We start from the raw sequence: 43504 nt of genomic DNA on the forward strand, positions 1-43504 counted from the left end.
AAACTTTGAGATAACTTCTACATAAACCCTTTTTAATTATCTTGAAATGTATTTCATATGGCTTGAATATCCCTTATTCTTAACAAGAGTAACCTCTGCCATTATAGCTAGTGCTACTTCACTAACCTCACGTCCACCAAGTGCAAGACCTATTGGAGCGTATACTCTATTTAAAACATCTTCAGTAACTCCCTCTTCTCTTAGATTATCGAATATCTTCTCAACCTTAGGCTTGTTACCTATCATTCCTATATACTTAGCATTACTTGTTATAACTTCCTTAAGTGCTAACTCGTCACTATCATGTCCCCTTGAAACTATGATAATAAACGTATTGTTATCAATATGGTAGTTTCTAAGTGTTTCATCCATATCTCCAAGAAGTAATTCGTCTGCTTCTGGGAATCTTTCTGGGCTACAGAATGCTGGTCTATCCTCTACTATTGAAACTGAAAAATCTAAGAATCTTCCAAGCTTGTAAAGTTCAAGTGCAACATGTCCTCCTCCTACAATTAGTAGTTTTGGCTTTTGGTTGTACACTCTAATGAATACCTCAGCGCTTCCTCCACATGCATCTCCACTTTCTCCCTGTGTCTTAGGTGAGAATTCAAAAGTCTTACTCTCCCCTGTAGCTAAGCATTGTTGAGCCTTCTTAATAACAGTAGCCTCAAGTACGCCTCCACCTATAGTTCCTATTATAGTTCCATCTTCATATACACCCATTGTAGCCCCTAAAGCTCTTGGTGATGGCCCTGAAACCTTAGTTACCATAGCCATAGCTATCTTCTTGTTACGTTTAATCTCTTCTGAAATTCTTGTTAAAACACTTTGCATAAACTTACCTCCTAAAACTTAAGCACATAATCGCCTCAAGGACGCCTCCCCCTATTGCTCTAGCCTTCTCTGAAATCTCAAAGCAGTAATTAACCACCGCTCTAGGGTCTGTATCGGCTATCTTAAGACCTTTCTGTACATAAGTACCTTCTCTTATTAAACCTCTAAGTACTCCATCTATATTGCTTATTACATTCATATCATCAATTGTAGCAATAACCTCACCAGCTCTAACCACATCACCTATAGATCTAACATGGTTTATTATTCCCTCAGCAGGTGATTTTATTACCCTGTCATATGTATATCCACCTATATTACCAGGCTCTCCTGTATTAGGAGAAGCAGCTCCCTCGTAAATAACCTTACCAAGGTAGTGTCCCCTATTAGTTTCAACAACAGCATTAACATCTACTCCTGCTGTAAACCCAGGTCCAACTCCAATAACAATCGGTGCCATATCTATATATGTTCCTATATTTTTCTTAGCTAGTATTGCATCTATTACTACGTCTACTTTAAGTTTGTTTAATATTTCACATTCTTCGTCTATTATAACAGAAATTTGGTTATTATTAAAGGCTTTCTGAACATCTTCTAAGGTTTCACAAAAGACAGCTTCTATTCCTTCAACAACTGCACTCCTGTTATAAATAGCATCTGCAAATGCTACTGTTCTTCTAATTACAAGGGGCTGTACTATTTCTGTCATAATAACATTAAAGCCAGAATTATGTAGTCTATGACCTATTCCACTAGCTAGGTCCCCTCCCCCTCTTATAAGAACTGTTCTATTCATCTACCTTACCTCCTAGTAACTTAAATTCCTCAATCGTATCTACGTCAATCCCCTTAACTTCATCCTTAATAAGCACTTTGTTAATTTTTTCACATTTCTCTATAACTATCTTTCCACCATTATCTCCACTAAGAGAAACCAACTCCTCCCTTAGGTATGATGGAAATATTACAGGGTTACCCTTTTTATCACCATAATAGGGTAGAGCTATATAATCATCTTTTGTATTAAAATTATTAATCACAGAGTTAATAATTTTAGAATCTAAAAATGGTTGATCTGAAACCATAAACATATATCCCTTGTAATTATTATTAAGACTATTAATACCGAGCTTAATAGACATACTTTGTCCACTTTCTGCTTCAGTGTTTTTACAAAGGACAATAGGTAAATCATCTATTTCGTCTAGCACATAATCGTCTCTATATACTAAGACTATTTTATTAAGATTAGACCTAGTAGCTGCAAGTGCTACCCTTCTTATCATGCTAATTCCATTTATTTTCATAGTTAATTTATTTCGACCCATTCGTCTTGAGAATCCTGAAGCCATAATTACAGCTGCAATATTTTCCCCATCATGGATAAATTCCTTATTATGAATTGATGATATAAATGTTTTATTAACACCTGATTCACATCTAATCTTCTTTAGAATATCCTTGGCCTTATTCTTCGCCTCCTTAGAATCACACTTACTTAAAACAAAATATTTTAAGCATCCCTTAGGAGTTCCCTTAAATATTCCCTTATTACTGTTAACTAAAGCTGCTATAGCCTTCGAATCAACTATAGTACAGTCTAAAATATTACTACAAAACAGCTCATGTCTAAAGCAGACCTTACTCAACTCCTTCCCAACTACTTCTATACCAACCAGTCCTATATTAATATCTGTTAAGGATGGAACTATAGGTTCTGACTCACCTGGTGCCTTTATAGCCATATTCTTAGCACCATCACCCTCTATTAATATAAACTTAAAGACTTTATCTATGTAGAGTTTATCTAGAAGACCCGGGTCTACTCCTATAACTTTATTATCTTGATTAATCCCTCCTGAAAGTAGGGTTATTCCTGAAAAGGGGATAATACTATCCCCTTTTTCTAAATTAATTATATTATTAACCTCACCATCACTTGGCATAAATATTTTAGTTGTAGTTGTTATAAGTACACTACCATACTCTACAAGATAATTTGCTAGTGCCATCATTGTTGAGGTTTTACCTCCTCCACCAACAAAACATATCATTGCACCATTTTTCTTATCTATTGCCAAATCTCTAAACATATTTCACCTATAGTTAATTACCAAAAGTACAAACTGGGTAATGACATACCGTGCAGTTTTGGCATATGCCTCCATGTGCAAGCTCTGCCATATCTCTTTTAGTAATTCTATCTCCCGCAATTAATCTTTTAAATACTAAGTCAAACACTGTTATTTTAAAGAACATCCCACATGCAGGAATACCTACTATTGGAATATCACCCTTATATGCGATCATAAACATAGCACCAGGAATAACCGGCGAACCATAAGTTACAACCTCATCTGCAACCTCTCTTATAACGCTTGGTGTTAAATCATCTGGGTCAACACTCATTCCACCTGATGTTATTATTATTTCACATCCCCTAGATAATAAATCATCTATACATCCCTTAATCATAGATTCATCATCCCTTGAATATAAAACATCAACAATTGTACATCCATAATCATCTGCCTTAGCTTTTAGAAGTGGCCCGAATTTATCTGTTATAATTCCCTCATAAACCTCAGTTCCTGTAACAACTACTCCAACCTTATAATTATGAACAGGTTTAATAGATACAACATGTCCATATTTCTCGCAGATTTTTTCTACTTGTTCTATTTTATCCTTCTCACAAATTAAAGGAATAAGTTTAGCCCCTGCAACAAGCTTTCCCTCATCTACTAATGTATTAGTATGTAATGTTGCAAGCACTACCCCCTCAATTTGGTTAATTTCCATTAATGCTTCTAAGTTTATTTTAAGTAATCCTCTAGACTTTGATAAAAAATTAACCTTCCCTTCACTAGGCTCTGTTAATTTAATTCCCACTCCATATGCAGCTTTAGCAATTCTATCAGCAGCTTCTTCCTCATGTATCATATTCTCATCAAGCTCTAATATAAATATATGATTCTTTCCCATGCTCTTAAGTTCATCTATTTCATTAGCCTTAACTATATGGCCCTTCTTGAATCTAGCTCCTTTAAACTCCCCTGGAACTATTTTAGTCATATCATGTGCTAATACCATCCCTACTGCTTCTTCAACTTTAACCTTCTTAATCATAATAACCTCCATATAGATAAGTATATTAGAATATTTAAACTATTCACTTATAATTATATCAAAATTTTACTCGTTATACCAAGCAAAGTATTACCTTATTATAAATTCTTTGATAATTTTTAAACAATCATTTATATTTATACTTATTTTGGTATACTTGTATTTGATTATATAATCAATTTAATATTTGGAGGAAATCATGAAAACTAAAAATTTAGTAATTACGGCCCTACTTATGGCCTTTGCAATAATTATACCAGTAGCGTTTGGAGGATTCTTAAGAATTATTATACCTCCTTTCTCAGCGACCCTTGCTTCACATGTACCTATATTTTTATCAATGTTCCTAGGACCTATTCCGGCAGTTATAGTTGCTATAGGTAGTTCTATAGGATTTCTAATAAGCTTCCCAGACCCTGTTATAGCAGCAAGGGCTCTAATGCATGTAGGTGTTGTACTTGTCGGCGCAACACTACTTAAAAGAGGAGTTGGTTACTGGAAGGTAATGATTATAACTGCTCCTATACACGGAATACTTGAATCACTTATAGTTATTCCATTTGTAGGATTTGATTTATACCAAGCATTTATAGTTGTTGGAATCGGAGCTATGATTCACCACATGGTAGATGCAGGTATTACAAGAGCAATACTTCCAGCACTTAAGCTAGCCTCACCATCATTTAGTGAGAACTTACATAATAAATCAGCATAGATAGAAAGCACCAATAATTTTATTGGTGCTTTTTTAGTGCGTACTTTTCCATATTAACTTTACCGTCTATTACTTGTACCCCTTCAGCCTCTAGTAAAGCTGCATGGGCATCTATGCCCCCAAAGGCAAATGCCTTAGCTAGGCTTCCTTCCCTATTAACCACTCTATGGCAGGGTATAACCCCTGGAGAGGGATTTTTATGTAGAGCATACCCTACAGCCCTAGATGCATTTTTATTGCCTACCATAAGGGCTATATAGCCATAACTCGCTACCTTTCCCTTAGGTATCTTACTAACTTCTTCATAAACCCTATTATAAAAATTCATATTTCCTCCTAAATAAAAAAGCCTCAGATTTCTCTGAGGCTTAAATATACTAGTTGAACTTAGGCTCGTCTACCTTGTTACCAGCTACGTATCTGTCAACGATTTGTCTGTCGTCTCCAACGTAGATGTATCTTTGAACTCTCTCTTCAACTGATCTGTCATTTACGTCTGATAGTTCAGCATCGTCAACGATAAGTGCGTCGAATTCATATCCTTCTTCGAAGCTTCCAACCTTACCGAAGAACTTACCGCCACCCTTAGTAGCTAGGTATAGTACTTCTGGAGTTGATAGGAACTCACCGAATGCACTGTACTCTGGGTTTTCTACCCACTTAACCTTTGAAACTTGAACTGCATTAACCATAACGCTAGCCATTGATACATCATGTCCACCTGAGATGTCTGATGCAAGACCAACTGGAACTCCTGCCTTAAGAAGCTTTCTTATAGGTGAAACTCCACTGATTAGGTTACAGTTTGAGTGTGGTGAGTGAGCAACGAATACGTTGTTCTTAGCCATAAGAGCTATTTCCTCATCAGTTAGGTGGATACAGTGAGCCATAACTGTTGGCTGTTGACCAAACATTTCGAATTGGTCATATACTCCACCGTAGTTTGGAGCTTCTGGGTGAAGTTCCTTAACCCAAGCAACCTCTCCTCTGTTTTCTGAAAGGTGAGATTGAACTGGAGTGTTATATTCCTTAGCAAGCTTTGAAAGTCCTTGCATTAATTCTCCTGTACAAGTAGGAACGAATCTTGGAGTAATTATTGGCTTAACGATATCGTACTTACCGCTTGTAGCCTTTAAGAACTCTTCAGTGTCCTTAAGTGATTGAGCTGTTTCTTCTATGTAGAAATCTGGTGAATTTCTATCCATGTTTACCTTACCAACGTAAGCTCCTAGTCCTGCCTGAGCTAGAAGATCCATAAGAAGTGCTGATGCATCCTTATCAATTGTTGCGAATAGTACTGATCTAGTAGTACCCTTCTTCCATAGCTCGTAAACAACCTTCTCATAAGCTTTCTTAGCATATTCAAGATTTGTGTACTTAGCTTCTTCTGGGAATGTGTAAGTCTCTAACCATGGAAGTAGTTCCATATCTATACCAAGACCTCTGTTAGCAAATTGTGGTGCGTGGAAGTGTAGGTCAACAAATCCTGGTAGGATTAGCTTGTCCCCATAGTCAACAACGCATACGTCTTTGTACTCTTCAGGTAGAGTTTCGTATACACCCTTAACTAGTTTTCCTTCTACTACTATGTAGCCCCCCTCAAGGATTTTGTATTCTCCAAATGCTGGAGTAAATACTACAGTTCCTTTAACTGCTTTTAGATTTGATGTGCAAGCCATTAAAAATCATCTCCTCAAATTTTATATTCTTTAACATTATTATAACTTTACTTCACATTTTATTCAAGGTTTATTGTTTTAAATTTACCAATAATTCTAACTATTTTTCTGAAATTCACGTATATTTTATGTTTAATTTTGTATAATCCTGTAGATAATCATAGTTTTTCCTTACATTTCTTATAAATCACTATATAAAGTATCTAGTTTAACCTAATATTAAATAGAATTTTTCAAATATTCTAATTTGTTTTATGTTAAAAATACACAAATATATTGTTAATTTATCTCCCATAGTAACTTGACAAATTAGTAGTATCCTAACAATACATTTGTGTATTTTTACTATATATATTTATATTATGTTTATCGACAGTTTATAAGCTAAATTCTAATATGTAGACTATGTTAAGACAAAATAAAAAGGAACTTCTATTGAAGTTCCTTTTATTGCAATTATTATAGGTTAACCTTTGAAAGGATTGAAGCTTCTACTTCGTTAACCTTAGCTTCGATTTCTTTAACCTTAGCTGAAAGTTCTGCTACCTTAGCTTCATCCTTGATTGATCCAAGGTTGATCTTTACATTGTAAAGAGCTGAGATAACTGCAGTTCTAGCCATCATAGCAGCTACTGCTCCGTCAGTTACAGCGTTTTGGTTACCCTTAACTACCATAACTTCAGTGTACTTCATGAAGTTAAATGCTGCTTCTGCAACTGAAAGTGGTACTTCTGCTGCTTCAACGATAGCTGATTGCATTGCTGCACTTCTAGCTGCCTTCTCTTCGTCAGTTGCCTTTGGCATCTTCATAGCTGACATGAACTTGTCAAATGAATCTGCATCCTTATCGATTGCTTCAACGAAATCAGTAGTAGCCTTAGCAGCTATTTCCTTAACTTCCTTCATTTCTGCTTCTGCTTCTTCGTAACCCTTCTTACCAATAGTAAGTCCTGCTACCATCTCTACTAGAGATGCTGAAATACTTGCGCTTAGTGCAGCTATACTTCCGCCACCTGGTACTGGTGCATCTGATGCTGTTGCTGCTAAGAATTCTTTAATAGTTTTGTTTGCTAACATTATAAAATCCCCCTTGTGAATCTATGTATTTTTTTAACAGTGTTTAAACTGTGATTAAACCTGTACTTCCATTATCATTATATTACTCAATACCTCTTCTTTCAAGATATTATTTCATTATTAGGTGGAAATCCTTGCAATTTGTATAGATTTGCCATACTCCAATAAGCATCCTCTATTAAATTAGTATTTTCTATACCAAATATAAGAAAAAGAGGGCTTAAAAACCCCCTCATATTGTTAGTATTTTATTAATGATTCAATTGACATTGCAACCTGGTATATAACACCTCTATCTCCAATAGCAAGGAATTTAAATAGTCTTCCATCTTCAATTCTCGCCTTAATAGGAGTTGCTGTAAATACCTTAGTACCCTTTTTAAGTTCTAGGAATGTTGGGTCGCACTCATATAGGTTAAGATTTCCTACCTCCTCATTACACATTGTAACAAGTCCTGTAGAATCTGTTATGTATATAGAGTCCATATTTATCTCCTTACACATATCAGCTATTTCTGACCTACTTAAATGTCTTGAACCTACCTTTTCCTTAACTAAACGGGCTGCTTCAAGCATTTTTTGCTCCATAACCTCACCTATAACAGCCTGCTGCATATCTATTGCACTAGTATAAAGCTTATCTGCAATCTGCTTAAGATCTGAAAGCCTCTTATTTTGAAGCGAAACCTCACTACAGCTTTCCTGCATCTGTGAGAACAGTTCATTGGTAAACTCTGCTATTTCCTCTATGCCAACAGCAACAGAACCACCATTCTCCCCAATTCCAGTTATCTTTTGATGAATTCCTTCTACCTTCTTAGCACTAATATTAAGTGACTTATCTATATCAGTAAGTTCCTTAATAGTTCCTGCAACCTCATCATACCCTTCTTCAAGAGTCGAAACCTTAACCTTAACAATTTCTTCGATTTCTACAAGGTCTTCATTTAGCTTTAGAACAATTCCTTCAATTTGCTTTGAGGCATCTGAAGTTTGCATTGATAGTTTTCCAACCTCATCTGCAACAACAGTAAACCCACGACCAGCTTCCCCTGCTCTTGCAGCTTCTATTGAAGCATTAAGTGCAAGCATATTAGTTTGGCGTGCAATTGATGATATAAGATTAGTCATATCAACAACCTTTTCAGATGAGCGGTTTACACGCTCTATTTGAACTGATATGTCGTTTATAATCTCCTTCATATCATCCATTCTTTCCTGGATTTTATATGTAGCGCCTATTCCCTTGTTAGCAGCTGAAATTGACTCACGGGTAAACCTTGCTGTTTCCTCCATATCATCAGATGCTTCCTTAATACTTTGGATAATTTCATGTGTTCTATCCTTAATATCCTCAAGCATTCCTGTTTGTTTTTCGCTACATCCACAAGTTGTTTCTGCATATGAGTTAATCGTGTCCATAGTTGAAGCTGATTCCTCTGCAATAACGCTAAGCTTCATACTAACACCTGATACATCAGTTGACATTAGAATTTGATTTTTAAATGTTTTCTTAAGGTCTAGGAATTTATCATTAAATACCTCACCTATTTCTCCAAGCTTCTCCTTATCAAGTTCCTTATCAAAGTGCTCTGGAGAAAACATTTCTATTGCCTCTTTAACTGAATCTTCTTTACTACCCTTAGATATAAATCCTACTATAGCAAATATAACAATAATAGCTAGGTTAAGAGAAATTGCAATTCCCTTACTAGATACTAAAAATGCAATTACCTGGGTAATACACATTGCTAGTATAAACATAATAGTTAGTAGTTTTTGTGATCTGATCATACTAATCCCCCCTTAATACAAAAAAGCCAATAGAATGAAAAACTCATATAATTTTATTATATTTATATTTTTTACCAATAACAATGGTAAGTTACATAAAAATTCAAAATTTTAATACGAAAAAGAAGACACCAATCCCCTTGATATCTTCTTTACACTTAAATATTATGGATTAATATCTATAAATTTAAAGTTAACTACGTCAAATAATCCCTTATCTGTTATCTTTACTTCTGGTATTACTGGAAGTGCTAAAAACGCTAGGGTCATAAACGGGTCTACCTTACTACTTACAGATAGACTTCTTGTTATCTCCATCATTCTTTGAAGATCCAAGTCAACTTCTTCAAGTGTTTTTTCAGACATAAGGCCTGCAATTTTTAGTGGAAGTGATGAAATAACTTCACCCCTGCTACTTATAACAATTCCTCCACCTATGTGTTTTATTTCATTTATACACTTAACTATATTATCGTCACTATCTCCAATAACAATAATATTATGACTATCATGTGCAACAGTAACTCCTATTGCTCCGTTTTTAATTCCAAACCCCTTAACTAATGCTACTGCTGTTTTTGAACTTCCTGTATGCCTTTCAACTAAAACAATTTTTACTATATCCTCTTCAGGATTAACATTAAACTCACCGTTTTCAGTTAATACATCCTTTTCGACTAGTTTTGTTACAAGGCTATGGTCTATAAGTTCTATAACTCTAGCTCTACTGGCATTAAGTTTAAGTGCAACATCTTCCTTTGTAAATTCCTTAATATTAACCTTTGATAGTACCCTTTCATCTACATGGTCTTCAACCTCAATAAGCATTTTCTTATTTTCAGCTATTAGGGCTCCGTCCTTAAATACCATTTCAATATCTATATCTTTAAGATCTTCAAAAACAACCATATCAGCAATATATCCTGGTGCTATTGCTCCCTTGTTTTTTAAACCATAACATTCAGCACTATTTAAACTTGCCATTTTAATAGCATCAACCGGATCAAGCCCAAGCTTTACTGCCATTCTAATATTGTTATCTATATGTCCTCTTTTTAATATATCCTCAGGATGCTTGTCATCTGTACAGAATATACATCTTCTCATATTATCCTTATTAACATATGGAATTAAATCCTCAAGGTTTCTAGCTGCTGTACCCTCTCTAATTTGTACATACATACCTCTTTGAAGTCTATCTTCCATTTCTTTTTTAGTTGAACACTCATGTTCTGTTTTAACACCTGCTATAACGTAGGCGTTAAGCTCTTCATTTTCAATTAATGGACCATGTCCGTCTATTATCTTACCATCTGCTACATGTAGTTTATCTATTATCTTAGAATTCCCTGCAACTACCCCTGGAAAATCCATAAGTTCTCCAAGTCCTAGAACTCTTTCATGATTAATTATTTTCTCAAGTGAGTCTGCGTTAAGTACTGCTCCTGATGTTTCAAAATCTGTTGCTGGTACACATGAAGGTAACATTACATAAACGTCTAGTGGTAGTTTCTCAGTTGCATCTAATATGTATTCTATTCCAGAAAGTCCACAAACATTTGCAATTTCATGTGGGTCAGCTATTATTGTTGTTGTTCCTCTACTTAGTATGTGTTTTGAAAATTGAGCAGGTGTGCTCATTGATGATTCGATATGTACATGTGAATCTATAAATGATGGTGCGATGTATTTTCCTTTAATGTCGATTTCCTTTTCACCAATATAGTTTCCTATACCAATTATGTATCCATTGTCTATTGCAAGGTTTCCTTCTACTATTTCATTTGTAAATACGTTTATTACCTTTGCATTTTTAATAACTAAATCTGCCTTTTCTCTTTTTGCTGCTACGTCGATTTTTCTTTTAATACTATTCAATTTTATCATCTCCTAAAATAATAAAAGGTTATAAAAAGAGGCTGCACAAAATTATACAGCCTCGATTTTTACTTTCTAATAACTACTTAATTCCGTTTGCTCTAAGAGCCTTTAACATTCTCTCAGGAGTAACAGGAAGGTCAGTCATTCTAACACCTGTTGCATCATATATAGCGTTAAGCACTGCTGGTGCTACTGCAACCATTACAGGCTCTCCTATACCCTTAGCTCCGTATGGTGCTGTTGTTTCAGGATCTTCAATGATTATATTTCTAACTCTTGGAAGGTCCATTGCAGTTGGGATAATGTAGTTAGTGAACTTGTTGTTCTTAATTACACCATTTTTAACTCCAAGGTCTTCGTATATAGCATAACCAACACCCATTGCAAAGCCTCCATCCATTTGGCCCTCAATGATTAGTGGGTTAACTGCACGTCCAACATCTTGAGCGTGTGATGCTTCAGTAACTTCAATTCTACCAGTTGCAGTATCAACTTCAACCTCAACTGCACAAGCATTGAATGTATATGGCCAGTATGGTACACCTTGTCCATCATCATCCATTTGAACTGTTTGTGCTGTAAAGTTACCCTTGCATCTAACAGCTCCACGTCTCTTATAAAGCTCTTCAAATGTTATACACTTAGCTTCGAATGTTTCAAGATAGATTTTTCCATCTTCAAATACAAATCCAACATCACTGTTAAGTTCAAGTTCTTGTCTTGCAATTTCAGTAAGTTCTGCTCTTAGCTTATCAGCAGCTCTCTTAATTGCATTACCTGTATTGTAAGTTTGTCTACTAGCCGCAGCTGTTCCTGAGTCAGTTGTTAGTGAAGTATCATCACTTACAAATATAATGTCTTCAAACTTAAGTCCTAATGACTCAGCTGGAATTTGAGCAAGTGCTGTTTTACATCCTTGTCCAACTTCAGCAGCTCCAACAAATACAGTAACCTTTCCACCTTCTGAAAGTTCTACATGTGCCTCTGACTCGTCTGGGAATCCGTTTCCGTATCCAGTTCCGTAGAATGCACTTGCAACTCCTCTTCCTCTTAGCTTACCAGGTTTACTTTCTGATGGCTTACTAAGGTCAGCTTCTACTGCTTCTATACATCTATCTAGTGGTACACTTTCAACAAGTTTTTGTCCAGTTCCTGTAATAGAACCATTCTTGAAAATGTTTGCTTTTCTTATTTCTAGTGGAGTAATACCAAGCTTTTCAGCTAGCATATCCATTTGTTGCTCGTATGCTACTGGTACCTGAGTTGCCCCAAATCCTCTCATAGCTCCTGCAAATGGATTGTTAGTGTAAACTGCCATACTGTCTACCTTAATATGAGGTATTTCGTAAGGACCAGTCATGTGAACTCCTGACTTTCTAAGAACACTAAATGCCCATGAAGCGTAAGCTCCACTATCACCCATTACAGTAGCTTCAATTGCATGAAGTTTACCACTTTTAAGAGCTCCAGTTCTAACAGTTATCTTCTCACCGTGTCTCTTTGAGTGTGCCATAAATGACTCCTCTCTTGAGTAAACAGTTTTAACTGGTACCTTAAGAACCATTGCTGCTAGTGATAGGTGAATTTGTCCCATAGCGTCTTCACGTCCACCGAAAGCTCCTCCAACAGCTGGGTTAATTAGCTTAACCTTTTCGTTAGGTACTCCTAGTGCCTCTGCAACTTCTATTCTATCAAAGTGTTGGTACTGAGTAGCATAGCAAAGTACTACTGTTCCATCTTCCTCAAGGTATGCAACCCCTGCTTCTGGTTGAAGGAATGCATGGTCTACTTGAGGTACGTTGTAAGTATTTTCAACTACAACATCACACTCATCAAATGCTTTTTGAATGTCATCTTTTCCATGACCTTTTCTCATTTTGAAGTGGTAAAGTAGGTTGTCTTGTCCTTCGTGGATTTGAACAGCCCCCTCCTTCATAGCTTCTTCTGGGTCGAAGTAAGCTGGTAGGTCTTCATACTCAACTTCAATTAGATCTAGTGCCTCAATAGCAATCTTTTCAGTCTTAGCAACTGCAAATGCTATAGGGTCCCCTACTCTTCTAACCTTCTTACTAGCAAATACCTCATGGTCCTTAAACATAACTCCATGAGCATTTTCACCAGTAACATCAGCAGCTGTAAATACCTTAACAACTCCCTCTAGTGCCTCAGCCTTTGAAACATCAACCTTAATGTTAGCATGAGGTCTTGTTGAACGGAAAGTCTTACCGAATAGCATTCCATCCATGTATATATCTTGTGGGTAAATAGCCTTACCAGTTACCTTAGCTTCAGCATCTACTCTTAATATGCTTTGTCCAACTACTTTTAAACTCATATTATTTGTCCTCCTTCATATATTCAGAGGCTTTATGTACAGCGTCTACTATCTTAGTGTATCCTGTACAGCGGCATAGATTACCTGAGATGCCTTCCTTAATTTCAGCCTCAGTTGGCTTGCTATTTCTTGCTAGTATTGACTTAGTAGCTAGAACCATTCCTGGTATACAGAATCCACATTGTACTGAACCTGCATCAACAAATGCCTTTTGGATTGGGTGAAGTTCTTCACCGTTTTGAAGTCCTTCGATTGTAGTTACTTCCTTACCTTCTACTTGGAACGCCATTACTAGACATGAGTCTATTAGAATACCATCCATAAGTACTGTACAAGCACCACACTCTCCTTCTCCACAACCTTCCTTAGTTCCAGTTAGGTGTAATTTATCACGAAGTAGGTCAAGAAGTCTCATATCTTCTTCTACTTCTACTGAATGGCTAACGCCGTTTACTTTTAAGTTAACTGTTTTCATATATATTCTCCTCCTTGTTTAAGCTTTGCTAGTTAATAGCTGCTACTGCCTTAGTAAGTGCATCCTTAAATGCTCCCTTAACAGCTTCACTCTTGAATTCCATAGTGCTTCTGCCAGCAAGTCTTTCCTTAATGTGATCTTCAAATGCACATGCTACTTCTTCTAAAGTAGCTTCATCTAGCTTCTTTCCAACAAGAAGTTCTTCTATCTTACTTTCTCTTTCTGGGCATCTTGATAACGAACCTGAACCAATCATGCTTTCAGTGCATATTCCACTTTCATCAACCTTAACACTTACAGCAACTGAAAGTCTTGAGATTGCTAGAGCGTTTCTAAGACCAAGCTTTGAGAACCCTAATGCTCCCTTGCTTCCTAGCTTATTAACCTTAATTGAGTAAAGTAGTTCGTCTCCCTTAATGTCAACTGAACCCTTTCCTGTATGTAGGTTCTTAAGTGCTACTTCCCTTTCTCCATTTAGTGACTTAATAACGCAAGTAGCGTCAAGTGCCATTAGTGGTGGAACAGTATCTGCAGCTGGTGAACCATTAGCTATGTTTCCTCCAACAGTACCTCTGTTTCTAATTTGAGGTGAACCTACTGAACGAGCAGCCTCTGCAAGTCCCTTGAATTCACTATCAAGTAACTCGTTTGTCCACATATCCGTAAATGTAGTTGCAGCTCCTATTTCTACATAGTCTCCTGCATCCTTAATGAATCTAAGCTCAGCAATATCTGCTATGTCTATCATAACTTCTGCCTTAAGCTTTCTTTCCTTAAGCTCAATAACTATGTCAGTTCCCCCTGCTATAACTTTGGCTTTGTCTGAGTATTCGTTTAGAAGTTTTAATGCTTCATCCATTGATGATGCTTTAAATACACTTTTAAGATCCAATATTTATACCCCCTCTTACATTTTCGCAATTATTATTGCAAACAAAATTATTAAAATATTAAACAAAATCATAATTTAACTACTTACTATAATACTACTGGGTTAATCGATTAACAAATACCAATTAATCAAATAATCCTTATTTTTTGACAATTTAAAAAGGTTTTCTTCAATTTTTGTGCCTATCCCTTAGGTTTAAAAGCGAAATATCCCTATATAACTTCATGTCATTCATTCGTTATAGTTTAAACCTTTTATAACGTAAATTAAATTTTTGATGATATTTATTAAACCTACTATATTAATTATGTATATTATATTAATCAAATAAATAATCCTTTTATGGTTATATTTTCGATTGAATAACCATATTTCGGATTATAGAATGAATATTAATTAAATGTATAGATACTATGTTAATTTCCCTGTATACTTTAATAAATTTACCATAAATATATTTTCTTACTTTCAAAAAAATAAAGTTTTCGAAAAACTATTTAGATTTTTCATCTTTGTGTTATTAGTAAAATTTTATATTATATACCTAGTACTTTAGTGACTTAAACGTTTTTTCTCCGTAATTTACAATGCTATAAACTTCAAATAGTTCGTATATAGTTATTTCCGATACCTATTATTATATTAACTTTTATTAATTTTAGTTTTTTTTACCTTTAATTCAAATTTATATATTGTTATTTTTCTATTTAATTATGTATACTATAAAATAACTTATGATTTAGGGGGATTTTTTATGTTTAAACATATATATAATAACCTTCAAGAGACTATTAATAGTGGAATTGAATGCGTTTTAGTTACATATCTTAATAAAGCCACAGAATCTAGTGGCAAAATACTTAATAAAATTCTTATTAACTCCTGTGATATAGATTCTAATGATAATAACCTTGAGGATGAAACTCTTTTAGCATGTCATAATGCTATATTAACAGGTAAGATACAAACACTTGAAGTACTAGATAAGCTAGTTATTATAGAGCCTTTTGCTCCAAACCCTAGACTTATTGTTTTTGGTGGAGGTCATATTGCTAAGCCTCTTTGTGAATTTGCTTCAAGGGTAGGTTTTTCTATTACTCTAATTGATGATAGACCATTCTTTGCAAACTCTACACGCTTCCCTGAAGCTGAAACTATAATATGTGATGACTTTGAGAATTCTTTTAATAAGATAGAATTTAGAAAATCTGACTTTGTTGTTATTATTACAAGGGGACATAGACATGATGGTATTGTTTTAAGACATGTTATTGAACATGAATTATCATATATAGGCATGATAGGTTCTAAACGTCGTGTTCGTGGTATGATGGAGGAACTTAAATCAGAAGGATATAATAATGATGTTTTATCAAGTATTAATTCACCAATAGGACTTGATATAGCGGCTATAACACCGGATGAAATTGCTATTTCAATAGTAGGAGAGCTTATAAGCTTTAAAAATAAGGGGATAATAAGTCGTTCATCTAAAAAATACAGCTTCCCTGAATTCGACAGGGATGTTATAGAATCCGTATCTAAGGATGACTTATTTGAAAGTGCTTTAATTACTATACTATCTTCTAAGGGTTCTGTTCCTCGTAAGTCTGGTGCTAAAATGATAGCATATTTTGATGGAAGAACAATAGGAAGTATAGGCGGTGGGTGTAGTGAAGCTGCTGTAATTACAAGTTCCCGTGAAATAATGGGCTCTAAGGGTTACCTACTTCAGCACGTTGATATGACAGGTGATGTTGCAGAGTCTGAGGGAATGGTATGTGGTGGAACTATGGAAGTTTTAGTTGAAAGCTTCTAAATTATACTTAACTACAATTTAAAATAAAAAGCATGTTGATTAATATAACCAACATGCTTTTTATTTTAGTTAACAAATCACCTACTATTTAGTATCAATTTCCACTTATCTTACATATAGTTTACTAACAAAGCACCCAATCAGATAATAACATTAATATATTTGCGATAAATTAACCTGATAGGTAAAGGAGGTATTTGTATGAAGCATAGAAGTAACCTCTTTACTAAACAATTTGAAAATAGTATAGAGAATATAGTTTCCCCATCCACATCAACTATATTATTTGCTTCATTATTATCCTTACTTGGAGTTACTTTTATAACATTTATAATAACATCATCAAATTTTATAAGTAGCATTTCTCTTGGAATTTGCATTTGTATATTTATCATATATATATGTTCTCTAATCTATATGTTTAAGGTTGAGAATCGAACTCGGTACACTCTATATTATCTTGCATTTAAGGATTCACTTACTAATTCACCTAACTGGAATATGTTCTGCTTAAGTTTTCCTAAATTATTATCTGAATCACCTACCCCCTATACCTTTATAGTTCTGGATGTTGATAACTTTAAATATATTAATCATACCTTTGGATTTCGGGAAGGGGATAGTGTTATAAATCATATAGCACGCTGCATTGAAGAAAACATATTAGAAAAAGAAATGTTCTGTAGGCTTTCTAATGACTATTTTGCTCTTCTTCTAAAGTATGAGGATAAAGATACTACAACTAAAAGGCTTAAAAATCTAACTAATAGCATATCTTGTCCTAGTATGGACTTTGTATGTAACCATAAGCTTATAGTTAATTGTGGTATTTATCTTATTACTAATCCTGAGGAAAATATTACAGCTATAAAGGATAATGCTATTCTTGCACAACAAAGTGTTAAGGGTATGGAAAGTGGTAGCTTTGTATTTTACAGCGATATTTCAAAACACATTAATATGGAGAAAGAAATTGAGGGATCTATGATATATGCTCTTGATAATAAGGAGTTTACATTCTTCCTTCAACCTAAATACGACCTTAAACAAAACAAAGTAACAGGAGCTGAAGCACTAGTTAGATGGTTTCCTACAACCTCAAGTGAAATACCTCCATATAAATTCATACCTATTTTTGAGAAAAACGGATTTATCGAAGCTCTTGATAAATATATTTTTGAAGAAGTATGTAAAATTTTATGGCAGTGGAGACTACTTGGACTACCTTTAATTCCAATTTCAGTTAATATATCAAGAATACATCTTAATAATCCTCACTTTGTTAGTGAATATAAGGCTATTTTAAAGAAATACAATGTTAACCCATCTCTTATTGAAATAGAAATAACTGAAAGTGCTGTATTTGATCATATGGATATACTAATTAATATTATAGAAAAACTTAAAGATATAGGCTTTTTAGTATCCATGGACGATTTTGGTACAGGATATTCTTCACTTAATATGCTCCGTGAAATTCCTGTAGACGTATTAAAACTTGATAAAGCATTTTTCTATTCCGGTAATTCCTGGGATAGATCTAGAATTATAATTGAGGGAGTTATTGATATTGCAACTGGTCTTAATATTAAGGTTGTTTCCGAAGGAGTTGAAACCCTTGAACACGTTAACTTCCTTAAGTCAATAGGATGTGATATGGCTCAGGGCTACTACTTCTACAAGCCTATGAGCATAAAATCATTTGAAGATATAATTCTTGAAAAATTATAAAAAAGGTTAGGACTACTTAGGTCCTAACCTTTTATGATTTTTTCTTCTGAGTCTTTGAATATATTTCTTCTCTTTTCTTATTTATTTCATCTATATTATCACTACTCGGATTTATCTTCTCTGCCTTATTAAGATAATATAAAGCTCTTTTGTAGTCACCTGTTATATCATATATCATTCCTATATTATAGTATGTAGTTCCCTTTAAGCTGTAATTAACATTACCTGCTCTTTGGTAATCCTGAATTGCCTCCTGATATCGTCCTACAGACTTATAGGCATACCCCCTTGAAATATACATCTGTGCATCACTAGAGTCAAATTCTATAGCTAATGTATAGTCATTAATACTTCCTTCATAATCCTTAAGACTAGCCTTAGCCATTCCCCTGTAGAAGTAATAATCAGGTATTCTTGACTTCTCTATTAGCTTTGAAAAGTCACATATGGCGCTACTATATTCTCCACTTTCAAGATAACATCTTCCCCTTAATAAAAGTGAAGATTCATTCTCCTCACCATCCATTGATATATTAATATACCCTATAGCCTCTTCAAACTTATTCTCAAAATATCTAATATACCCAAGATAATAATAAGCTTCCTTGTTATCCTTATTAATCTCAATAATTTTTATAAAGCATTTATTTGCTTTTTCTATATTTTCTGTACTAATACATAGCTTTCCAAGTGTTAATAATATATATTCATTTTCACCTTCTGCTGCAAGTATCTTCTCATATAGTTCTATTGTTTTATCTAAGCTTCCTATCTCTTTATATGAAAGTGCAAGGTTATACTTATACTGAACAACGTCGTCCCTAAGTGTGGCAGCTTTTTCGAAATCATAAATAGACTCCTGATACTTTCTTAAAGTAGCATATAAACACCCTCTACTATTGTAGTAAACCTCATTATCTATATCCTCTTCAATAGCCCTTGTATAATTCTCAAGTGCCTTATCATATATTTTCATTCCCTCATAGCACTGAGCTACTCGATAAATATGTTGATGTCTTTCTTCTTCCCTACCTATTATATTATTAAAGCAATCTATAGCATCTTCATAACTTCCAATGGACATTTTAGCCTTACCCATTTTATCATATACATACTTGTTGTATTTATCTTTAACTACTTCACTATAATACTCAAATGACTCCTCATATTTTTCAAGTTCATTAAAGTAATAATCTCCCTTAAGAATTAGCATATGCTCTGTATATGGCCACTTACTGCACTCCCTTTCCCCCATCTCTAGTATTTCTACTGAATTTTTGTAGTCCTCAATCTTAAAATAACAACAACTTAATTCATAGTAGTAGTAATACTTATCAGGTGATATATCTATAGCCTTTTTATAGCATCCTATAGCAGCATTAATATCATTTCCTGCTCTATAGCATACTGCAAGGCCTTCATATGCAACATCCTTAGCATCATCTATATCTAAATCACATGCCCTTGCAAAATCTATTTTTGCATTTTCATACTCATTAACCTTTACATAATAGCTTCCTCTTTGACAAAGAACATTAAAATTATAGGGATCCTCTTCTAGTGCCTTATTATAATTTTCAAGTGCCTTATCATTTTCTCCCTCAGCATCAAGGGCCCTTGCCATAAAACTATTAACAGTCGGACTTTCACCTGTTAACTTAATAAGCTTGTCTGTATACTTTTTAGCAAGTTTTGTTTTACTGGTCGCAATTGCTGTTGCTATAACTAATTTATATGCTTCTTCCTTATCATCTGTTAATCTACTATAGGCTATAGCATTTTCAAGTGCCTCATCATATTTATTAAGGGATGCATAACACATTCCTCTTTTCATATATGCAAGTGGCTCCCTTTTAAATAATAAAATAGCCCTATCAAAGTCTTTTATAGCTTCCTTATACTTATACTCTTTAAGATATAGTTGTGCCCTATAAAAATATGCTATAAAAAAGAATGGTTCTATACTAATAGCCTTAGTAAACCATTCCTTTGCTTCATTATCATCTGAAGTTTTACAGTAAGTTTCTCCAAGCGCTACATATAAGTCGTAATTTTCTCCATAGATTTCTATTGCATTCCTTAGTTTTTCAATAGCCCTATCATGTGCATTAAACTGTGAAAGGTCTAGGGCCTCATTTATTATAGAATTTATTTTTCTTCTATTTTTAAAGTAGGAGAATAACCACATGTTAATTCCCTCCTGTTTCTTCGTAAATTTTCATATTTACCATCATTCTAGCATAGTAAGTCTACCTATACAATAATTGGCATATGATTATTTTGATTTATATTATCATTATTGTTAAAATGTAAATAGTATAATTTATAACCTACTGTTAGGAGGAATAAATATGAACAGAAATGATGATTGTTGGTGTGGTAGTGGCAAGAAGTATAAAAAGTGTCACATGGATATGGAACAAAGACTAGAGGCTCTTAAGCTTGAAGGTCATACAGTGCCAGATAGGGATATTATAAAGACCCCTGCACAAATAGAGGGAATAAAAGCAAGTGCTGCTATTAATAATGCTGTACTTGATGAGGTGGCAAAGCATATTAAGGCTGGTATGAGTACTGCTGACATAGATAAGATAGTTTATGACTATACAACAACTCAGGGTGCTATTCCTGCTCCTTTAAATTATCAAGGCTACCCTAAGAGTGTTTGCACATCTCTTAACGATGAAATATGCCATGGTATTCCACATGAGAAGATTATACTTAAGGATGGAGACATTCTTAATGTAGATGTATCTACTATATATAATGGGTATTACTCAGATGCATCAAGAATGTTTATTATTGGTGAAGCTGAAGAACATGCTGTTCACCTTGTAAACACAGCTAAGGAAGCACTACTTAAGGGAATCGAAGCTGCTAAGCCTTGGGGATTCTTAGGTGATATATCCTATGCTGTACAAAGCTATGCTGAGAGCAAAGGATATTCTGTAGTTCGTGACTTTGGAGGACATGGAATAGGACTTCAGTTCCATGAAGAGCCCTTTGTTCCCCACTTTGGAAATCCTGGTGAGGATATGATACTAGTTCCAGGGATGGTATTTACCATAGAACCTATGATTAATGAAGGTAGCTATGAAGTAGTTATAGATGAGGATGATGAGTGGACTGTATTTACAGAAGACGGTGGTCTATCTGCACAGTGGGAACATATGATTCTTATAACTGAAACTGGGGTTGAAATACTTAGCAAATAAAACTAGGATTTTATAACAGGATATTTACTTTCTAACAAGTCTAAAGGCAGCTTACGCTGCCTTTTTTACATCATATCTTTAAATGATTTTATGTACTTATCTACTGCTTCTTTAATTAGCTTCTCATTACCCTTATCAATATCCTTTATCCCAACAACATAAAACCCTGCTTTTTTAGCTACTTTAATACAGGGAAGGGAATCCTCAAATACTACCACGTCACTTACATCAAGGTTCATATCAGTGCAGCACTTTAGATATACATTGGGGTGATTTTTACTAAACCCAACTTCACTACAAGTATTAATATACTCAAATAACCCTAGTATATTATGTCTACTTAATACCTTTTCTGCAAGAGCTCTAGTTGTCATAGTTGCAAGTGATATCTTTATTCCACTACTTTTCAAATAATTAATGTATTCATCTGCTCCATCTTTTAAGCTAAATTCATTTTCGTATTTAGATTTCATATACATATTAATATCTGAAATAATCTCATCTACACTTAATTTAAAGCCATAATTCAATATGAAATACTCTGCTCCCTCCTCAAGTGAAGCTTTTTTAAGTATTTCATCCACATTATCTACAGGGGTTATACCCTTAAACTTTAAATATCCTGATGCAAGAGTTAACCATGCGCTTGATGAATCTATTAATGTTCCATCAAGATCGAATATAACACCTTTCATAATTTATCCCCCCAACCTAATTAATATTTACATTATAAACTAAAAAAAGGATTAAGACATAAGTCTTAACCCTAAATTTATCATATTAAATTTTTATGGTCTAAGTCCACTTCCACCTTGTACAGTAATTGATTCTCCTGTAATATAGGCTGCATCCTCAGATCCTAGGAATACACATAGTCTTCCAATATCAGTTTCAGGGTCTGCAAATCTTCCCATTGGAATGTTTCCTATTGTTTTTTCGTAAACATCAGGATATTCTTCTTTCCACTTCATAAGACCCTCTGTCATAGCTAGTGGGCATATTACATTAACATTAACTCCATATGGTCCCCACTCTGCTGCTGCAACTCTAGACATTCCACGAATCCCTTCCTTAGCTGCTGCATATGATGATTGTCCAAGCTTACCGAATAATCCTGCCCCTGATGCAAAGTTAATAACTGAGCCCTTTGTTTCCTTAAGATGTGGAAGAGCTTCCCTCATATAATAAAAGGCTGCGTATAGTCCTGACATAATAGCTAAGTCAAAATCTTCCTTAGTGTGATTTTCTAGCATAACTCCTGATGCTGAAACCTGTGCATTATTAACAACAACGTCAATTCTACCAAATTCCTTAACAGTCTTATCTATACATGACTTAACGTCATCCTCACGTCCTCCGTCAGCTACAACAGCTAAAACCTTAACTCCGTAATCTTTTTCAAAGTCTTCCTTCACCTTATCAAGCTTAGCTTGAGTTCTTCCTGTAATAACTACATTAGCTCCTTCCTTTGCAAATGCAGTGGCAATTCCGTATCCGATTCCTTGTCCTCCACCTGTTACTATGACAACTTTATCATTGTACTTACCCATATGTATTCCTCCTTTTGTATCTCTTATATATGTTACATAATTATATTCTTAATATTCAAACATTAGTTAATAAAAATTTTTGAGTCCAGCTACCACTTACTTGGTACTGTGTACCTCCCTTTGTTAAGTTAATAATACAACTATTTATACTAAAAATCAAAATTGTTAAAAAGTAAATTATGAGAAATATTATCACTATTATATAATATTTATTTCGTACCCATACAATATATATTCATAATTTGACAAAATACTTCTTTATTAGAAGCTATTTTAGGGTTTTTTCTATAAATATTCTATTTTAGTATAATAAAAAAGCCACAGGATAATCCTGTGGCTTTATATAAAAGGCAAATGCCTAATTAATCTTATTCAACAACAGCAGGTAGAACCTTGAAGTTGTTAACGTCGATTAGACCGAAGTCAGTAATCTTCCAATCTGGTGAAGTTGAAAGACCAACGAATGAAAGGTGCATGAATGGTGCATGTATCTTACATCCTAGTTCGTTCTTAACTAGAGCTTCTAGTTGACCGATCTTAGCTGATACTTCGAATCCGTTTAATTCGTCAGTGATTAGACCACCAACTGGAAGAGCTAGTTCGTCAATTACTCTACCGTTGTTAGCAACTGCGATTCCACCCTTCATTTCGATTACTCTGTTAACAGCAATCATCATATCCTTGTAGTTTGTACCTACAACTAGGATATTGTGAGTGTCGTGGGCAATTGACTCAGCAAATGCACCAGTCTTAAGACCGAATCCATTGATGAATGCATGACCGATGTTTCCAGTTCTTCCGTATCTTTCAATACAGCAGATTGGTAGACAGTCTTGGTTCATGTCAGCTCCAACTACTCCATTGTTAACTCTTACGTTAAACTCAAGCTTACCAGTTAGGTTTTGGTCTGGAATAACTTGCATAGCTCTTACTGTAGCGCTTGAACCGTTTGCAGTTATTTCAAGATCCTTCTCTGAAACTGGAGAAATCTTAACTGAGTTCTTAACTTCGTCTGGGTAAGTGTACTTAGGAAGATCAATAAGAAGCTTTCCTTCAGCAGCAACTAGCTTACCTTCGATGAATACAGCGTCAACAACCATGTTGTTAAGGTCACTGATGATAGCGATATCAGCAAGTGATCCTGGAAGAAGTGCTCCTCTGTCTTGGAAGCCCCAGTAAGTTGCAGGGTTAATTGTAACCATTTGGATAGCTTCAACAGGGTTAACACCTTCTCTGATTGTTCTAGCTACGATATCGTTCATGTGTCCCTTCTTTTCAAGGTCCTCAGCAACCATATCGTCTGAAGCTAGGATAAGTCTTCTTGAGTCTAGTCCTTCTTCAGTTACAGCCTTAATACATTCAGCCATGTTTCTTTGAGTTGATCCTTCTCTCATGAATACGTAAACACCTTGTCTGATCTTCTCAACACATTCGTCTTTCTTAGTAGTTTCGTGACATGAGCACTTACCACCACAAGCGATAATGTGAGCAGCTAGGTCGCATCCGAATAGGTCAGGAGCGTTTCCGTCTACTGGCTTTCCAAGTGACTTAGCATATTGAGTTGATGCTACAAGATCGTCAATAACTTCAGGAGTGTTGTTGTAAACGTGCATAGCGTTACTGAATCCTTGAAGCTCTCCGATTCCTAGAATGTTAGGGTAGTTTAGAAGGTCTTCCATGTCCTTTGAAGTTACATCGTATGATGCAGTTTCAAGAGTTGGACAGTCTGGAACTAGTGCTGGTACTTGAAGTTGTACGTGGTTTGGTACAACTGAACACTCATCAGCCATAGCCTTCATTCCTATTGGTCCTAGTGAGTTACCAATTTCATGTGGGTCTGCAACAAGAGTTGTAGTTCCTGATGGAATTGATAGTCTTGAGAATTCTGTTACTGTAAGCATTGAGCTCTCAAAGTGCATGTGTGAATCCATAAATCCTGGTGAGATGTATTTTCCTTGAACATCTACAACAACAGTATTAGGTCCAACTAGTTTTGAAGCATCTCCTACTACTAGGATGTACTTTCCTTTGATAGCTACGTCTGCTACATATATTTCCTTAGTGATAACGTTAATTACATTACCATGGTATAGAACGATGTCCGCATGATCTTTGTCACCCATAAGAACATCAATCATTTTTCTATATTCAATAGCTTCTTTAATTGACTTCATGTTTAACATGATATGTGCCTCCTTCAATTACTTCTTAATAGAGCTGTTATCTCCTACTATGCTGCTTTTATCAACATCAATGTAGTCAATTATCCCAATTATAGCTGCATCAATAGCAGCATCTGGCTTTTCTGCAGCATTTCTTGAAGCTGTTCCTGTTGAGTACATTATTACTTCACCAATTCCAGCTCCTACTGTATCAACCATAATAAGTGGGTCTCCATTAGGCTTTAAGTCTATATCAAGTGGTTGAGTAAGCATAAGCTTACTTCCTGTTAGTGTTTCATCTTTTCTTGTTGCTACAACGTTTCCGATTACTTTTCCTATATGCATAGCTTATCTCCTTATACGTTTTGCTTAACTATTTTGATTTCAAGGTTTCTAGCTGCTTCATGTGCAAGAGAAGTTACTATTGTTCTTGGATGAACAGTTAGTGTATCTCCCTTAGCTATCTTAAGAATGTCCTTTTCAGTAATAACAGTTCTCTCAATAGCAGTACCTGTTGCGGCTTCAACTGAACTTCCAGTAGTTGCAAAACTGCTATGGATTTTAGATGCTAAGTTAAGAGTAGCTATAGGTTTAACCCCTAGTCTCTTAAGCTTATCACAGTAACCTGACATCATTTGTAAAAGCATTTTGCTCTTAGGCTCCATGCCTCTATGTACTGTTAGGTTATCCATATTCATAAAAAGAGTTTTTCCTTGCCACAGTGTTTGCCAAAGTAGCATAGAAATAAAGCTATCTTGTAGTCCAAGTGATAACTTTATAGCAGTATTTTGAGTTGTAACTGGTACTATTACAGCATCAGCTTCCTCAATCATCTCAAGATAAATATTCTTATCAGCTGCTGTATAAAGTTTATGAGGATTAATCCCCTGAACTTTATCTATAAATAGACTTTCAGCACTTTCTGATAAAGCTATATCTAGAATATATCCAAGGTCCTTAAGCTTCTTCGCTTCTGCTATAGATTCATCTATACCAGTATCACATCCTGTAATAACCATTAGTAACTTTTTCCCATTATTCATAGGAATTTGGCTAGCTAATGTAGAACTATTAGAAGATGATGCTACTGCCGCTGGCATTCCTGGATATTGTCCCTGTGTTATTTTAATTGATAACCTGTTTAGGATATCCATAGTTTGTTTATTTTTATTCATTATTCCTTACCTCTTTAGATTACACTGCTAAGGCATCGCCTTAGCAGCATAAGTAATATAAAGAATTATTCAGACTTAAGAATTACTCTTTCAACTTCTGAGTGTGGTCTTGGAATTACGTGAACAGCGTGTAGCTCTCCAACTGATCTAGCAGCTTCTGCACCAGCATCTGTTGCAGCCTTAACAGCTCCTACATCTCCTCTAACCATAACTGCTACTAGTCCAAATCCGATTTTTTCGTATCCTACTAGATTTACGTTAGCAGCCTTTACCATTGCGTCTGCAGCTTCGATTGCAGCTGTTAGTCCCTTAGTTTCGATCATTCCTAAAGCTTGTCCTGTTGCCATAATAATATACCTCCTTAAAATAAAAACAAATATTCATTTGGTTTATTAATTATACCACAATTTCGTGGTTATCTATTATTTTCCGCCTTTTTTCTTAGAAGATTTGCTATCTGATTCTTCAGTTGTAGCTTCCTCTTCTATAGCAGCTGAAGCTTCCTCCACTACTGGAGTTTCTTCATTAACTATTTTTTTTTTTAAGTTCTTTGAGAACTCGTTAAGTAGCATATCTAGTTCTTCGTGTGGTCTAGCTAGTACATGTGATGATACTACTGTAGACACTCTGCTTGCAGCAGCAGCTCCTGCTTCAACTGCAGCCTTAACAGCCGCAACTTCACCAGCAACGTTTACTACAACACTGATAGCCTTGTTAACTCCGATAACCTTGTCGTATCCAACAAGAGTTACGTCTGCTGCCTTACAAGCAGCATCTAGAGCAGTGATAGCACCGCCTAGTCCTATAACTTCTATTACACCTAGAGCTTGTCTCAATGTTATTTCCTCCTACATCTTACTTGAAAAAGGAGTTGCTTTTACCAATTGAGTTAAGTGAAATCTTAGGGATTAGACTGTCTATTCCCATAGAGTTTCCTATCACACTCTTCTTTACTCCAGTTTCTGCCTTTACTGTAGTTGCTACAGGAGCATCTTCGCTCTTTTTACACTTAGCTACTAATTCGTTAAGTGTAACTGTAGTACTCTTTTTCATATCATAAGCTGAATTTGCTGCCTTTGGAGTCTTAATTCCTCCAATTAGGCTTTGAATATCAACCTTTTGTCCAAGTTGAGGCTTTGACGCTTCAACTGGTCTTGCCATACTACTTAAAATATCTGATGCTGAAGCTGATTTAGTTTCAGCTTTAACCTCAACATTATTCATAGCTGGTTTTATCATCTCGCTTAACGTAACCTTCTTACCTACTGCACCACATGATGATGTAGAGTAAGCAGATTTAGGAGCAGATGATGTGTAGCTACTTAAGCTCTGTGACTTATTTAAAAGTCCAACAAGCATGCTTTCTTCCTTTGAATTAAGGTTTGAAACATTCTTTACAGAAGAAGTAGCAGAGTTATTGTTTGCATTTTCTGGTTTTCCTACAATGTTCTTATACATTGTTAGTCCAATTATATCTGCCATAATTTCACCACCATCGACTACTGATTAATCATTTTATCAACTTCATCATGAGGTCTAGCTATTACAGTCGCTGAAATAATCTGTGCAATTCCTGATACAGTTTCTTGCGCACTTTCAACAGCTGCAGTAACAGCAGCAACCTCTCCTGATACTATAACTGCAACGATTCCTGATCCAACATAGTTGAAATCAGCAACATGTACGTCAGCAGCTTTTACCATAGTATCTGAAGCTTGGATAGCAGCTACTAAGCTTTTAGTTTCAACTATTCCTATAGCTTGCTTCATAATAATTTACCACCCTTATTATTTTTTCATGCCTGGGAAATACTTTTCGATATCTACACCATTTTCGAATCCTGGAATTACTGCCATTTCGAAGTAATTTTCTGGATCATTAAGTGGCTTTGTAGCATCGATTCCCATTTTGTCTGATACACCACGGTAAACGTGTGATGCTTCTAGTCCTGAACCATTAGCTCCTGGAACTATAACAACGTCTTGTGATGCTTGAACTCTTGATGATAGAGCAAGTTCAACACTGCTTGGGTCATAGATATCAATGTCTTCGTCTACTATAACTACGTGTTTAATGTCGTAGCAGCTACCTAGAGCAGCAAGTATAGCAGCCTTTCCATCTCCCTCTTTAACCTTCTTAATTGACACGATAGCGTGAAGTCTACATCCACCACCAATAGTGATGTTTACGTCTTGTACGTTTACCATGTTCTTAAGTGCAGCATATAGCTCAACTTCTCTTATAAGTCCGTTAGCTAAATGCTCTTCTCTACAAGGGAATGCATGTTGGAATACTGGGTTGTTTCTATGCATTATGCACTTAACTTCCATAACTGGGTTTGGTGCAACGAATCCATAGTATCCCATAAGTTCACCGAAAGGTCCTTCGATTTCTCTCTTGTTAGGAACAAGAACTCCCTCTAGTACCATTTCAGCATATGCTGGAACTTCAAGGTCAACAGTATGACACTTAACAAGCTCTAGTGGCTCACCTCTTAAAGCTGAGTCAACTTGGTGCTTATCAAGACCATATCTTCTTGAACCAATCTGTGATGCTAATAGGTATGTAGCATCATATCCAAGCACTACTGCACACTCAAGAGGTTTGTTGATTTTTTCAAATTCAGCAAATTGCTCTCTAAGTGCTGGTGAATGTCCTGAGATTAGAGCACATATGTTAGTAGGTCCATTAACCTGGAATCTACGTACAGCCATATGTGTGTATCCTGTTTCAGGATCTCTAACTATGAACATACCTGCAGTTAAGAAGGCTCCATTGTCCTTACCATGTGATGTTGGTGCAGGAAGCATTCTTGTTATGTCTATATTTCTAGTTATAATGTTCTCCATTATAGGTCCATTTGATAATATTTTAGTTGGTTTTGGATCAGCAATAGCGTTCATGTACTTCATGATTCTACCCTCACGGTTAGTATCAGTTAGCTTATGGTATAGATCTCTATTCCCATAAAGCCCACCTAGTACAGGCATATCGTATCCCTTAACGTTGTTAAATAATATCGGTAATTGGTTATCAAAGTGCTTAAGTACAGCTCCTAATTCAAATTTAGGATCTACTGGTGCTGAACAAACTTCAATTTGACCAAGCTCTTGAAGTTTAGCCATCGTAGCTCTTAACATTTGAGTTTCCATTGTGTTCCTCCTTCCTAAGCGTCTTCTCCCCATCTTTTAAGTAGATTATGCTCAATACCTAATTGATCAAGAATTCTACCAACAATAAGTGCAACAATATCACTTATTGACTCAGGCTGTGAATAAAAGCCTGGTGATGGCGGAAGAACTGTAACACCAAGTTTTGAAAGTTTAAGCATATTCTCTAAGTGAATTGTGCTTAATGGGCTTTCCCTTGGAACTACAATCAACTTTCTGTTTTCTTTAATGATAACATCTGCGGCTCTTGTAAGTAGATTATCTGAAAGTCCATATGCAACTGATGCTACTGTTTTCATAGAACATGGAACAATAACCATTGCATCTGTCTTAAATGATCCACTTGCAATTGAAGCTGCAAGATCCTTGTTATCATGATAATAAGTGGCAAGCTTCTTTAGCTCATCTAAAGTTATTCCACACTCATGTTCAACAACATGTTCTCCAAGTGTTGAAACTACAAGATGCGTTTCTATTCCTAGTTCTTTTAACACTTTCAAAAGAGCCACGCCGTAGATTGCTCCACTTCCGCCTGAAACTCCAACTATAATTTTCATGGTTCTTCCTCTCTTTCTGAAAGCTTCCAAATATTTGTATAGATAAATATTGCCTACCCATATGGGTAGGCAATTATTTCACCTTATATAGGTATTTTTATTATTTAACCTTGTTATCGCAGTCTCCAGCACCAGCCCAAGCGTCTTGTCCAGCATCTATAGCAGCTGTGAACTCGTCGATTGTCATAAGCTTAGTGAAGATTGAAAGGTCATTTAGACCTGACTCGTGTTGAGCTTGAGTCTTTGAGTGGTTACCATCTGTAAGAGTGATAACTCTGTAAGCCATAGCTAGTGCATCAGCAGCAGTTGATCTACAGCAAACGTTAGTCCAAACTCCAGTTATAACAACTGTGTCTAGGTTTTCTTCTCTTAGGTATAGGTCAAGGTCAGTGTGGTGGAACGCACTGTGTCTTCTCTTAGGTACGATGTACTCACAAGTTCTGTCTTCTGGGTAAAGATCCTTAATGAAATCTGATCCCCAAGTTCCCTTGATTGCGTGTACTGGTCTTACTCTGAAGTCAGCATCGTTCTTTCTATGAGCTTCTTGGATGTGGATTAGATGTACGTCATCTTTTCCTCCGTCCATTCTTTCTCTAGCCCACTTGAAAAGTTTTTGTAGGTTTGGAACGATTTCCTCCCCACCTGGACATCTTAGTGGAGCTTTTTCTCCGATAAAGTCATTTAGCATGTCGATTACACATATACCGTATCTTGCCATTGTAATTTCCCCTTTCGATTGTAAAAAATAAATTTATTGAAATAAATTATTAACTTATATATAAACTAATTTTAGTAAGTTGTTGGCTTGTATTCAATAAACTTAAGCTTTCTGTCAAGCTTGTTTGTGTTTTGTCTTGGAATCCATTGTCCAAATCCTGGCTTAGAAAGTATTCCTTCACCTTCATTGTATACTAGGTTTCCTCTAACAATTGTCTTGTTTACTCTACCCTTTAGTGTAATACCTTGAAGTGGAGTGTACTTGTTTTGCATGTATGAATCAGCATCATCCTTGTCTATTGTCCATACCTTGTCTAGGTCAATGATTGTAAGGTCAGCATCTGATCCAACTTGCATTGATCCCTTCTTAGGATATAGTCCGTAGTGGATAGCAGCATTCTTTGAAAGAATGTCTACCATTGTCTCAAGAGTGATTTTTCCATCATTGTATCCGTTAACAATGATTTCTACCATAGTTTCAACACCTGGGATTCCTGGGAATGCAGTCCAGATATCTCTACCAACCTTCTCAAGCTCTAAGTTGTATGGTGCATGGTCAGTTGCGATAAAGTCAACTGATCCGTTTGCAAGACCTTCCCATAGTTCTGCATTGTCTTTCTTGCTTCTTAGTGGAGGAGCAATCTTAGCACATGCATGGTACTCAGTCATAGCATCTTGAGCGTTGATTGTTAGGTAGTGAGGGCATGTTTCTGATGTAACATCAAGACCTCTCATCTTACCTTGTCTGATTAGTTTAGCACCGATTGAAGTTGACATATGAACTACGTGGTATCTAACACCAGTAGCTTCTGATATGCTTATTCCAAGTTCGATAGCAACCTTTTCAGCAAGTTCAAGTCTAGCTTCAGCCCAAGCTGGACCGTCTAGTCTTCCTTCTTCCTTAAGCTTGTTTACGTAGAAATCGCACATTGCGAAGTTTTCTGCGTGAACTCCCATTGATACACCAGTTTCAGCAACTGCCTTAGCAATTTCAACTAGTTCTGGATCTGTAACTCTTGGGTATGTAGGCACTGAAGGTGTCATGTATACCTTGAAAGCTACTGCTCCAGCATCAGCTTGAGCCTTAACAACGTCAAGTTGCTTAAGTCTTACGTCCTCACCAGTTACTCCACCCCATAGAGCGAAGTCAATGTGAACGTGTTCTGACCAGTATTCTTTTTTCCAGTTAAACTGCTCTAGGTTTCTAGCTGAAGGAACTGTACAGCAAGGCATATCGATAACTGTAGTTATACCACCTCTAGCTGCTTGTTGAGTTCCTGATTCAACAGTTTCTCTATGGCTGAATCCTGGATCCATAAAGTGAGTATGTGAGTCAATACATCCTGGGATAACTAGTTTCCCTTCTGCATCAATAACAGTGTCAGCGTCTATACCATCGATACATCCGATGAATCCAGCGATCTTCTCATCCTTAATAAGAATGTTAGTATCTACTGTTTCATTAGCATGTCCTTGAGGTATTCTAGCGTTTTTTACAATAACATCAAACTTCATAAATAAACCCCCTCAAATTTTAAAAATTTGAATTTTTTTGGTTATAAAAATTTTATATGAAAGAGGTATAGGATTATGATAATCCTATAATCTCTCCACTTTCAAGAATGTCCATACCATTTGCTGCTGGAACCTTTGGAAGTCCTGGCATTGTCATGATATTTCCAGTTAGAGCTACAATGAATCCAGCTCCTGCTGATACTCTAACTTCTCTTACAGTGATTCTGAATCCTGTTGGTGCTCCAAGTAGTGTTGGATCATCTGAGAATGAGTATTGAGTCTTAGCCATACAAATTGGCATCTTGTCTAGTCCAAGACCTTCTAGTTCAGCGATTTGCTTCTTACACTCAGCTGTGAAGTCAACTCCGTCAGCTCTGTATATTTCTGTAGCAATCTTGTTGATTTTTTCAACTATGCTTAGTTCAGCGTCGTATAGTGGTGCAAAGTTTGCTTCGTTCTTTTCACAGATCTCAACAACCTTCTTAGCCATTTCAACTCCACCTTCTCCACCGTTAGCCCAAACGTCTGAAAGAACAACGTTTGCACCCTTAGCTTCACAAGCAGCTCTTACAGCTTCTAGTTCTGCATCAGTATCTAGTGGGAACTTGTTGATAGCAACTACTGCAGGTACTCCGAATTTTGAAACGTTTTCGATGTGTCTCTCAAGGTTAGCAACACCTGATTTAACTGCATCTACGTTTTCTGCTGCTAGGTCTGACTTAGCAACTCCACCGTTCATCTTAAGAGCTCTAACTGTAGCAACGATTACTACACAGTTTGGCTTAAGACCAGCGAATCTTGACTTAATGTCGAAGAACTTTTCAGCTCCAAGGTCAGCTCCGAATCCACCTTCTGTTACTACGTAATCAGCAAGCTTAAGTGCAACCTTAGTTGCCATAACTGAGTTACATCCGTGTGCGATGTTCGCAAATGGTCCACCGTGGATAAACGCAGGTGTGTTTTCTAGTGTTTGTACTAGGTTTGGCTTTATAGCATCCTTAAGAAGAAGTGCCATAGCTCCTGTAGCTTCAAGATCTCCAGCTGTAACAGCCTTTCCATCTCTTGAGTAAGCAACGATCATTCTTGATAGTCTGTCCTTAAGGTCAGAAAGTGATGTTGCAAGGCAAAGGATTGCCATGATTTCTGAAGCAACTGTAATGTCGAATTGTCCTTGTCTTACAAATCCGTCACCATTTCCACCAAGACCGATAACGATATTTCTTAGTGCTCTATCGTTCATATCGATAACTCTCTTCCAAACAATCTTCTTAGGATTGATGTTTAGAGCATTTCCTTGGTGTAGGTGGTTATCAAGTAGTGCTGCAAGTAGGTTGTGTGCTGAAGTTATAGCATGGAAGTCACCTGTAAAGTGTAGGTTAATATCGTCCATTGGTACAACCTGTGCGTATCCACCACCTGCTGCTCCTCCCTTAACTCCGAAGCAAGGTCCTAGTGATGGCTCTCTAAGAGCAGTTATTGTTCTCTTACCAATCTTGTTAAGACCCATTGAAAGACCTACGTTTGTAGTTGTCTTTCCTTCTCCAGCTGGAGTTGGGTTGATAGCTGTTACAAGAACAAGCTTAGCATCTTCCTTGTCCTTTAGTCTGTCTAGTACATCTAGAGAAACCTTAGCTTTGTATTTTCCGTATAGTTCTAGTTCATCATCTGTGATTCCTAGGTACTCAGCCACTTCTGTTATTGGCTTCATTTTAGCTTCTTGAGCTATTTGAACGTCTGTTTTCATTTTAAAAGCCTCCTAATACATTTCTAACGATCTATTTTAAATACTTACCCTAATCTTAACTAATTAATTAGTCCATTAGGTGGTATTCTAGAATTTGCTCTTTTCTGAATCCTTCAAGTGCTAGTCCGTACTCGAATGAGTTTAGAACGTAGTCAAGCTTGATTGGTCCAACTAGTTCTGAACCAGTTACTGCAACTCCGTATCTTGAAGCTTCTTGCTTAATGAAGTTGAAAGCTCTGTATAGTGGTGTAGCTCCACAATCGAACATGTTCATTGAAACAACTACTCCGCTTCTTTCTGGGAACTTAATTCCAACCGCTCTAACTGTTGAGAATCCACCTGATGGTCCTCTAACACCCTTAGCTATTGCCTTAGCGATTGCAACGTCTTCTGTTGCTAGGAATACATTGTAAGCTGTTAGTCCTTCAAGGTCAGCTGAAACAATTGTAGCTCCTGCAGTTTCTGAAAGTTTTCCATCAACGCTTAGTTCTGGCTTTCTAGCTTCTCTATCTGCGTTTGACTCGTCCTTAAGAAGGTCTCTTAGTCCTTCGTATTGACCCTTTCTTATGAAAGCAAGTGCTTTTCTATCTTCGTTTCTTGCGTTAGCTCCTGAGAAGAATACTGGAACTTTAGTTTCAGCATGTAGTTCTGCTCCGATTTCTTCAGCAAGTTCTTTACACTCTTCTAATTCAATGTTTCTGAATGGGAATAGTGGAATAGTATCTTGTGCTCCTATTCTTGGGTGTGATCCTGATTGCTCTCTCATGTCGATAAGTTCAATTGACTTCTTCGCCATGTTGATAAGCGCAGCCTTTAGTGGAGCTGGCTCTCCAATTATAGTAACAACTGTTCTGTTGAAGTCGTGCTCTGGCTCGTAGCTTACAAGCTTAACTCCTTCTACGTTTCTAACTTGATCTACTACTGCTTCGATAACTTCTGATCTTCTTCCTTCGCTGAAGTTAGGTACAGCTAGTATGTACTTCTTTCCTTGTGACATTTTAAGGTCCCCCTTCCAAATTTAAAAATTTATATAAAAAAAATTTTTATGCTAGATAAAAAGGCTTGTACTCTCTATCTCTTAGTATACTACAAAACAAACATAATGTAGGTTAATAATTTCTGTAGAGATAGGAAACTTCTTGAGACTCACCCAATATATAGTTTTGAACCTGTTTAACATAACAAATTCAATTTCTATATTAACACATATGATTGAAAATGATAACCCTAAGTAATCATAATTTGTAAATTCTATACATACATAATCATATAGTTATACTTTCAATCTAACTTCACAATTCAAGAATACCACAAAATACGACTTTTACGTTTGTGATATCGCTACAAAATTAACTACTTATAATCAACTTTTTATTTTACCGTTTTGTGTTGACTTACTAATTTTCTAGCCTTTTTTATGTAAATAATGAATTAGATAACTTTATTAGGTGTTGTTTTTCAATACTTTCCAACTTCCCTGATTAAATATACTAAAAATTTTGTAAATAATATTTTTACTATAACTAAAGAACTTTTTGATATTTAGTAGTATAATTAATAGTAAGATAATACAATTAATCTTCTATAAAATAGTGATTAAGAAAATATAATATAATAGGGGGGCTACATAATGGCTTTAAAACTTATTGACCTTTCACAAGAAATATATGAGGGGATGCCACTATACGGTATTCACCAAAAGACTTTCTTCATGACAAACCAAACTGCAGAAGAAAACATGAAAGCTAGCGGAAGCAAGACTCTTGGATTCTACGCTAGAAACATCCTAATGAGTGAGCATTGCGGAACTCATAGTGATGCTGTTATCGAGTACAAGCCAGGCGGACCAAGTATGGAGCAAATGCCACTTGACTACTTCTGGGGAAGTGCTATCTGTGTTGACCTAAGTCACATTAGATACCCTGATTACATCGAAGTTAAGGACCTAGAGGAAGCAATAGCTAAATCAGGACAAGAACTTCAAAGAGGAGATATCTTCTTAATGTACACAGGACACTTTAACAGAACTTACCCAACTGAAGAATATAAGAACTACTATACTGGTGTAAGCTATGATGCTGCTAAGTGGCTAGCTGAAAGAGGTGTTGTTAATATCGGAGTTGATGCGTCAGCTATCGACCAAACACCAGATGACCTTGATTTCTCAGGTCACCTAGTATGCGGAGAATATGGAATCACTAACACTGAGAATCTATGTAACCTAGATCAAGTTGTTAATAAAAGATTCCTATACCTAGGACTACCTCTTAAGATTAGAGGGGGAACTGGTTCTCCAATCCGTGCCGTTGCACTTATTGAAGAGTAAAATCAAAAGGGCATCACGCTAAGCGTGGTGCCCTTTATTATTTCATAGTATTTATTTTCACATACTCATATCTACATTAAATATATTATTTTAAAAAAGGCTACTAACATATGTTAGCAGCCTAATTTTATCTTTGTAGTAGCATTTTGATTTTCAGTGCTATTTCAAGGTTTAGTCTATCCTTAGCATTTTCAAAATTAACTCCTGTTATTTCCTTAATTCTTGTTAATCTATAAAGAATTGTATTATAGTGAGTAAATAGCGCATCAGACATTTTCTTTAGGTTACCGTTATGTTCAAAGTATGCCTCTAAAGTCTTAACAAGTTCTGTTGACTTCTTTGAGTCATATTCCACAAGGGGTTCTAAAGTCATTGTATAGAATTTCTCTATTTCCTCACGAAGGTTTTCCTGACAAAGTATCTTGTATATACCAAGATTCTCAAAGTATATAATATTACCTTCCCCAAGAATTTCACCTGAAGTTATTGCTTCTAATGCATCCTTATAACTCTTATGAGCATTTTGAATCCCCTCATAACTTCTACCTATACCCATTTTAAAAGTAAAGCCTTGGAACCTTCTTTCAAACATTTCCTTAATAGATACTGTAAACTTACTAATTAGGTTATTTATATCAACATCATCTTTATAGGTTATAAGTGCAAGTATACTTTCCGTTTTACCTGCAACTACTGCTGTAAGCTTAAGATCCTCAAATAGCTTTTCTATATAGTGGGCTATTTTATTAATGCTTTCCTGCTTACTATCCCTAGAAATATTTGATTTCTTACTTTCTTCATCTTTAATACTTATTAATGTAATTAAAGATTTATCTTCTATTCCTATATTAAAGAAGGAAGCCCTTTCAAGCGCCTTTTCATTTCTTCTTTCTTGAGTCGATAATAAGTCATCTAGAAACTCTGCTCTATACTTATTTTCAACTTCTCTAACCGAAAGCTTCTTAAGCACCTCAAGTGCTATTGTTGTTGAAGCTGATTCTATTATTGAAATATCAATTGTTTGTATAGATGAATTTAGTCCCCAAGCAAAAATATGTCCGTAAGTATTACCCTTAATTAATATAGGCATAACTATTCTTGGTACATATGTCCCTCTAATAAATTCTTTACTTTCGTATATATTTTTATCCTTACCCTTAGATACTCCATCATTAAATGTGCTAGCATTTTTTATAAGCATATCCTTAATAGAGTCGGAATCTTCCCCTCCAACAAATATGTTCTTTTCAGGAAAATCAAGCTTAATAAAAACCGGATTCTTTAGATGGTCGTATAAAACGTTAGACATATCCTCAACACTTGCCCCCATAAGTATTGCGTTTGTCATTTGTTTATGTATACTCTCAATCTTTTGAAGCATATAAGCTTGCTTAGTAAATATCTCTCTAAAGATAGGCATTATAATATCTGATAATGCTGTTGCATAGTAAAGATCTATAATAGGGAAGTTTAATTCGTTGGCAAGGTCAATAACTTCCTTTGCTAAGCCGTTAAGATATGGATATATCTTAATCCCAATTCCAGCTAGCTTTTTCTTAGAACATTCTTTTATTAAGTTGATTTGCTCCTCAATATTGTCTGCCTTAAATGAGTATGCGGTTGTAAGAAGAAGCTCTCCTTCGTCTACCCAATTTAGTACATCAGGATCTGCCATTACATTTACCTGTGTAATAACGTTAGAAACTCCACCCGACCCTGCAACTAATTTAGATTGTTTGAGACAGTCCATTTTTAGTATGTCTTCAATAGTAACCCCATTTTGTATCATCATTATCATCACCTTACAAGGACTATTATAGTCTACCCCTTATATTTTAATTATTTTATATAAAGATACCACTTAAATTAGTAAATATCAATTTAATTCTTCATTATATATACCCAAATATGACATATTATTTATAAAACGAATGTTTTAACCTTATAATGCAAATATTAAATGTATTTTCTGTAATAATTACCACTCTTTTTATTATCTTGAAAATAATTAAATTGAAGTTTTCAAATTTTCTAAAAAATCAGTTGACATAGTTTTTTCTCTAATTTATAATCAAAATATACAATTTGTCGAAATATTTATTTTATTGTTTAATTTTATTTTATTTTGTTTATAATTTTTTATTATAAATTTTTTTTAACGGGGGTATCTTAATATGAAAACGCAAAGCGTAGACAAACTTAACGAAAAGTTGCCTATAAAGCAGCTTATTCCGCTAGGTCTACAGCACGTACTTGCAATGTACGCTGGTGCTGTAATCGTTCCTATTATTGTTGGTCAAGGAATTGGCCTTGATGCTACACAGCTTGCATATCTAGTTGCAGCTGATCTATTTACTTGTGGTATTGCAACTCTAGTTCAAACACTAGGTGTTGGAAACTTCGCAGGTATTCGTCTTCCTGTTGTTTTAGGTTGTGCATTCCAGGCAGTTGGTCCTATGATCGCCATAGGTAACTCCTACGGAATAGGTGCTATATATGGTTCCATAATAGCATCAGGTATATTTGTTATATTTGCAGCCTACTTCTTTGGTAAACTTCTTAAATTCTTCCCACCAGTTGTTATTGGTTCAATTATAACAATTATTGGACTTTCACTTATAGGTGTTGCTTTCAATAACCTAGGTGGTGGACAAAAAGCAATGGATGCTGGAACATTTGGAAGTCTACAAAATATCGGTATTGGATTATTTACACTTGCAGTTATAATTTTCGCTAATAAGTACTTTAAAGGATTCATGCAAACAATATCAGTATTACTTGGTATTATTGCAGGTACAATAGTAGCTTACATACTTGGAATGGTTAACTTTGATGCAGTTGCACATGAGCCATGGGTAAATGTTATCACTCCATTCTACTTCGGGTTCCCTAAATTCGTACCAGCTGCTATCTTTACAATGTGTCTAGTTTCACTTGTAAGTATGATTGAGTCAACTGGAGTATTCTTCGCAACTGGTAAGGTTTGCGAAAAGGAAATTGAAGAAAAAGATGTTGTTAAGGGTATTCGTGCAGAAGGTATTGCACAGGTTCTTGGTGGTGTGTTTAACGCATTCCCATACACTACATTCTCACAAAACGTTGGTCTTATAGCACTAACAGGAGTTAGAAGTAGATACGTTGTTATCTCAGCTGCTACAATCATGATGATCCTTGGAACACTTCCTAAATTTGCAGCAATCGCAACAGTTATTCCAGACTGTGTACTAGGTGGAGCTATGATCGCACTATTCGGTATGGTTGCTGTATCAGGAGTTAAAACTCTTTCAGTTGTTGACTTTGGAAAAACTAGCAACATGCTAATTGCAGCTTGTTCTATTGCAGTAGGACTTGGAGTTTCAATTACACCAGAAATGTTCGCATTCTTCCCAGAAAGCTTAAAGCTATTCTTTGAAAGCGGTATAGTTTCAGGAAGTATAGTAGCTATTCTTCTTAATATCTTCCTTAACTGGAGCGAAATTAGAAGCGGTGTAGACCCAGAAATGGTTCTACCTGATGAGCATTGTGTATAAAATATAAATAAAATATTAATAATAAGTTAGTTTTAGGCATAGATTATTTTCTTTAATCTATGCCTTTTTTATGCGTATATATACAAGTAATATCAGCACTCGACAGCATACTTTATATTTCTAGTTTTATCTCCCCTTATTCATATTTTGTTAAAATTTTATTAATTATTCCTTAATTGTTATATACTTACTTATCAAATATACTTAAATAAATTATTTAATAATTTTATTACTTATAATTTAATATTTTTTAAGGGGGGTATCTTTAAATGGAAACTCAAACAGTGGACAAGGTAAATCAGAAATTACCTATGTATCAACTTCTACCTCTAGGGCTTCAACAAGTTCTTGCAATGTATGCAGGGGTTATACTTGTACCTATGATAGTAGGTGGAGGAATTGGTATGACTCCAGAGCAGATAGCTTACTTAGTTGCTGCTGACCTATTTACATGCGGTATTGCTACTTTAATACAGGCTGTAGGTATAGGAAACTGGGCTGGGGTTAAACTTCCTGTTGTTCTTGGATGTGCATTCCAAGCCGTTGCTCCTATGATTGTAATCGGTACTAAATTTAGTATAGGTGCTATCTACGGTGCTATTATAGCAAGTGGTATATTTGTAGTTCTATGTTCTTACTTCTTTGAACATTTACTAAAATTTTTCCCACCAGTTGTTATAGGGTCAATTATCACTGTAATTGGTTTATCATTAATTAATGTTGCTGTTAATAACCTTGGAGGAGGATTTGGTGCTAAGGACTTTGGTAGTCCTACAAACCTAGGTCTTGGACTATTTGTATTAGTATTTATAATCCTTGTAAACCACTTCTTCACAGGATTTATGCAGTCTGTATCAGTACTGCTAGGAATTATAGTTGGAACAATTGTTGGTTCATTTATGGGTATAGTTGATGCTTCAATTATTTCACATGAACCATGGTTTAGAATGGTTCAGCCTTTCTATTTTGGAATGCCTGAATTTAAACTAGTTCCAATAGCACTTATGTGTATTGTTGCTGTAGTTAGTATGATCGAATCAACTGGTGTATTCTTCGCAGCAGGTTCTGTATGCGAAAAGGAAATGACAGGGAAAGATATAGCAAAAGGTCTTCGTGCTGAAGGTGTTGCACAGGTATTTGGAGGAATCTTCAATGCATTCCCATATACTACTTTCTCACAAAACATCGGTCTTATCGCTTTAACAGGTATTAGAAGTAGATATGTTGTTGTTTGTGGTGGTATTATACTAATGGTACTTGGAACGCTTCCTAAGGTAGCTGCACTTGCTACTATTATTCCAACTTGTGTACTTGGTGGTGCTATGATTGCACTATTTGGTATGGTTGCAATGTCTGGAATTAAAAATCTTCAAATTGTTGACTTTAGCAAAATATCAAACATGTTAGTTGCTGGTGTTTCAATAGGACTTGGACTTGGAGTTACTATGGTTCCAGGTATTGTTCAGACTTTACCTGACTATGCTAAAATGATATTTGAAAGTGGAATTGTTACTTGCAGTTTAGCTGCAATTGTATTAAATATAACTCTTAACTGGAAGGAAGTATTTAGTGGGGTTAACCCAGAGATGCATCTTCCAGATGAGCATAGCTTCTAAAAATTTTATAACACAAAATGAAGGTGTACTTTTGTACACCTTTTTTAATTACAATAATTAACTATGTATTTTCGACACATTCCGTTTACAAAGTATTTACTTATGTCAAATCTATAACATTCCTTATTATTATTCAATAATATTTCATAACTGAAGCAATATTTTGTACTAACTAGTACAACTTCTTCCCTTCAAGCACGACTTTTTTATACTGAACAGTTCATTTTGTTATTTTTACAATATTACAAAACCTCCTAAATTACATTGATAATAAAATATCATCGGACTATACTAATGTTATAAATTTTTTATTATTTTTATTATTCTGTTAATTTAAGGGGGGTATCTTAAAATGGAAACTCAAACAATTGATAAGGTAAATGAAAAATTACCTCTTTATCAACTTCTTCCTCTAGGACTTCAACAGGTTCTAGCAATGTATGCAGGAGTTATTATTATACCTATGATAGTAGGTAATGGTATTGGAATGACTCCAGAGCAAATAGCTTACCTAGTTGCTGCTGATTTATTTACATGTGGTATAGCTACACTAATACAGGCTATTGGTATTGGTAAGTGGGCTGGTATTAAGCTTCCTGTTATACTTGGATGTGCATTCCAAGCAGTAGGTCCTATGATTGTTATTGGTACTCAGTTTAGTATTGGTTCAATTTACGGTTCTATAATTGCAAGTGGTATTTTTGTTGTTTTATGTTCATATTTCTTTGAACATCTACTTAAATTCTTCCCACCAGTTGTTATCGGATCAATTATAAGTGTAATTGGACTTTCACTTATAGGTGTTGCAGTTAACAACCTAGGTGGTGGACAAGGTGCTCCTGATTTTGGTAGTGCACCAAACCTTATACTAGGACTATTTACTCTTATATTTATAGTACTAGTTAATAGGTTCTGCAAAGGATTTATGCAGTCCATATCAGTTCTACTTGGAATTGTAGTAGGTACCGCTATTGCATACTTTATGGGTATGGTAGACTTTGCTATTGTTGGACAAGAACCTTGGTTTAGAGTAACTACTCCATTCTACTTTGGAATGCCAGAATTCCACTTTGTTCCTATAATGCTTATGTGTATAGTTGCTATTGTTAGCATGATTGAATCAACTGGAGTATTCTTCGCAGCAGGAACTGTATGTGAAAAAGAAATCACAGGAAAAGACATAGCAAAGGGGCTTCGTGCTGAAGGTCTTGCTCAAGTAGCTGGTGGTATATTTAACTCATTCCCATATACTACTTTCTCACAAAACATTGGTCTTATAGCTCTAACAGGGGTTAGAAGTAGATATGTTGTTATATGTGGAGGCTTCATGCTTTTAGTACTTGGAACAATACCTAAAATAGCTGCTATAGCAACAGTAATTCCAAACTGTGTACTTGGTGGTGCTATGATTGCACTATTCGGTATGGTTGCTATATCAGGTATTAAAAACCTACAAATTGTTGACTTTAGCAAAACTTCTAATATGCTTGTTGCCGGTGTTTCAATAGCATTAGGTCTTGGTGTTTCAATGGTTCCAGCTATAGTTCAGCAGTTACCTGAATACGTTCGAATGATATTCGAAAGTGGAATTGTAACTTGTAGTATATCTGCAATACTACTTAATATAGTGCTTAACTGGAAGGAAGTCTTTAGTGGTAAAAATCCAGAAATGCACCTTCCTGATGAACACTGCGTATAAAATATAGAATACTTATTAAATCTAAAAGTACCACTAGGATAACCCTAGTGGTACTTTTTATTATTTAGCTAAGTGTCGTAACCTTTTTAAATTCATAGTATATATTATATTTTAATTAGATATATCACAGAAACTTATAAAATAAAGGGATATCCAAATTGGAT

The 43504-nt window shown here is 35.4% G+C and carries 37 protein-coding genes; 8 read left to right on the plus strand and 29 right to left on the minus strand.

Annotated elements, in window-relative coordinates; all coding sequences use genetic code 11:
• Nucleotides 1-36 precede the first annotated feature (36 nt).
• Genes RR539_RS05655 through RR539_RS05670 form a run of 4 tightly spaced genes read right to left on the minus strand, consistent with a single transcriptional unit; the run spans nt 37 to nt 3966 of the window.
• Nucleotides 37-834: an XdhC family protein gene (locus RR539_RS05655; RefSeq protein ID WP_332474423.1), complete on the minus strand. Its 798-nt coding sequence runs from the start codon at nt 832-834 to the stop codon at nt 37-39.
• 4 nt (nt 835-838) lie between these two features.
• Nucleotides 839-1633 carry a selenium-dependent molybdenum cofactor biosynthesis protein YqeB gene (gene yqeB, locus RR539_RS05660; RefSeq protein ID WP_332474422.1) on the minus strand — a complete coding sequence of 265 codons (795 nt, stop codon included), beginning with the start codon at nt 1631-1633 and terminating at the stop codon, nt 839-841.
• A complete protein-coding gene (gene yqeC / locus RR539_RS05665; RefSeq protein ID WP_332474421.1) occupies nt 1626-2930 on the minus strand; it encodes a selenium cofactor biosynthesis protein YqeC in 1305 nt (434 codons plus the stop codon). The genes yqeB and yqeC overlap by 8 nt, the downstream gene beginning before the upstream one ends.
• A 13-nt stretch (nt 2931-2943) precedes the next feature.
• Nucleotides 2944-3966 (minus strand): molybdopterin-binding protein, encoded by a 1023-nt coding sequence (locus RR539_RS05670; protein ID WP_332474420.1) that lies wholly within the window; start codon nt 3964-3966, stop codon nt 2944-2946.
• A 196-nt stretch (nt 3967-4162) separates the two neighbouring features.
• On the opposite strand from RR539_RS05670, the gene RR539_RS05675 reads away from it, so the two are divergent.
• The gene (locus tag RR539_RS05675; protein WP_442878394.1) at nt 4163-4681 is read left to right on the plus strand and encodes an ECF transporter S component; all 519 of its coding nucleotides are present in this window, start codon (nt 4163-4165) and stop codon (nt 4679-4681) included.
• A 19-nt stretch (nt 4682-4700) separates the two neighbouring features.
• Here the strand turns inward: RR539_RS05675 and RR539_RS05680 are convergent, their stop codons facing one another.
• From RR539_RS05680 to RR539_RS05715, 8 genes are all read right to left on the minus strand, one after another.
• Complete coding sequence (locus RR539_RS05680; protein ID WP_332474418.1) at nt 4701-5009, minus strand: MGMT family protein; 309 nt, start codon at nt 5007-5009, stop codon at nt 4701-4703.
• 49 nt (nt 5010-5058) lie between these two features.
• Complete coding sequence (locus tag RR539_RS05685) at nt 5059-6360, minus strand: amidohydrolase family protein (protein WP_332474417.1); 1302 nt, start codon at nt 6358-6360, stop codon at nt 5059-5061.
• 459 nt (nt 6361-6819) lie between these two features.
• A complete protein-coding gene (locus RR539_RS05690) occupies nt 6820-7437 on the minus strand; it encodes a cyclodeaminase/cyclohydrolase family protein (RefSeq protein ID WP_332474416.1) in 618 nt (205 codons plus the stop codon).
• Nucleotides 7438-7677: 240 nt separating this feature from the next.
• The gene (locus tag RR539_RS05695) at nt 7678-9231 is read right to left on the minus strand and encodes a methyl-accepting chemotaxis protein (RefSeq protein ID WP_332474415.1); all 1554 of its coding nucleotides are present in this window, start codon (nt 9229-9231) and stop codon (nt 7678-7680) included.
• A gap of 165 nt (nt 9232-9396) precedes the next feature.
• Complete coding sequence (gene ade / locus RR539_RS05700) at nt 9397-11109, minus strand: adenine deaminase (RefSeq protein WP_332483446.1); 1713 nt, start codon at nt 11107-11109, stop codon at nt 9397-9399.
• Nucleotides 11110-11191: 82 nt separating this feature from the next.
• Nucleotides 11192-13447 carry a xanthine dehydrogenase family protein molybdopterin-binding subunit gene (locus RR539_RS05705; protein WP_332483445.1) on the minus strand — a complete coding sequence of 752 codons (2256 nt, stop codon included), beginning with the start codon at nt 13445-13447 and terminating at the stop codon, nt 11192-11194.
• Nucleotide 13448: 1 nt separating this feature from the next.
• On the minus strand, nt 13449-13922 hold the full coding sequence (locus tag RR539_RS05710) for a (2Fe-2S)-binding protein (protein WP_332473558.1): 474 nt from the start codon (nt 13920-13922) through the stop codon (nt 13449-13451).
• A gap of 28 nt (nt 13923-13950) precedes the next feature.
• Entirely contained in the window at nt 13951-14814 is an 864-nt protein-coding gene (locus tag RR539_RS05715) for an FAD binding domain-containing protein (RefSeq protein ID WP_332473559.1), read from the minus strand.
• 754 nt (nt 14815-15568) lie between these two features.
• Between RR539_RS05715 and RR539_RS05720 the strand changes: the two genes are divergently transcribed.
• On the plus strand, nt 15569-16633 hold the full coding sequence (locus tag RR539_RS05720; RefSeq protein WP_332473560.1) for an XdhC/CoxI family protein: 1065 nt from the start codon (nt 15569-15571) through the stop codon (nt 16631-16633).
• 201 nt (nt 16634-16834) lie between these two features.
• The gene (locus tag RR539_RS05725) at nt 16835-18364 is read left to right on the plus strand and encodes a putative bifunctional diguanylate cyclase/phosphodiesterase (RefSeq protein WP_332473561.1); all 1530 of its coding nucleotides are present in this window, start codon (nt 16835-16837) and stop codon (nt 18362-18364) included.
• Between the two features lie 31 nt (nt 18365-18395).
• On the opposite strand, the gene RR539_RS05730 is transcribed toward RR539_RS05725, so the two are convergent.
• Entirely contained in the window at nt 18396-20552 is a 2157-nt protein-coding gene (locus RR539_RS05730; protein WP_332483444.1) for a tetratricopeptide repeat protein, read from the minus strand.
• Between the two features lie 157 nt (nt 20553-20709).
• Between RR539_RS05730 and RR539_RS05735 the strand changes: the two genes are divergently transcribed.
• The gene (locus RR539_RS05735; RefSeq protein WP_332473583.1) at nt 20710-21579 is read left to right on the plus strand and encodes a methionyl aminopeptidase; all 870 of its coding nucleotides are present in this window, start codon (nt 20710-20712) and stop codon (nt 21577-21579) included.
• Between the two features lie 65 nt (nt 21580-21644).
• On the opposite strand, the gene RR539_RS05740 is transcribed toward RR539_RS05735, so the two are convergent.
• The 15 genes from RR539_RS05740 to ftcD all read right to left on the minus strand — a co-directional run bounded on the left by RR539_RS05740 (nt 21645) and on the right by ftcD (nt 35166).
• Nucleotides 21645-22274 carry an HAD family hydrolase gene (locus RR539_RS05740; protein WP_332473563.1) on the minus strand — a complete coding sequence of 210 codons (630 nt, stop codon included), beginning with the start codon at nt 22272-22274 and terminating at the stop codon, nt 21645-21647.
• 93 nt (nt 22275-22367) lie between these two features.
• Nucleotides 22368-23129, minus strand: coding sequence for an SDR family NAD(P)-dependent oxidoreductase (locus RR539_RS05745; protein WP_332473564.1), 762 nt, complete (start codon nt 23127-23129; stop codon nt 22368-22370).
• Between the two features lie 368 nt (nt 23130-23497).
• Complete coding sequence (locus RR539_RS05750; RefSeq protein WP_332473565.1) at nt 23498-25312, minus strand: adenine deaminase; 1815 nt, start codon at nt 25310-25312, stop codon at nt 23498-23500.
• A gap of 18 nt (nt 25313-25330) precedes the next feature.
• Nucleotides 25331-25636 (minus strand): EutN/CcmL family microcompartment protein, encoded by a 306-nt coding sequence (locus tag RR539_RS05755; protein WP_332473566.1) that lies wholly within the window; start codon nt 25634-25636, stop codon nt 25331-25333.
• A gap of 11 nt (nt 25637-25647) precedes the next feature.
• On the minus strand, nt 25648-26466 hold the full coding sequence (locus tag RR539_RS05760) for a flavoprotein (protein WP_332473567.1): 819 nt from the start codon (nt 26464-26466) through the stop codon (nt 25648-25650).
• A gap of 65 nt (nt 26467-26531) precedes the next feature.
• On the minus strand, nt 26532-26813 hold the full coding sequence (gene pduA, locus RR539_RS05765; RefSeq protein ID WP_332473568.1) for a propanediol utilization microcompartment protein PduA: 282 nt from the start codon (nt 26811-26813) through the stop codon (nt 26532-26534).
• A 75-nt stretch (nt 26814-26888) separates the two neighbouring features.
• Nucleotides 26889-27302, minus strand: a complete 414-nt coding sequence (locus RR539_RS05770) for a BMC domain-containing protein (protein WP_332473569.1) — start codon at nt 27300-27302, stop codon at nt 26889-26891.
• Between the two features lie 19 nt (nt 27303-27321).
• On the minus strand, nt 27322-27948 hold the full coding sequence (locus RR539_RS05775) for a hypothetical protein (RefSeq protein ID WP_332473570.1): 627 nt from the start codon (nt 27946-27948) through the stop codon (nt 27322-27324).
• A gap of 17 nt (nt 27949-27965) precedes the next feature.
• Nucleotides 27966-28235: a BMC domain-containing protein gene (locus RR539_RS05780; protein ID WP_332483442.1), complete on the minus strand. Its 270-nt coding sequence runs from the start codon at nt 28233-28235 to the stop codon at nt 27966-27968.
• Nucleotides 28236-28253: 18 nt separating this feature from the next.
• Complete coding sequence (locus RR539_RS05785; protein ID WP_332473572.1) at nt 28254-29618, minus strand: UbiD family decarboxylase; 1365 nt, start codon at nt 29616-29618, stop codon at nt 28254-28256.
• Nucleotides 29619-29632: 14 nt separating this feature from the next.
• On the minus strand, nt 29633-30193 hold the full coding sequence (locus tag RR539_RS05790) for a UbiX family flavin prenyltransferase (protein WP_332473573.1): 561 nt from the start codon (nt 30191-30193) through the stop codon (nt 29633-29635).
• Between the two features lie 100 nt (nt 30194-30293).
• Nucleotides 30294-30911, minus strand: coding sequence for a cysteine hydrolase family protein (locus tag RR539_RS05795; RefSeq protein ID WP_332473574.1), 618 nt, complete (start codon nt 30909-30911; stop codon nt 30294-30296).
• Between the two features lie 71 nt (nt 30912-30982).
• The gene (locus RR539_RS05800) at nt 30983-32425 is read right to left on the minus strand and encodes a dihydroorotase (RefSeq protein ID WP_332473575.1); all 1443 of its coding nucleotides are present in this window, start codon (nt 32423-32425) and stop codon (nt 30983-30985) included.
• 73 nt (nt 32426-32498) lie between these two features.
• Nucleotides 32499-34169: a formate--tetrahydrofolate ligase gene (locus tag RR539_RS05805; RefSeq protein ID WP_332483441.1), complete on the minus strand. Its 1671-nt coding sequence runs from the start codon at nt 34167-34169 to the stop codon at nt 32499-32501.
• A gap of 67 nt (nt 34170-34236) precedes the next feature.
• Nucleotides 34237-35166, minus strand: coding sequence for a glutamate formimidoyltransferase (gene ftcD, locus RR539_RS05810; RefSeq protein WP_332473577.1), 930 nt, complete (start codon nt 35164-35166; stop codon nt 34237-34239).
• Nucleotides 35167-35799: 633 nt separating this feature from the next.
• Between ftcD and RR539_RS05815 the strand changes: the two genes are divergently transcribed.
• Nucleotides 35800-36495, plus strand: coding sequence for a cyclase family protein (locus tag RR539_RS05815; protein WP_332473578.1), 696 nt, complete (start codon nt 35800-35802; stop codon nt 36493-36495).
• A 127-nt stretch (nt 36496-36622) separates the two neighbouring features.
• Here RR539_RS05815 and RR539_RS05820 read toward each other — a convergent pair whose 3' ends face one another.
• The gene (locus RR539_RS05820; protein ID WP_332473579.1) at nt 36623-38287 is read right to left on the minus strand and encodes a PucR family transcriptional regulator; all 1665 of its coding nucleotides are present in this window, start codon (nt 38285-38287) and stop codon (nt 36623-36625) included.
• A 382-nt stretch (nt 38288-38669) separates the two neighbouring features.
• On the opposite strand from RR539_RS05820, the gene RR539_RS05825 reads away from it, so the two are divergent.
• From RR539_RS05825 to RR539_RS05835, 3 genes are all read left to right on the plus strand, one after another.
• Nucleotides 38670-40025, plus strand: a complete 1356-nt coding sequence (locus RR539_RS05825; protein WP_332473580.1) for a nucleobase:cation symporter-2 family protein — start codon at nt 38670-38672, stop codon at nt 40023-40025.
• Between the two features lie 269 nt (nt 40026-40294).
• On the plus strand, nt 40295-41641 hold the full coding sequence (locus RR539_RS05830; protein WP_332473581.1) for a nucleobase:cation symporter-2 family protein: 1347 nt from the start codon (nt 40295-40297) through the stop codon (nt 41639-41641).
• A gap of 352 nt (nt 41642-41993) precedes the next feature.
• Nucleotides 41994-43340 (plus strand): nucleobase:cation symporter-2 family protein, encoded by a 1347-nt coding sequence (locus RR539_RS05835; protein ID WP_332473582.1) that lies wholly within the window; start codon nt 41994-41996, stop codon nt 43338-43340.
• The last annotated feature ends 164 nt before the right edge of the window (nt 43341-43504 follow it).

The organism is Clostridium sp. (assembly GCF_036639235.1).
GTDB lineage: Bacteria > Bacillota > Clostridia > Clostridiales > Caloramatoraceae > Clostridium_AB.

Coding starts and splice junctions, on each gene's coding strand:
- RR539_RS05670 (WP_332474420.1), bottom strand. CDS start 3,966: ATGATTAAGAAGGTTAAAGTTGAAGAAGCAGTAGGGATGGTATTAGCA.
- pduA (WP_332473568.1), bottom strand. CDS start 26,813: ATGGCAACAGGACAAGCTTTAGGAATGATCGAAACTAAGGGACTAACA.
- RR539_RS05790 (WP_332473573.1), bottom strand. CDS start 30,193: ATGAAAATTATAGTTGGAGTTTCAGGCGGAAGTGGAGCAATCTACGGC.
- RR539_RS05745 (WP_332473564.1), bottom strand. CDS start 23,129: ATGGGTAAGTACAATGATAAAGTTGTCATAGTAACAGGTGGAGGACAA.
- RR539_RS05795 (WP_332473574.1), bottom strand. CDS start 30,911: ATGGCAAGATACGGTATATGTGTAATCGACATGCTAAATGACTTTATC.
- RR539_RS05720 (WP_332473560.1), top strand. CDS start 15,569: ATGTTTAAACATATATATAATAACCTTCAAGAGACTATTAATAGTGGA.
- RR539_RS05710 (WP_332473558.1), bottom strand. CDS start 13,922: ATGAAAACAGTTAACTTAAAAGTAAACGGCGTTAGCCATTCAGTAGAA.
- yqeB (WP_332474422.1), bottom strand. CDS start 1,633: ATGAATAGAACAGTTCTTATAAGAGGGGGAGGGGACCTAGCTAGTGGA.
- RR539_RS05680 (WP_332474418.1), bottom strand. CDS start 5,009: ATGAATTTTTATAATAGGGTTTATGAAGAAGTTAGTAAGATACCTAAG.
- RR539_RS05785 (WP_332473572.1), bottom strand. CDS start 29,618: ATGGAAACTCAAATGTTAAGAGCTACGATGGCTAAACTTCAAGAGCTT.
- RR539_RS05685 (WP_332474417.1), bottom strand. CDS start 6,360: ATGGCTTGCACATCAAATCTAAAAGCAGTTAAAGGAACTGTAGTATTT.
- RR539_RS05835 (WP_332473582.1), top strand. CDS start 41,994: ATGGAAACTCAAACAATTGATAAGGTAAATGAAAAATTACCTCTTTAT.
- RR539_RS05730 (WP_332483444.1), bottom strand. CDS start 20,552: ATGTGGTTATTCTCCTACTTTAAAAATAGAAGAAAAATAAATTCTATA.
- yqeC (WP_332474421.1), bottom strand. CDS start 2,930: ATGTTTAGAGATTTGGCAATAGATAAGAAAAATGGTGCAATGATATGT.
- ftcD (WP_332473577.1), bottom strand. CDS start 35,166: ATGTCACAAGGAAAGAAGTACATACTAGCTGTACCTAACTTCAGCGAA.
- RR539_RS05820 (WP_332473579.1), bottom strand. CDS start 38,287: ATGATGATACAAAATGGGGTTACTATTGAAGACATACTAAAAATGGAC.
- RR539_RS05825 (WP_332473580.1), top strand. CDS start 38,670: ATGAAAACGCAAAGCGTAGACAAACTTAACGAAAAGTTGCCTATAAAG.
- RR539_RS05780 (WP_332483442.1), bottom strand. CDS start 28,235: ATGAAGCAAGCTATAGGAATAGTTGAAACTAAAAGCTTAGTAGCTGCT.
- RR539_RS05805 (WP_332483441.1), bottom strand. CDS start 34,169: ATGAAAACAGACGTTCAAATAGCTCAAGAAGCTAAAATGAAGCCAATA.
- RR539_RS05695 (WP_332474415.1), bottom strand. CDS start 9,231: ATGATCAGATCACAAAAACTACTAACTATTATGTTTATACTAGCAATG.
- RR539_RS05800 (WP_332473575.1), bottom strand. CDS start 32,425: ATGAAGTTTGATGTTATTGTAAAAAACGCTAGAATACCTCAAGGACAT.
- RR539_RS05690 (WP_332474416.1), bottom strand. CDS start 7,437: ATGTTAGCAAACAAAACTATTAAAGAATTCTTAGCAGCAACAGCATCA.
- RR539_RS05740 (WP_332473563.1), bottom strand. CDS start 22,274: ATGAAAGGTGTTATATTCGATCTTGATGGAACATTAATAGATTCATCA.
- RR539_RS05725 (WP_332473561.1), top strand. CDS start 16,835: ATGAAGCATAGAAGTAACCTCTTTACTAAACAATTTGAAAATAGTATA.
- RR539_RS05830 (WP_332473581.1), top strand. CDS start 40,295: ATGGAAACTCAAACAGTGGACAAGGTAAATCAGAAATTACCTATGTAT.
- RR539_RS05655 (WP_332474423.1), bottom strand. CDS start 834: ATGCAAAGTGTTTTAACAAGAATTTCAGAAGAGATTAAACGTAACAAG.
- RR539_RS05760 (WP_332473567.1), bottom strand. CDS start 26,466: ATGAATAAAAATAAACAAACTATGGATATCCTAAACAGGTTATCAATT.
- RR539_RS05705 (WP_332483445.1), bottom strand. CDS start 13,447: ATGAGTTTAAAAGTAGTTGGACAAAGCATATTAAGAGTAGATGCTGAA.
- RR539_RS05750 (WP_332473565.1), bottom strand. CDS start 25,312: ATGTTAAACATGAAGTCAATTAAAGAAGCTATTGAATATAGAAAAATG.
- RR539_RS05815 (WP_332473578.1), top strand. CDS start 35,800: ATGGCTTTAAAACTTATTGACCTTTCACAAGAAATATATGAGGGGATG.
- RR539_RS05755 (WP_332473566.1), bottom strand. CDS start 25,636: ATGCATATAGGAAAAGTAATCGGAAACGTTGTAGCAACAAGAAAAGAT.
- RR539_RS05775 (WP_332473570.1), bottom strand. CDS start 27,948: ATGGCAGATATAATTGGACTAACAATGTATAAGAACATTGTAGGAAAA.